At 62.9% G+C, this 57,447-nt stretch carries 49 protein-coding genes and 2 tRNA genes (1 of these 51 only partly in view); 17 read left to right on the top strand and 34 right to left on the bottom strand.

What is annotated here, in order from left to right; genetic code table 11:
* Together ASD07_RS22680 and ASD07_RS22675 are read right to left on the bottom strand one after the other, a co-directional pair.
* A protein-coding gene (locus ASD07_RS22680; protein ID WP_055935500.1) for a hypothetical protein crosses the window boundary here: on the bottom strand, positions 1-1,284 show its 5' portion. Its footprint begins 57 nt before the window's first position; only the first 1,284 of its 1,341 coding nucleotides appear in the window; it begins with the start codon at positions 1,282-1,284; the stop codon falls past the left edge of the window.
* Between the two features lie 33 nt (positions 1,285-1,317).
* The gene (locus ASD07_RS22675) at positions 1,318-1,722 is read right to left on the bottom strand and encodes a hypothetical protein (RefSeq protein ID WP_055935498.1); all 405 of its coding nucleotides are present in this window, start codon (positions 1,720-1,722) and stop codon (positions 1,318-1,320) included.
* 127 nt (positions 1,723-1,849) lie between these two features.
* Between ASD07_RS22675 and ASD07_RS31100 the strand changes: the two genes are divergently transcribed.
* From ASD07_RS31100 to ASD07_RS22665, 3 genes are all read left to right on the top strand, one after another.
* On the top strand, positions 1,850-2,002 hold the full coding sequence (locus ASD07_RS31100; RefSeq protein WP_156398149.1) for a hypothetical protein: 153 nt from the start codon (positions 1,850-1,852) through the stop codon (positions 2,000-2,002).
* A complete protein-coding gene (locus ASD07_RS31880; protein WP_200953853.1) occupies positions 1,957-2,646 on the top strand; it encodes a histidine kinase dimerization/phospho-acceptor domain-containing protein in 690 nt (229 codons plus the stop codon). Before ASD07_RS31100 ends, ASD07_RS31880 begins: the two co-directional genes overlap by 46 nt.
* Before the next feature lie 74 nt (positions 2,647-2,720).
* The gene (locus ASD07_RS22665) at positions 2,721-4,391 is read left to right on the top strand and encodes a GGDEF domain-containing protein (protein WP_082507524.1); all 1,671 of its coding nucleotides are present in this window, start codon (positions 2,721-2,723) and stop codon (positions 4,389-4,391) included.
* A 28-nt stretch (positions 4,392-4,419) separates the two neighbouring features.
* On the opposite strand, the gene maiA is transcribed toward ASD07_RS22665, so the two are convergent.
* Genes maiA through ASD07_RS22650 form a run of 3 tightly spaced genes read right to left on the bottom strand, consistent with a single transcriptional unit; the run spans position 4,420 to position 6,636 of the window.
* Positions 4,420-5,064: a maleylacetoacetate isomerase gene (maiA, locus tag ASD07_RS22660; RefSeq protein WP_055935494.1), complete on the bottom strand. Its 645-nt coding sequence runs from the start codon at positions 5,062-5,064 to the stop codon at positions 4,420-4,422.
* Entirely contained in the window at positions 5,061-6,083 is a 1,023-nt protein-coding gene (locus ASD07_RS22655) for a fumarylacetoacetate hydrolase family protein (protein ID WP_055935491.1), read from the bottom strand. The genes maiA and ASD07_RS22655 overlap by 4 nt, the downstream gene beginning before the upstream one ends.
* A gap of 22 nt (positions 6,084-6,105) precedes the next feature.
* Positions 6,106-6,636, bottom strand: coding sequence for a VOC family protein (locus tag ASD07_RS22650; RefSeq protein WP_055935489.1), 531 nt, complete (start codon positions 6,634-6,636; stop codon positions 6,106-6,108).
* Positions 6,637-6,723: 87 nt separating this feature from the next.
* Between ASD07_RS22650 and ASD07_RS22645 the strand changes: the two genes are divergently transcribed.
* Positions 6,724-7,593, top strand: a complete 870-nt coding sequence (locus tag ASD07_RS22645) for a LysR family transcriptional regulator (protein ID WP_055935487.1) — start codon at positions 6,724-6,726, stop codon at positions 7,591-7,593.
* 8 nt (positions 7,594-7,601) lie between these two features.
* Positions 7,602-8,180: a gamma-glutamylcyclotransferase gene (locus ASD07_RS22640; RefSeq protein ID WP_055935485.1), complete on the top strand. Its 579-nt coding sequence runs from the start codon at positions 7,602-7,604 to the stop codon at positions 8,178-8,180.
* A gap of 160 nt (positions 8,181-8,340) precedes the next feature.
* On the opposite strand, the gene ASD07_RS22635 is transcribed toward ASD07_RS22640, so the two are convergent.
* The gene (locus ASD07_RS22635; RefSeq protein ID WP_055935483.1) at positions 8,341-9,507 is read right to left on the bottom strand and encodes a PA0069 family radical SAM protein; all 1,167 of its coding nucleotides are present in this window, start codon (positions 9,505-9,507) and stop codon (positions 8,341-8,343) included.
* A 125-nt stretch (positions 9,508-9,632) separates the two neighbouring features.
* Here ASD07_RS22635 and ASD07_RS22630 point away from each other — a divergent pair, with 125 nt between their 5' ends.
* From ASD07_RS22630 to ASD07_RS22620, 3 genes are read left to right on the top strand one after another with little or no spacing between them, the layout of a single operon-like run.
* Complete coding sequence (locus tag ASD07_RS22630) at positions 9,633-10,205, top strand: DUF2760 domain-containing protein (protein ID WP_055935481.1); 573 nt, start codon at positions 9,633-9,635, stop codon at positions 10,203-10,205.
* Entirely contained in the window at positions 10,202-12,049 is a 1,848-nt protein-coding gene (locus ASD07_RS22625; protein ID WP_055935479.1) for an Hsp70 family protein, read from the top strand. Before ASD07_RS22630 ends, ASD07_RS22625 begins: the two co-directional genes overlap by 4 nt.
* Positions 12,046-14,889, top strand: a complete 2,844-nt coding sequence (locus ASD07_RS22620) for an Hsp70 family protein (protein WP_055935477.1) — start codon at positions 12,046-12,048, stop codon at positions 14,887-14,889. The genes ASD07_RS22625 and ASD07_RS22620 overlap by 4 nt, the downstream gene beginning before the upstream one ends.
* Here the strand turns inward: ASD07_RS22620 and ASD07_RS22615 are convergent.
* From ASD07_RS22615 to ASD07_RS22580, 8 genes are all read right to left on the bottom strand, one after another.
* Positions 14,882-15,508, bottom strand: coding sequence for a tRNA-uridine aminocarboxypropyltransferase (locus ASD07_RS22615; protein ID WP_229207259.1), 627 nt, complete (start codon positions 15,506-15,508; stop codon positions 14,882-14,884). The two genes, ASD07_RS22620 and ASD07_RS22615, sit on opposite strands and share 8 nt — an antisense overlap.
* A 15-nt stretch (positions 15,509-15,523) precedes the next feature.
* Positions 15,524-16,417, bottom strand: coding sequence for a type VI secretion system ImpA family N-terminal domain-containing protein (locus tag ASD07_RS22610; protein ID WP_055935473.1), 894 nt, complete (start codon positions 16,415-16,417; stop codon positions 15,524-15,526).
* 8 nt (positions 16,418-16,425) lie between these two features.
* Positions 16,426-19,032 carry a type VI secretion system ATPase TssH gene (gene tssH / locus ASD07_RS22605; RefSeq protein ID WP_055935471.1) on the bottom strand — a complete coding sequence of 869 codons (2,607 nt, stop codon included), beginning with the start codon at positions 19,030-19,032 and terminating at the stop codon, positions 16,426-16,428.
* The gene (gene tssE, locus ASD07_RS22600) at positions 19,029-19,487 is read right to left on the bottom strand and encodes a type VI secretion system baseplate subunit TssE (RefSeq protein WP_055935469.1); all 459 of its coding nucleotides are present in this window, start codon (positions 19,485-19,487) and stop codon (positions 19,029-19,031) included. Before tssE ends, tssH begins: the two co-directional genes overlap by 4 nt.
* Positions 19,488-19,550: 63 nt before the next feature.
* Positions 19,551-20,042 carry a type VI secretion system tube protein Hcp gene (locus tag ASD07_RS22595; protein WP_055935467.1) on the bottom strand — a complete coding sequence of 164 codons (492 nt, stop codon included), beginning with the start codon at positions 20,040-20,042 and terminating at the stop codon, positions 19,551-19,553.
* A 14-nt stretch (positions 20,043-20,056) separates the two neighbouring features.
* Positions 20,057-21,538 carry a type VI secretion system contractile sheath large subunit gene (gene tssC / locus ASD07_RS22590; RefSeq protein WP_055935466.1) on the bottom strand — a complete coding sequence of 494 codons (1,482 nt, stop codon included), beginning with the start codon at positions 21,536-21,538 and terminating at the stop codon, positions 20,057-20,059.
* Positions 21,539-22,033, bottom strand: a complete 495-nt coding sequence (gene tssB, locus ASD07_RS22585; protein WP_055935464.1) for a type VI secretion system contractile sheath small subunit — start codon at positions 22,031-22,033, stop codon at positions 21,539-21,541.
* 10 nt (positions 22,034-22,043) lie between these two features.
* Complete coding sequence (locus ASD07_RS22580) at positions 22,044-22,622, bottom strand: M48 family metallopeptidase (RefSeq protein WP_055935462.1); 579 nt, start codon at positions 22,620-22,622, stop codon at positions 22,044-22,046.
* A gap of 164 nt (positions 22,623-22,786) precedes the next feature.
* Between ASD07_RS22580 and tssK the strand changes: the two genes are divergently transcribed.
* Positions 22,787-24,091 carry a type VI secretion system baseplate subunit TssK gene (gene tssK, locus ASD07_RS22575; RefSeq protein WP_055936382.1) on the top strand — a complete coding sequence of 435 codons (1,305 nt, stop codon included), beginning with the start codon at positions 22,787-22,789 and terminating at the stop codon, positions 24,089-24,091.
* On the top strand, positions 24,088-24,834 hold the full coding sequence (gene icmH / locus ASD07_RS22570; RefSeq protein ID WP_055935460.1) for a type IVB secretion system protein IcmH/DotU: 747 nt from the start codon (positions 24,088-24,090) through the stop codon (positions 24,832-24,834). Before tssK ends, icmH begins: the two co-directional genes overlap by 4 nt.
* Here the strand turns inward: icmH and ASD07_RS22565 are convergent.
* The 4 genes from ASD07_RS22565 to ASD07_RS22550 all read right to left on the bottom strand — a co-directional run bounded on the left by ASD07_RS22565 (position 24,831) and on the right by ASD07_RS22550 (position 30,882).
* A complete protein-coding gene (locus ASD07_RS22565; protein ID WP_082507523.1) occupies positions 24,831-25,577 on the bottom strand; it encodes an OmpA family protein in 747 nt (248 codons plus the stop codon). The genes icmH and ASD07_RS22565 overlap by 4 nt on opposite strands.
* 14 nt (positions 25,578-25,591) lie before the next feature.
* Positions 25,592-26,545 carry a type VI secretion system-associated protein TagF gene (gene tagF, locus ASD07_RS22560; protein ID WP_055935459.1) on the bottom strand — a complete coding sequence of 318 codons (954 nt, stop codon included), beginning with the start codon at positions 26,543-26,545 and terminating at the stop codon, positions 25,592-25,594.
* Positions 26,542-30,099, bottom strand: a complete 3,558-nt coding sequence (gene tssM / locus ASD07_RS22555; RefSeq protein WP_055935457.1) for a type VI secretion system membrane subunit TssM — start codon at positions 30,097-30,099, stop codon at positions 26,542-26,544. The genes tagF and tssM overlap by 4 nt, the downstream gene beginning before the upstream one ends.
* 69 nt (positions 30,100-30,168) lie before the next feature.
* A complete protein-coding gene (locus ASD07_RS22550) occupies positions 30,169-30,882 on the bottom strand; it encodes a M15 family metallopeptidase (RefSeq protein WP_055936376.1) in 714 nt (237 codons plus the stop codon).
* 103 nt (positions 30,883-30,985) lie between these two features.
* Here ASD07_RS22550 and ASD07_RS22545 point away from each other — a divergent pair, with 103 nt between their 5' ends.
* On the top strand, positions 30,986-31,519 hold the full coding sequence (locus ASD07_RS22545) for a hypothetical protein (protein WP_156398148.1): 534 nt from the start codon (positions 30,986-30,988) through the stop codon (positions 31,517-31,519).
* Here ASD07_RS22545 and ASD07_RS22540 read toward each other — a convergent pair.
* From ASD07_RS22540 to ASD07_RS22520, 5 genes are read right to left on the bottom strand one after another with little or no spacing between them, the layout of a single operon-like run.
* Positions 31,470-32,264 carry an alpha/beta fold hydrolase gene (locus tag ASD07_RS22540; RefSeq protein WP_055935453.1) on the bottom strand — a complete coding sequence of 265 codons (795 nt, stop codon included), beginning with the start codon at positions 32,262-32,264 and terminating at the stop codon, positions 31,470-31,472. The two genes, ASD07_RS22545 and ASD07_RS22540, sit on opposite strands and share 50 nt — an antisense overlap.
* A 9-nt stretch (positions 32,265-32,273) precedes the next feature.
* The gene (locus tag ASD07_RS22535) at positions 32,274-35,495 is read right to left on the bottom strand and encodes a DUF748 domain-containing protein (RefSeq protein ID WP_162246598.1); all 3,222 of its coding nucleotides are present in this window, start codon (positions 35,493-35,495) and stop codon (positions 32,274-32,276) included.
* An 11-nt stretch (positions 35,496-35,506) separates the two neighbouring features.
* Positions 35,507-37,447, bottom strand: a complete 1,941-nt coding sequence (locus ASD07_RS22530; RefSeq protein WP_055935448.1) for a DUF6351 family protein — start codon at positions 37,445-37,447, stop codon at positions 35,507-35,509.
* Positions 37,448-37,495: 48 nt separating this feature from the next.
* The gene (locus tag ASD07_RS22525; RefSeq protein ID WP_055935446.1) at positions 37,496-38,389 is read right to left on the bottom strand and encodes a hypothetical protein; all 894 of its coding nucleotides are present in this window, start codon (positions 38,387-38,389) and stop codon (positions 37,496-37,498) included.
* Positions 38,390-38,399: 10 nt separating this feature from the next.
* Positions 38,400-39,560: a serine hydrolase gene (locus ASD07_RS22520; RefSeq protein ID WP_082507521.1), complete on the bottom strand. Its 1,161-nt coding sequence runs from the start codon at positions 39,558-39,560 to the stop codon at positions 38,400-38,402.
* Between the two features lie 66 nt (positions 39,561-39,626).
* Here ASD07_RS22520 and ASD07_RS22515 point away from each other — a divergent pair, with 66 nt between their 5' ends.
* Both ASD07_RS22515 and ASD07_RS22510 read left to right on the top strand, forming a co-directional pair.
* Positions 39,627-40,244 (top strand): TetR/AcrR family transcriptional regulator, encoded by a 618-nt coding sequence (locus ASD07_RS22515; protein ID WP_055935443.1) that lies wholly within the window; start codon positions 39,627-39,629, stop codon positions 40,242-40,244.
* Complete coding sequence (locus ASD07_RS22510) at positions 40,241-41,095, top strand: alpha/beta fold hydrolase (RefSeq protein WP_055935441.1); 855 nt, start codon at positions 40,241-40,243, stop codon at positions 41,093-41,095. The genes ASD07_RS22515 and ASD07_RS22510 overlap by 4 nt, the downstream gene beginning before the upstream one ends.
* Here ASD07_RS22510 and ASD07_RS22505 read toward each other — a convergent pair whose 3' ends face one another.
* Entirely contained in the window at positions 41,096-41,860 is a 765-nt protein-coding gene (locus ASD07_RS22505; RefSeq protein WP_055935440.1) for a hypothetical protein, read from the bottom strand.
* A gap of 125 nt (positions 41,861-41,985) precedes the next feature.
* Between ASD07_RS22505 and ASD07_RS22500 the strand changes: the two genes are divergently transcribed.
* Together ASD07_RS22500 and ASD07_RS32410 are read left to right on the top strand one after the other, a co-directional pair.
* On the top strand, positions 41,986-42,399 hold the full coding sequence (locus ASD07_RS22500) for a GNAT family N-acetyltransferase (RefSeq protein ID WP_055935438.1): 414 nt from the start codon (positions 41,986-41,988) through the stop codon (positions 42,397-42,399).
* A gap of 298 nt (positions 42,400-42,697) precedes the next feature.
* Positions 42,698-43,159 carry an RDD family protein gene (locus ASD07_RS32410; RefSeq protein ID WP_055935436.1) on the top strand — a complete coding sequence of 154 codons (462 nt, stop codon included), beginning with the start codon at positions 42,698-42,700 and terminating at the stop codon, positions 43,157-43,159.
* Positions 43,160-43,258: 99 nt separating this feature from the next.
* On the opposite strand, the gene ASD07_RS22490 is transcribed toward ASD07_RS32410, so the two are convergent.
* The 6 genes from ASD07_RS22490 to ASD07_RS22465 form a co-directional block, all read right to left on the bottom strand.
* On the bottom strand, positions 43,259-43,498 hold the full coding sequence (locus ASD07_RS22490) for a hypothetical protein (protein ID WP_055936373.1): 240 nt from the start codon (positions 43,496-43,498) through the stop codon (positions 43,259-43,261).
* 122 nt (positions 43,499-43,620) lie between these two features.
* On the bottom strand, positions 43,621-44,499 hold the full coding sequence (gene lepB, locus ASD07_RS22485) for a signal peptidase I (RefSeq protein WP_055935435.1): 879 nt from the start codon (positions 44,497-44,499) through the stop codon (positions 43,621-43,623).
* 54 nt (positions 44,500-44,553) lie between these two features.
* Positions 44,554-44,629 (bottom strand) — tRNA-Asn (locus ASD07_RS22480).
* A gap of 27 nt (positions 44,630-44,656) precedes the next feature.
* Positions 44,657-45,601 (bottom strand): DUF4034 domain-containing protein, encoded by a 945-nt coding sequence (locus ASD07_RS22475; RefSeq protein ID WP_055935433.1) that lies wholly within the window; start codon positions 45,599-45,601, stop codon positions 44,657-44,659.
* A gap of 325 nt (positions 45,602-45,926) precedes the next feature.
* The gene (locus tag ASD07_RS22470; protein WP_055935431.1) at positions 45,927-48,110 is read right to left on the bottom strand and encodes a TonB-dependent receptor; all 2,184 of its coding nucleotides are present in this window, start codon (positions 48,108-48,110) and stop codon (positions 45,927-45,929) included.
* Positions 48,111-48,217: 107 nt separating this feature from the next.
* Positions 48,218-48,637, bottom strand: a complete 420-nt coding sequence (locus ASD07_RS22465; protein ID WP_055935429.1) for a cupin domain-containing protein — start codon at positions 48,635-48,637, stop codon at positions 48,218-48,220.
* A 121-nt stretch (positions 48,638-48,758) separates the two neighbouring features.
* Between ASD07_RS22465 and ASD07_RS22460 the strand changes: the two genes are divergently transcribed.
* Together ASD07_RS22460 and ASD07_RS22455 are read left to right on the top strand one after the other, a co-directional pair.
* Positions 48,759-51,422 (top strand): S8 family serine peptidase, encoded by a 2,664-nt coding sequence (locus ASD07_RS22460; RefSeq protein WP_055935427.1) that lies wholly within the window; start codon positions 48,759-48,761, stop codon positions 51,420-51,422.
* Between the two features lie 257 nt (positions 51,423-51,679).
* Positions 51,680-54,589, top strand: a complete 2,910-nt coding sequence (locus ASD07_RS22455) for a TonB-dependent receptor domain-containing protein (RefSeq protein WP_055935424.1) — start codon at positions 51,680-51,682, stop codon at positions 54,587-54,589.
* A gap of 89 nt (positions 54,590-54,678) precedes the next feature.
* Here the strand turns inward: ASD07_RS22455 and ASD07_RS22450 are convergent, their stop codons facing one another.
* The 4 genes from ASD07_RS22450 to ASD07_RS22435 form a co-directional block, all read right to left on the bottom strand.
* Complete coding sequence (locus ASD07_RS22450) at positions 54,679-54,879, bottom strand: hypothetical protein (RefSeq protein WP_028104412.1); 201 nt, start codon at positions 54,877-54,879, stop codon at positions 54,679-54,681.
* 177 nt (positions 54,880-55,056) lie between these two features.
* Positions 55,057-55,126: transfer RNA gene (locus ASD07_RS22445), tRNA-Asn, on the bottom strand.
* 174 nt (positions 55,127-55,300) lie between these two features.
* Positions 55,301-56,026, bottom strand: coding sequence for an SIR2 family protein (locus ASD07_RS30400; protein ID WP_162246597.1), 726 nt, complete (start codon positions 56,024-56,026; stop codon positions 55,301-55,303).
* 143 nt (positions 56,027-56,169) lie between these two features.
* Positions 56,170-57,198: a ParA family protein gene (locus ASD07_RS22435; RefSeq protein ID WP_156398147.1), complete on the bottom strand. Its 1,029-nt coding sequence runs from the start codon at positions 57,196-57,198 to the stop codon at positions 56,170-56,172.
* Positions 57,199-57,447 lie beyond the last annotated feature (249 nt).

Raw genomic sequence — 57,447 nt, 5'->3', positions numbered from 1 at the left:
ATACAGGAGGGCCAGCGCGAGCAAGGCGGCAGCCGCCAGGCCAGCCGCTACCGACCAGGCCAGCCGCAGCTTCGACCGGTTGCGCAAGTCTTTGCTGTTTTCATCCTTGCGGCGCAGGAGTTCTTCATCTTCGCGCTCTTTTTTCTGGAGCTGGGTCTGGGCCGAGGTGGCGTCCAGCGCCTTGCGCCGGGCCCGCGCGTAGACCTGCAGCGCCAATTCCTTCAAGCCCACATACTCCAGCGCGCGGGCGTATTCGGAGAGCGCGTCCGCATCCATCATTTCGATGTTGACCGCCTCGATCGCTTCGCGCCCCAGGTCAAGCTGGCCCAGGTAGATCAGGGCGATGCCTTCGTTGAACTGCGAAATCTCCGCCATTTCGGTGTTGCCGGTGGCCAGCGCCGCCTGCTTGGACTCGCGGCTGAGCGACAAGGCTTCCCTGTAGTCCTGGCTTTTCAAGCTCATGTCGGCCAGCGTGACTTGCAGCTCGGGCACATCTTCGTCCATATGGTGCTTCTGCAGCCACGCCACCACATCGTTGAGGGCGTCGCGCGCACGCGCCACCTGGCCCGCGCTTTCGGCGATTTCCCACTCGGCGTAACGGGCCCGGATCATGGGGCCATCGAGCGGGATCAGCGCGGCTTTGGCCTTCAAGACGTCGATCGACCTGAGCGCCTCCTGGCTGCCGCCGGCCAGGCCATTGAGCGCATACGCCCGGGCACGCAGCGCCATGAACTGGGCGATGGGCTGCCCCGACTTGTCCGCCAGCGCCACCGCGCTGTCGATCAATTCGAGGCCCTTGCGGCCATTGCCGCGCCGGATTTCATCCTGGCCAACGGTCAGGATCACTTTGGCCTGCAGCGCAAAGTCGCTGGTCTGGTCGGCAAGCTGGCGCGCCATGTCCAGGCTCTTGCTGGCCGCCTCCCTGTCTTCGAGCGCGGAATACAGGTAGGAGCGGTCGAGCAAGCTGTTGGCGATGATCGTCTCGTCATCCAGTTGATGGCCGATGCGCTCTTCTTCGGCCACTGCCTGCAGCGACAGCGCGCGGTCGGAGCTGCGGGTGACTTTGCTCAGGATGGAGTAGTACGCCGCCTGGTCGCGCTGCGGCCACTGGCCGACCTGCGGTTTCAGTTTTTGCAATTCGGCCAGGGTGCCGTAGGTGGCGAGGTAGGAAAATTCCCGCAATTGCCCCAGGCGCAGCGACGCGTCCTGGCCCCGGGCGGGCAACTGGATCAGCGCGGCAGCCAGGAGAGGCATGCCCAGCATGCGCGGAATATTGCAAAACATACAGCTTTCGATTTGATAGGAAGTAAATATATTTTACTGCCCGGCAAACAGATCGTGGGAATTCAAGATCGCAAAAGCGATTTCCGGGTGCCGATCCAGGCATTTCCGTATCGCAGCCGGTACAGCTTGGCGCGTCTTGCGGCACAAACCGGGCCGCTCGCCCAACTCGATCTGGAAGCCGCGCACCGTCCGCACTTCGTTCGGGCCGGGGGCAATGCGCACCGAGACGCCGAGCTGCTCTTGCAGCCGCTGGCCAACGCGCATCAGCTCAGCATAGGTGGCAATGGCTTCAATGCGCTCGATCAGGCGCTTCTCTTCCTCCTTGGTCAGGCGCAGGATGCGCGTGTCCGCCTGCGGGTCCGCCAGCAGCGAATCGCGGTCGCAGTCGCAGGCGCCCGGCGGGCATTCCTTGCGGATGGGGAAAGGCGGCGTCGTCATCGTCCCAGTATCCGTTGCTTGCATCGTGCTGTCAAACGCGGCCGGGACGGCGTTTGACCAGGACGCCTGTGCGCGCCGTACAAGTTTCGTACAGTGCAGAATTGCTAAAACACAGTTAGAGAAACGCGTGACGATCAAACCGGAAAGCTTGCAATTCCTTGCTTCCCCTGGCGCGCTAGGCCAGCAGATTGCGGCCTTCGACTGGTCGTCCACGCCGCTCGGCCCGCTTGAAGCCTGGCCGCAAAGCGCCCTTCCACCGACACCACGGATACGCGCCTGAATGCGCGCCGCCTGGCCGCGCTCTCGACCCTGTCGGCCAGCGCCCTGCGCGAACAGGACCTGGCAGGCGAGGCCCGCGACCTGGCGCTGTGGCGAGCTGGTGGCGGGGCAATTGTCGGCCGCCGTGCAAAATGCCGGCGCCGCGGCGGAGCAGCGCCAGCGCGCGAAGCACTGGCGGAACTGGACCGCGTCAAGACCGCCTTTTTCAGCAATGTGAGCCACGAATTCCGCACGCCGCTGACGCTGATGCCGGGCCCTATCGAAGAAGCGCTGAACGACGGTGCCAGCCGCCTGCCTGCCGCGCACCACGCGCGTTTGCAGCTGGCCCAGCGCAATGCCCTGCGCCTGCAAAAGCTGGTCAACACCCTGCTCGATTTTTCGCGCGTGCAGGCCGGCCGCGTGCACGCCGGCTATGCCCGGGTCGACCTGGCCGCCCTCACCCGCGACCTGGCCAGCGGTTTCCGCTCGGTGGTCGAGAGCGCAGACATGCTGCCGCAGCTGTTCGACACATTTGGTGGCCTTGTCCGGCTACGGCCCACCGGCCGACCAGGCGCGTTCGCGCGCGGCCGGTTTCCCGGTCCATCTTGTCAAGCCGATTACACCGGCCCAGCTCTACTCCGTGCTGCGCGACTAAATGCGCGATAACGTTGCAAAGCTGCCACGATAGTTGCTCCTAGGTAAATTAAATTGCACGCAACCGTGCTACACTCGTTTCCCCTATGCGCCCCCTCTACCGACCAGCATTCCTGCGCCTGGCTGCCCTTGTATGGCTGGCCTGCGCCTGCAGCCATGCCCTGGCCGATGAGCGGCGCGTGCTGGTGCTGTATTCGCTCGGCGCCGATTCCTCCTCGGCCTGGCAAAGGCTGGTGCACAAGGGCCTGTACCAAGAACTGGAACGCAGCAACCAGGGCGGCACGCCGGCCATTTTCGAAGAGCGCTTCGACGCCAACCGCGTCGGCGAAGATAAATCGCAGGAGGGTATGGCGCCCTACCTCGCCACCAAGTACGCCGACGTCAAGTTCGACGCCATCGTGACGGAGAGCTTCGTGGCGGCGCGCTTCCTGGCGAGCCATCCGGAACTGTTTGCCGGCGTGCCGCGCCATTACGTCAACCACGGGCGCGAGCGATGGCAGCCGCGCGATGGCCTGGCTTATGAGGTGACGTCCGATTTCGAGCGGGCCATCGGCGTGATTCCGCTGGTGGCGCCGGAAGTACGGCATATCGCCATCGTCGGCGACAAGACTGCGCGCTGCCGGCTCTGGCTCGACCGCATCCGCAGCATCACGCCGCGCTTCCCCAGGATCCGCTTTGAAATCTGGGACGATGGCGACGTCAATGAGCTGCGCCTGCGCGCCGCGCGGCTGGACCGCAGCAGCGCGATCTTCATGCTGGCAGCGCTGCGCGGCGAAGGCAGTGCGCGCATCCAGCCGCGCGAACTGGCGTTGCAGATTTCGGCAGCGAGCAAGGCGCCGCTGTTCACGCATTCCGAATCGCTGGTGATGCCGGGCGTGGTGGGCGGCTATGTGGTGAGCGGCGAGGCGGTGGGACGCATGATGGCGCGCCTGCTGCTTGGACAGCCGGCCATGACCAGCCAGGTGGAAGGCTACTATTTCGACTACCCGACGGCGCGCCGGGCCGGCTTGCGCAATATCCCGCCAGAGGCGGTGATACTGAATCGCCCGCACAATGTGTGGGAGCTGTACCGCTGGCAGATCCTCACGGCCGGCGCGCTGATTGTCCTGCAAGGCATGCTGATTACGGCGCTGGTGCTGTCGCTGCGCTCGCGGCGGCGGGCGATGTCCGAGCTGGCGTGCGAGCGCAGCAGCCTGGAGGACCGCATCCTGCAGCGCACGCTGGAACTGCTGCAGGCCAATCGCAAGCTGGAGGCGCTGGCCACGACCGATCCGCTGACCGGCATCGCCAACCGGCGCAAGATGACCGAGCAGATCGCGCAGGAGCTGGAGCGCGCGCGGCGCTTCCACCACCCGCTGGCGCTGTTGATGGTCGATATCGACCACTTCAAGCGCATCAACGATAGCTACGGCCACGAAGTGGGCGACCAGGCGATCATCCAGACCGCGACCTTGCTGACGGCCAGCCTGCGGGCGGTGGATATGGTGGCGCGCTTCGGCGGCGAGGAATTCGTATTGCTGATGCCGGAAACGCATATCGCCGTTGCCACGCATGCGGCGGAACGCCTGCGCGAACAGGCCGCCGGCCTGCGCCTGTGCACCGAGTCGGGGGTGGAGGTGCAGCTGACCATCAGTATCGGCGTAGCGGCGGCCGATCCGCATGGCGCGCCCGATACGCCTTCCTCGCTGCTGGTGCGCTCCGACAAGGCGCTGTACCGGGCCAAGAAGGAAGGGCGCAACCGCGTCGTGCAGTTCTGAGTTCTGAGTTCTGAGCTGCGAGTTCTGATTACTCGGCGTCCGGCTGGGCGGACGGATGCGCGGCCTTGAACGCCGGCAGGCCGGCGCAATTGGCGGCAATGCGCGCCACGCTGGGGTATGGCGCCAGGTCGATATCAAAGCGCTGCGCGTTGTACACCTGCGGCACCAGGCAGCAGTCGGCGATGGTCGGCGTATCGCCGTAGCAGAATCGCCCCATGTCGCCGTCGCGCTCCAGGTGGGCTTCCAGCGCTTTCATGCCCTCGCCCATCCAGTGGTAGTACCAATCCATCTTCTGTTCTTCGCCCAGGCCCATCGGGCCCTTGAGGTGCTTGAGCACGCGCAGGTTCATCAGCGGATGGGTGTCGCAAGCCACGGTCTGCGCCAGGGCGCGCACGCGGGCGCGGCCCACGGCATCTTGCGGCAGCAGCGGCACCATCGGGTGCACCTCTTCCAGGTACTCCATGATGGCCAGCGATTGCGTCACCACGATGCCGTTGTCTTCCAGCGCCGGCACCAGGCCGGCCGGGTTCACCTCCCGGTAAGCCGGTGCGAGCTGCTCGCCGCCGTCGCGCAGCAAATGCACCGGCACTGCTTCATACGCCAGGCCTTTCAGGTTCAGCGCGATGCGCACGCGGTAGGCGGCCGAGCTGCGGAAGTAAGTGTAGAGCTTCATTCACGTTCCCCGTAATTGCGCACGGTCTGGTCGATGGCGCCGAAGATGGTCTTGCCCTGCGCATCATGCATCTCGATGCGCACGGTATCGCCAAATTGCAGGAAGCCGGTTTGCGCCTTGCCGCTTTCGATGGTCTCGTACATGCGCACTTCGGCCAGGCAGCAATAGCCCACGCCGCCGTTGGCGATGCTCGAGCCGTGCAGGTTGCCCTGCTTGTTCGATACGGTACCGGAGCCGATGATGGTGCCGGCGCACAGTTCGCGCGTCCTGGCGGCGTGCGCCACCAGCTGGGCGAAGTTGAATGTCATGTCCTCGCCGGCGTTCGGCTTGCCGAAGGGCTGGCGGTTGATCTGCACCAGCAGCGGCAGGTGCAGCTTGTTGTCCTGCCAGGACTTGCCCAGTTCTTCCGGCGTAACCGCTACCGGCGAGAACGCGCTGGCCGGCTTGGAGTTGAAGAAGCCGAAGCCCTTGGCCAGTTCGTTTGGAATCAGGTTGCGCAGCGAGACGTCGTTGACCAGCATGACCAGGCGAATGGCCTTGGCCGCCTCTTCATCGCCGGCGCCCATCTTCACGTCGCCGGTGATCACTGCCACTTCCGCTTCCAGGTCGATGCCCCAGGCTTCGTCCAGCGCAAACACCGGGTCGCGCGGACCGACGAAGCTGTCGGAGCCGCCCTGGTACATCAGCGGATCGCTGTAGAACGACGCCGGCACTTCGGCATTGCGCGCCTTGCGCACCAGTTCCACGTGGTTGATGTAGGCGGAACCGTCGGCCCACTGGTAGGCGCGCGGCAGCGGCGAGTGGCACAGGCTTTCGTCGAAAGGCTGGGCACCGGAGGCGCTGCCCTGGTTCAGCAAGGCGTAGATCTGCTTGAGCTGCGGCGCGGCGACGTCCCAGTTGTCCAGCGCATCCTGCATGGTGGCGGCGATGTTCGGTACCGGCTGGCAGAATTTCAGGTCGCGGCTGACGACCACCAGGCGGCCGTCGCGGCTGCCGTCTTTCAGGGAGGCGAGTTTCATGTATTTCCTTCGCTTTTAATCTTTATTCTTGTGGCGCGTGCATCCAGGCTGCGTGCTTGGGCGCCTTTTTCGTTTTAGACCATTCTTCCAGCATTTCCCATTTCACTTCGTCCAGCTTCCGCATCATTTCAGGAGTGCCGGTGTTGGTCGCCAGTTCCAGGCGGTGGCCGTTCGGGTCGAAGAAGTAGATCGACTTGAAGATGGTGTGATTGACAGGGCCCAGCACTTCAACGCCGCCGGCAACCAGGCGCTCCTTGGCGGCCAGCAGCTCGTCCATCGAAGCCACTTCCAGCGCCAGGTGCTGCACCCAAGCCGGGGTATTTTCGTCGCGGCCCATGTCCTTCTGGGTCGGCAGCTCGAAAAAGGCCAGGATGTTGCCCTGGCCGGCATCCAGGAACACGTGCATGTACGGGTCGGGGGCCTTGGTCGACGGCACTTCATCCTCCGCAATGGCCAGCACGAAATTCATGTTCAGGTGCTTGACGTACCACTCGACGGTTTCCTTGGCGTCCTTGCAGCGGTAGGCAACGTGGTGGATTTGCTTGATTTTCATGGCAGGGCTCCTTTGTATCCCGCCATTAAACGCTTGTTTCAGCTATCATACAAACGATATTTTCACGTCAATTTATTAGTTTTCCTGATGAGTCCAACCGTTCGCCAGATGCGCGCCCTGGTCGCTGTCGCCCGCACCGGCAGCTTCACGGCGGCCGCCGACCTGCTGCATGTCACCCAGTCCGCCCTGTCGGGGCAGATCAAGGAGCTGGAACAGCTGCTGGGCGTGAAAGTGGTTGAGCGCAATACGCGGCGCGTGCAGTTGTCGGAGGTGGGACGCGAGCTGTATCCGCTGTTCGACAAGATGCTGCAGGACCTCGATGGCGCGATGGCCGACATCGCCAGCCGCAAGGCTCTGAAGAAAGGCATCGTGCGCGTTGCTGCGCCGCAGATGATGGCTTGCACCCTGCTGCCGCAGGTGATCGGCGCTTTCCGTTCGAGCTATCCGGACGTGCAGGTGCAGCTGGTCGACTGCCCGGTCGACAATGTGGCGTCCCGCGTGGTGAGCGGCGAGGTGGATGTCGGCATCGGGCCGGAGCGCGACCTGACGGCCGAAGTGGATGCAGCCTTGCTGTTCGAAATGCCGTTCGTGGTGGTGTTCCCGCCGGCGCATCCGCTGGCTGCCCGGCGCACGGTGGCCTGGGCGGAGGTCAACCAGCATCCCTTCATTGCCCTGCAGGGCCAATTCACGCAACGGCTGCTGCGCGACATGACCACGCTGGCGCCCTACAACGAGGTGACCTTCATGACCACCGCGCTGGCCATGGTGGCGGAAGGTCTCGGCATCACCGCCTGCCTGCCGTATGCGGAACCGATGGTGCGCCGTTATGGGCTGGAGATGCGCCCCCTGGTGGAACCGGAACTCAAACGCAAGTTCTTCATCTACACCAAGAACTCCCGCACGCCTTCGCCCGCGGCGGAACGCTTCATCAGCGTGCTTGGCGAGTATTCCCTATAATTCGCCGTATGTCGCACAATACGATTGAAGCCAACCAGGCAATGGACAAGTTCGACGGCCGCCATGAGGTGTGGCTGTTCGGTTATGGCTCGCTGATTTACAAGGCGGACTTCCCCTTCATCGAACGCCGGCCGGCGCACATCTTCAGCTGGTCGCGGCGCTTCTGGCAGGGCTCGCATGACCATCGCGGAACGCCCGATGCGCCGGGCCGCGTTGCCACGCTGGTTCCGTCCGAAGGCGCCGTGTGCCACGGCATGGCCTACCTCGTCACGCCGGAAGAATTCGCGCACCTCGACCATCGCGAGAAAAACGGTTACCTGCGGGTGGCGATCGACATTCACTTCGAGGCCGGCAGCGTGGAAGAAGGCCTGATCTATATAGCTGCCGCCGACAACGCCGCCTGGCTGGGCGAGGCGACGGTTGAAGAAATCGCCCGCCATATCGCGTCCGCCTCCGGTCCAAGCGGCCCCAACATCGAATACCTGCTGCGCCTGGCCGCCGCCCTGCGCGCAATGGGCCACCATGATGAGCACGTGCACGCGATAGAAAGCCACCTCGCGCTGCTGTCCTCTGCGCGCCCTCGGTAACTACTACTGAAAGCTACTGAAATTTTTCCCATTAGAGCGCTACCAAGGCCGAAAAGCTCAAATTTCAGTAGTTTCAGTAGTTCTTTCAGTAGCTTTCAGTAGTAGTCCGCGACAGCTGCGCACAGGCCACCCTGTGCGGGTGCCGAAACGCGAACTCGACTTAGAACAGGTCCATCTGACCAGCTTTGGCTGCGGCACGGGCGCGGGCGCCGGAGGCAGGGATGTAGTCGGGGCGCTTGAACTGGGTGCAGTCAAGGGAGCGGAATTTGCTGTGGCGGCCGTGGAAGCCGAAGCGGGTGATGCCTTTTTCGATGCGCTGTTGGATCAGGTCAGCCCACACCCCTTCCCCGCGCATGCGTGAGCCGAAATCGGCTTGGTAGTCTTTGCCCCCGCGCATGTCGCGGACGCGGTTCATCACGCGCTCGGCGCGGTCGGGGAAATGCGCTTCCAGCCATTCCTTGAACAGCGGGCTGACTTCCCACGGCAGGCGCAGCACGACGTAGGTTGCCATCACGGCGCCGGCATCGCGCGCGGCGGACATGATTTTTTCGATATCGGGCTCGGTGACGAAGGGGATGATCGGCGCGATGCTGACGCCGACCGGAATGCCGGCCTTGGCCAGCGTTTCAATCGTGCGAAGGCGGCGCGCTGGGGCAGCGGCGCGCGGCTCCAGGGTGCGCGAGATCTTGCTGTCGAGCGTAGTAATCGTGATCGATGCGGCGGCCAGGTTACGCTCAGCCATTGGCGCGAGGATATCGATGTCGCGCTCGATCAGCGAGGATTTGGTAATCAGGCCAACCGGATGATTGCACTCGGCCAGCACTTGCAGCACGCGCCGCGTGAGCTGGTATTCGCGCTCGCACGGCTGGTAGGCATCGGTATTCACGCCCAGCGCGAGCGACTCCACTTCGTAGCCCGGCTTGGACAACTCCGCGCGCAGCAATTCCGGCGCATTCACCTTGGCAAACAGCTTGGTCTCGAAATCCAGGCCCGGCGACAGGCCGAGGTAACTGTGCGACGGGCGGGCAAAACAATAGATGCAGCCATGCTCGCAGCCGCGATAAGGGTTCAGCGAAACACTGAACGGAATATCGGGCGACTGGTTGCGCGTGAGGATGGTCTTGGCCGTTTCGGCAGTGACGATGGTGCGCGGCGGACGCAATTCGGCCTCGGCATCGTCCGGATCCGGCGCCCAGCCGTCATCGAACGCTTCGCGCTCTTGCAGCTCGTACCTGCCTTGCATGTTTGATACCGCGCCGCGCCCTTTTTTCGCCTTCAGCGATTGCGGCGGCAGTATCACCTGCCCTTCCAGTTCATGGTCCTGCATGGCGCGCCCCTATACATTACTGTATGTTTGTACAGTATTCTAAACTGCCCGTGCCGCGGCTGCAAGCCAAGCTGGTATCATGCGCACTCCTCCGGGATATCCCCCGACATTCAAAGAGCAATAACATGAGCAAATCGAACAATCTGCCCTCCTTTGGGAGCAGGATTTCCCTCGCCTTTGGCGCCTTTTTCAAAACGCTGGGCGATGCCCAATTCGCCGCACGCGTGCGTGACGACGGCATTGGCCCTGCCGCGCAACCGGCCCCCGTCCCGGCCCCAGCCGCAGCCCCGGCACCGGCCGCCGCGCTCCTGCGCGAAGCCACCCCCGATGCAGCACTGCAGCTCCTGTCGCTGTTCCAGCGCGAAGCACGCCTGATCGACTTCACGCAAGAAGACCTGTCCGGCTATTCGGACGCCGACATTGGCGCTGCTGCGCGCCTGGTGCATGAAGGCTGCGCCAAGGTGCTGCGCGAGCACTTCAGCATCGACGCCGTCCGCAGCGAAGCGGAAGGCAGCCGCGTAACGCTGCCGGAAGGCTTCGACGCCTCCTCCGTGCGCCTGACCGGCAACGTGGTCGGCAAGGCGCCGTTTACCGGCACCCTGAGCCACCGCGGCTGGCGCGCTTCCAGCGTGCGCCTGCCTAAACTGGCGGAAGCGCATGACGCCAACGTGTTGGCACCGGCCGAGGTGGAACTGTGAGCGAGCCGCGTTTTGCCATCGGCATCGACCTTGGCACCACCCACAGCGCGCTGTCCTACGTAGAACTGGCCGGCAGCGATGGCGAAAAAACCCGGCACGGCGTGCTGGGCGTGCCCCAGCTCACCGCGCCCGGCACGGTGGAAGAACTGCCGCTGCTGCCAAGCTTCCTCTACCTGCCGCACCCGGACGAACTGGCTGCCGGGGAACTGGCCCTGCCTTGGGCCACTGCCGATGGACAGGCCGCGGTGACGGGCGAAATGGCGCGCAGCCGCGGCGCCACCACGCCGATCCGCCTGGTATCGAGCGCCAAGAGCTGGCTGTGCCACCCTGGGGTGGACCGCCGCGCCGCCATCCTGCCGCATGACGCGCCGGAAGAGGTGTCGCGCGTGTCGCCGCTGGAAGCATCGACGCGCTACCTGAAGCACCTGCGCGCAGCATGGGACAACGCCCATCCGGACGCACCTTTCACGCAGCAGGCAGTCACGGTCACGATCCCGGCATCGTTCGATCCTGCCGCACGCGAACTCACCGCCGAAGCGGCGCGTGCAGCCGGCTACGACAACGTGACGCTGCTGGAGGAACCACAAGCGGCCCTGTACAGCTGGATCCAGAACAGCGATGGCCGCTGGCGCAAGGACGTCAAGCCGGGCGACATTATCCTGGTAGTGGACGTGGGCGGCGGCACCAGCGACTTTTCGCTGATCGCCATCCTCGAGCGCGACGGCAAGCTGGAGCCGCACCGCGTGGCCGTGGGCGACCATATCCTGCTGGGCGGCGACAATATGGACCTGGCGCTGGCGCACCTGGTGGCGCGCAAGCTGGCCGCCAACGGCAGCCAGCTCGACGCCTGGCAAATGCGCGCGCTCACTTACGGCTGCCGCGCGGCCAAGGAAAACCTGCTGGCCAATGCCCAGGCGGAAACCTGGCCGATCGTGGTGCCAAGCCGCGGTTCGAAGCTGATCGGCGGCTCGATCCGCACCGAGCTGACGCGCGCCGAAGTCACAACCTTCATCACCGATGGCTTCTTCCCGAAAGTGGAAGCGGCCGCGCGCCCGGCCGTGCGCGCGCGCGCCGGCCTGACCCAGCTTGGCCTGCCTTACGCGCAGGATGCGGCAATCACCAGGCACCTGGCAGCGTTCCTGGCGCGCCAGGCTGGCGCTACGGCGCAACTGGAGGGCTTTGCCGTCAACCCGGCGCATACCTTCCTGCACCCGAGCGCGGTGCTGTTCAACGGCGGCGTATTCAAGTCCGAACTGCTGGCCAAGCGCGTGATGGAAACCATCAACGACTGGCTGTACATGGAAGGGGCGCAACCGGCACGCATGCTCGGCGGCGCCGACCTGGACCTGGCAGTGGCACGCGGCGCGGCTTATTACAGCTATGTGCGGCGCGGCGCCGGCGTGCGTATTCGCGGCGGCACGGCCCGCTCCTACTACGTTGCGGTGGAATCGTCGATGCCCGCCATCCCTGGCATGGAGCCGCCGATCCAGGCGCTGTGCGTGGCGCCGTTCGGCATGGAAGAAGGCAGCGAGCTGGAATTGCCAGGCCAGGAGTTCGGCCTGGTGGTGGGCGAGCCGGTGCACTTCCGCTTCTTCGGTTCTTCCGTGCGCCGCCAAGACCAGATCGGCGCCGTGCTCGATTTCTGGGCGCCGGAGGAACTGGTCGAGCTCAACGAAATCCAGGCTACGCTGTCGCCGGAAGGCCGTTCCGTTGGCGAAGCGGTGCAGGTGCGCCTGCATGCCTGCGCCAGCGAATCCGGCACGCTGGAACTGCAGGCAGTGGCGCAGGACGGTCAGCGCTGGAAGGTCGAATTCGACGTGCGCGGCGGTGGCGAGGGCCAATGACGCAGTACCTGGTCAGCATCGACCTGGGCACCACCAATTCGGTGCTCGCTTTTGCCGCGCCGGGCGGCGACGTGCAGCTGTTCGAAGTGGAGCAGCTCACCGCGCCCGGCGAAATTGGCGGCGCCGTGCTGCTGCCCTCGTCCCGCTACCACCCTGGCGCCGGCGAGTTTGCCGATGGCGAGCTGCAGCTGCCCTGGCCGGAACCGGCGGTCGCGGATGCGCCGCCTGGCGCGGTCATTGGCCGCCTGGCCCGCAAGCTGGGCGGGCAGGTGCCGGGCCGCCTGGTGGCCAGCGCCAAGAGTTGGCTGTCGCACGCCGGCGTCGACCGCATGGCGCCGATCCTGCCGTGGGGCGCTGCGCAAGACGTGGCGCGCGTGTCGCCGGTTGCCGCCAGCGCGAGCTATCTTGCGCATTTGCGCGCGGCCTGGGATGCGCGCTTTCCCGGCGCGCCGCTGGAGCAGCAGCAAGTGGTACTGACCATTCCCGCCTCCTTCGACGAGGGCGCGCGGGCGCTCACGCTGGAAGCTGCGCGCATGGCCCGCCTGCCGGCTTTGCGCCTGCTGGAAGAGCCGCAAGCGGCCTTGTATGACTGGCTGTACCGCCACCGCGCTTCGCTGGCGCAGGAACTGGCCGAAGCGCGGCTGGTGCTGGTGGCCGACGTCGGCGGCGGCACCACCGACTTCACGCTGGTCAAGGTGGAGATGGCCGGCGGCGGGCCGCAGCTGACGCGCATCGGCGTCGGCAACCACCTGATCCTCGGCGGCGACAATATGGACCTGGCGCTGGCGCACCTGGTCGAACAGCGCCTCTGCGCCGACAGCGGCAGCAGCGCAGGCACGGCCGCGCCGCAGCGCTTGTCGGCGGGCCGCCTCGCCCAGCTTACCGAACGCTGCCGCGCGGCCAAGGAAGCCCTGCTGGCGGCCGACGCGCCCGAGCAGGTCAGCGTGACCTTGCTTGGCTCCGGCTCGAAACTGATCGGCGCCAGCCGCTCCGTCGCGCTGCGACGGGAAGACGCGGAGCGCATCGTGCTGGACGGCTTCTTTCCGCGCAACGAAGCGCAGCAGCCGGCGCAGGCCAGGCGCGGCGGCATCGTCGAATTCGGCCTGCCCTACGCCGGCGATCCGGCCGTCACGCGCCACCTGGCCGGCTTCCTGCGCCAGCACGCAGCTGCTGCGCGCGAGGCATTGGGGCTGCCGGACGACGGCAAGCTGCCCGTTCCCGATACGCTGCTGCTGAACGGCGGCGTGTTCCGCGCAGCCAGGCTGGCCGAGCGGCTGAGCAGCACGCTGGCGGCATGGCGCGGCCAGCCAGTACGCGTGCTGCGCAACGAAGACCCGGATGTCGCCGTGGCACGCGGCGGCGTAGCTTACGCGCTGGGCCGGCAAGGCCTGGCGCCCACCATCGCCGGCGGCTCACCGCGCAGTTACTGGCTGCTGCTCGATAATGCACGCGCTGCGGGCGTCACGCGCCGCGCTGTTTGCCTGCTGCCGCGCGGCAGCGCAAGCGGCAGCGAAGTACGCCTGGATGCGCGCAGCTTCGCCTTGCGGCTGGGGCGCCCGGTGCGCTTCCACATCGCCACTACCCTGGCCGACGCCGTGCCGCCGCAGGCGGGCGCCGTGGCCGACCTGGCCCCCGACGAGCTGGCCGCGCTGCCGGCCATCGCCACCGTCCTGCGCGACAGCCGGGATGCCGGCGCACGCAAGGAAATCACGGTGCAGCTGGCGGCCTCGCTGACCGAAGTGGGCACGCTGGAAGTGCATTGCGAAGGCAACGGCCAACGCTGGCAGCTCGAATTCCAGCTGCGCGAACATGGCGCGGACGATGCCGGCGCCGAAGGCGCGGATGGCGCAGATGGCCTGGATGGCGCCGCCGCGGCCGCGCTGCCGGCAGGCCTGAGCGAGGCGCTGGAGAAAGTCGAGCGCATCTTCGGCAGCCGCGCGCTGCAAGTCGATGCCCGGGAAGTGCGGCAGCTGCGCGGCCAGCTCGAACACCTGCTTGGCAGCCGCGAACGCTGGGCGACGCCCGTGCTGCGCCGCTTGTTCGACGCCTTGCTGGAACGCGCCAAAGGACGCCGCCGCTCGGCAGAACACGAGCGCGCCTGGATGAACCTGGCCGGCTACTGCCTGCGCCCGGGCTACGGCCACCCGCTGGACGAGTGGCGCATCGAACAGCTCTGGGCAATTTTCGAAGCCGGGGTGCAGTACCACCGGGACAACCAGGTTTGCGCCGAGTGGTGGACGCTGTGGCGCCGCGTCTGCGGCGGCCTGCCGCCGGCAGCGCAATTGCGCCTGCTGGACGACTTCGCCTTCAACCTGCAGGCCGATGCCGCCGAACGCGGGCGCCGTCCCGCTACCCTGGTCAACGGCAGCGAAGAGGACATGCTGCGCCTGGGCGCTTCGCTGGAGCGCATCCCGTCGGCCTACAAGGCCGAAATCGGCAACTGGATGGTGGGCGAACTGCCGAAAGCAAAGAACCTTGCCAGCCAAACCCGCTATCTGTGGGCGCTGGGCCGGGTCGGCGCCCGGCGCCCGTTCCACGGCAGCGCGCACGATGCCGCGCCGCGCGAAACGGTGGAGCAATGGCTGCAGGCCGTGATGCAGCTGGACTGGCGCAAGGTGGAACCGGCAGGCTTCGCGGCGGCGCACCTGGCGCGCATGACGGGCGACCGTTCGCGCGATATCAATCACGCCTTGCGTGCCGAGGTGGTGCAGCGGCTGCTGGCGGCGGGCGCCCCGCCCGGCTGGCCGGCCATGGTGCGCGAAGTGCTCCAGCTGGACCAGGCCAGCGAGCAGCGCATGCTGGGCGAAGCGCTGCCGCCAGGCCTGAAGCTTCTCAGCTAGCGCTGGCGCCGCGCGCGGCCTGCGCCTGCTGCTGCGCGACGAAGCCGTCGAAAGCGGCGATGACGCGCTGGTAGCGCTGCGCGTCGCCCTCCAGCTGCGCCAGCGCGTAGCAGGTCGCCTCCAGCGTCGACAGCTGGTCCGGCGCATGCGCCTTGCGGATCAGGTAATGCGACGGCGGCGTGGCGCGCAGCGGCAGGCGCGGCAAGGCCTGCAGGGCCGGGTTCAGGTACAGCATCTTGCGGCTCTTGCGCCAGGTGGCGTCCAGCACCAGCAGCTGGATGCGGGCCGGCGCCAAGGCCGCGCTGAACGGCGGCGGCGCGGCGATGCCGAGCGAGCGTTCGTCCGGCGTGTCAGGGTACAGCAGTACCGGCTGGCGGCCACCGGCGCCCAGCATGGCGCATAGCGCCGCCTCATCATACTGTTCGCCCACTTCGATCCGGCTGCCTGGCAGGCAAAGGTGCAGCAGGCGCGCGCTGCCCTTGGCGTTGTCCACTTCCATCGGGTGCTGCAGGATCAGGACTTCGACCGTGCTCGCCACCGGCGCCGCCCAATGGCAGATGCAGGTGGCGGCGGGGCGCAGGCAGGTGGCGCATTGGGGTCGCCGCGGCATGGTGTTCATGCCGCGGATCATACACTAGGCCTGCGGCGCGGCGCCGAGCAGCTCGTCCAGCTGCGCGACCTGCGCCGGATCCTTGACCACGGCGCGCAGCCATTCGTGCAGCGCCAGTTCGCCCCAGTTGGCGGCCTTCTCCGCCAGGTAGGCAACAGGGCTGTGCGGCTCCGTGCGGCGGAAGAACTCGGCCACCAGGCGCAGCTGCACCAGGGCGTGCTCGCGCGTCTGCGGCATGGCGGGCTGGCCCGGCGCGCCGGGTCGCGGCGCGCACGCCTTCGCTGCGGCCGCGCCGCCAATGGCGGTGGGCTCCACCGCCCGGCCTGGCGGCGCGGTGCGCTCGGCATCTTCGAGCGCACGCCGCACTGCGTCCCGCGCTAGCCCGAACGCCGGGCCATCCGCACCGAGGCGGGCATCGACCGCCGCCTGCAGCCGCTGTAACCCGGCCAGGCAATGCCGCGCATCCTGCAGGCCGGCTTCGGCATCGTCATCGGCCGCGCAGCCCTGCACCAGCGCCGGCGTGCGCGCCAGCAGCCAGGCCAGGCTGCCGCTGCGCAGCTCGTGCCCGCCGCCGTCGGGCAAGGGATGCAGCTGCTCCCAGAAGCGTTCGCACAAGCCGGCCAGCAGCAGGAAGCCATCGCCCAGGCCGCGCATGCGGTGGGTGTGCGCCCGTGCCTCCGCCAGCCACACGGCCAGGCGCAGGTCCTTGCTGCGCAAGCGCAGCAGCTCGGCACAGCGATTGGCCACCAGCGGCCAGTCGGCGCTATGCAAGGGAACGGCCCACTCGCCCTGCTCCAGCGTCGGGTCGTCTTGCCGCCGAGCGGCCGCAATCGCATCCATGCAGGCGTCGAACGAAACGTCCTCGCCGCACGGCTGGCCGACGCTGACCGGCACCAGCAAGTCCTCAGTGGTGAACATACGCCCTCCTATCTGGTGGTAATCCTAAACTGGCCCTGGCGCGTCACGCCCACCTTCACTTTCGCCACGGGCAGGCCCTCGGCCATGCGCGCCAGGAGCACATCGGCGACGCCCGGCAGCAGGCTGCCATGCAGGATGCTGTCGATATTGCGCGCGCCCGAATCGGTCTCGGTGCAGCGCGCCAGCACCGCCTGCACCAGCGCATCGTCCCAGCAGAATTCAGCATGGTGGTTCTCGCTGATGCGCTGGCCGACCCGGCCCAGCTTCAGCGCAATGACCTGCGCCAGCGCTTCGTCTGAAATCGGGTAGTACGGCAGCACTTGCAGCCGCCCGAGCAAGGCCGGCTTGAAATGCCGCGCCAAGTGCGGCCGCAGCAGCGCGTCCAGTTCCTGCGGCGTCGGCAGCGGCGCTGCGCCGCGGTTCAGGCAGGCCTGCATGATGGCGCCCGAACCCAGGTTGGCGGTAAGGACGATCAGCGTGTTGCTGAAGTCGACCATCTGCCCCTCGGCGTCTTCCAGCACGCCGCGATCGAAGACCTGGTAGAACAGTTCCAGCACATCCGGGTGGGCCTTGTCGGCTTCGTCCAGCAGCACCACGCAATAAGGATTGCGCCGCACCGCCTCGGTCAGCACGCCGCCCTCGCCATAGCCAACGTAGCCGGGCGGCGAACCTTTCAGGCCCGCCACGCTGTGCGGCTCCTGGTATTCGCTCATATTGATGGTCACCAGCTTGCGCTCACCGCCATACAGCAGGTCCGCCAGCGCCAGTGCGGTTTCCGTCTTGCCCACGCCGGACGGTCCGGTCAGAAGAAAGATGCCTTTCGGCTGGCGCGGATCATCGAGCCCGGCACGCGCAGTGCGCATGCGCTGCACGATGCTTTCGACGGCGTGCGGCTGCCCCAGCACCCGCGACTCCAGCGCAGGCTTGAGCTGCTGCACTGTGCGTATCTCGTCGCGCAGCATGCGCCCGACCGGAATCCCGGTCCACGCTGCAACCACGCCTGCCACGACGTGGCGATCGACTTCCAGCGGCACCAAAGGCGTCTCGCGCTGCAGCGCCTGCAGTTGCTGCTGCATCTCGGCCGCTGCGCCAGCGTCGTCCTGCTGCCGCAGCGCGAGCACGCGGGCGCACAGGTCGCGCTCGCGCTCGTGTCGCGCCGCCAGCTCCGCATGCCAGGCTTGCAGGCTGCCCCGCTCGTCGCGCAGCGCCGGCAGCGCCGAAGGTCGCGCATCGGCGGCGCCGGCGCCGCAGGACGCGTCCCGTTCCAGCGCCGCGATGCGCGCCGACAGGCGCTCGATCTGGCAGGCTGCATCCTCCAGCAGGGCCGGCAAAGCGCACTGCCCCAGTGCCACGCGGGCGCAAGCCGTATCGAGCACGCCAACCGCCTTGTCGGGCAGCTGGCGGCTGTTGATGTAGCGATGCGCAAGGCGCACCGCGGCCGTCACCGCGTCGTCCCGCACCCGCACGCCGAAGTGCTGCTCCATCAGCGGCACCATCGCGCGCAGCATGCCTGCCGCAGTATCCTCGTCCGGCTCCTCGACCTTGACGACCTGGAAGCGGCGCGCCAGGGCGGCATCTTTCTCGAAAAAGCGCTTGTACTCGCTCCAGGTAGTTGCCGCGATCGTGCGCAACTCGCCGCGCGCCAGGGCTGGTTTCAGGAGGTTGGCGGCGTCGCCCTGCCCTGCCGCACCGCCGGCGCCAATCATCGTATGCGCTTCGTCTATGAAAAGGACAATAGGGTGCGGGCTGCGGCGAACCTCGTCGATCACATTTTTCAGGCGGGCTTCGAACTCTCCGCGCACGCTGGCGCCGGCCTGCAGCAGCGCCAGGTCAAGTGCGTGCAGGGCCACACTGCGCAAGGGCGGCGGCACCTGGCCCGCCGCAATGCGCAAGGCCAGGCCTTCCACCACCGCAGTCTTGCCCACGCCAGCGGCACCGGTCAGTATCGGATTATTCTGGCGCCGGCGCAGCAGGATGTCCATCAACTGGCGCACCTCCGCCGCGCGCCCAATAACCGGGTCGAGCTTGCCCTCGCGCGCCAGCTGGCACAGGTTGACCGTATATTGCGCCAGCGCCGGAGCCGGCGCCGATGCGGCCAGCTGCGCCGCCCCGTCCTGCGTCGCAGCCGGCAGCGCGCATTCCACCGAGCCGGCGACGTACTTTTCCATGCGGTGCTTCAGGCCATCGACCGGGAAGCGCGCGAACAGGCCCGAAATTCGGGCCGCCTGCTGCGACAGCTCCGATTCGGTCAACAAGGCAAGCAGCAGATGGCAGCTGCGCACCTGGTCAGGCTGCGGCAGGGCCAGCGAGGAAATCAGCCAGGCATGCTCGAGCAATAATTGCAGGCGCCGCGCGAATACCGGAACACGGGTCGCGGCAATGCGCACGCCGGCCAGCTCGCGCCGCAAGTCCGCTTCGAGTGCGCTCATGCTGACGTCGCTGCGCCGCGCTATCGCCTGCAGGTCGCATTCCGGCTGTTCCAGCAGCGCAAGCAGCAGGTGCTCCACATCCACTTCGCCGTGCCCCATGCCGATAGCGATATTTGCGGCGCGGGTGGCACCGGTGCGGCAGGTGTCGTTCAGTTTTCCAATCAGGGTTTTCAGTTGAATGCTCATGCAATGGCTCCGCGCTTGATGGAATAATGCAGCGATGACGGCTGCAAGGCGGCGCTGAAGCTGACGGCTTCGTTTGCGCCATGCACCCGCAGCATGCCGGCAATGACGATATCGATGCGGTTGACAGTACCGTTGCGCTCGGCCAGCGTCACCTGCACATTGCATAGCCGCGGTTCATGCCTTTCGACGGCCTGGCGAATGCTGCTGCAGATGCGCAGCCTGTCTTCGCTGCTGCTATGCGACAGGCCTGCGAAATCGGCCAGCCCGAAATTCAGGATCGACCCTGCACATTCCGGGTACGCCTGCAGCAGCTGCCTTGGCAGCGCCGTGCGCGTGTTCAGCAGCGCTTCGAGGTCGCGCGCCACGCTTTCCTTCACCTGCTCCGGCGACAGGAAACGCGCGCCGGGCTGTGCCCCCAGCAAACGGTCCAGCAATCCCGGCCGGTAGCCGCCCATGCCGCACCTCCGAAAAAAACGGCTGCAGCACTTGCGCGCCGCAGCCGCAACTCCCTCCAAGAATCATGCGACGCGGTTGCTGGCCAGGTCCCAGCCGCCGGACGTATTGCCGCCCATGCCGCCCGAAATGCGCTGCTGCGTGTACTTCCAGCGCACTTTCGAGAACTTGAAGCCCACTTCTTCGGTCAGGATCTCGCCTTCCCCGACCGAAGGGGAAACCGCGCCAATCAGCACGTTATCGAGTTCGATTTCGAAGTACTTGACCCGCTCCCCTTGCGCATCGGCGCGCATGAACTCCAGCTTGGCCTTGGGGATGGTACGGCCGGCGGAGCAGGTTTGCAGCAGGATCGGCGAAGCCAGGTCGGCCAGCTTGGTGATCACCACGTCGCGATGCTCGCAGCGCTCGGCCGTATGGCCGCCGCCGGTGGATGAGGTGGCGGAACGCGGCTGCTCCACCGCCCAACTGACCGATTTGCATTCGATCCAGTCCTTATGGCGCTCATCGGTCGACTCGCCCTTGATGCCTTCGATTTGCAGGTACACGTCAATGGCCATCGCAATACTCCTTCTCAGTGGTTGGTGGTTTGCGGCAGCTCCGCCACGAGGCGAAGGGAAACGGTCAGCTCGTCGAGCTGGAAATGGGGGCGCAGGAAGCTGACGGCGCGAAATACGCCGGGCCGCCCCGGCACTTCGCTGACCTGCACCGAGGCTTCGCGCAGCGGGAACTGGGCCTTCTGTTCCTGGCTGGCGTTATCGTCCAGCAGCACGTACTTCATCAGCCAGCGATTGAGGAAGTCTTCCACGCTGGACGCGGCGGCGAAGCTGCCGATCTTGTCGCGCATCATGGCCTTCATGTAGTGCGCAATGCGCGACACGGCGAAGATGTACTGCAATTGCGACGACAGCACGGCATTGGCGTTGGCTGCGTCGGAGCTGTAGCGCACGGCCTTCTGCGCCGACTGCGCGCCGAAAAATGCTGCATAGGCGGTGTTCTTGCAGTGGACCAGGGAAATGAAGCCGAGCTCACTGAGTTCCTTTTCGCGGCGGTCGGTGATGGCCACCTCGGTCGGGCATTTCAGCGCCACCTCGCCTTCGCCGGTCTTGAAGGTATGCGTCGGCAGGTCGTCCACCAGGCCGCCGCCCTCCACTCCGCGAATGGCGGCACACCAGCCGAATTCCTCGTGCGCCTTGGTCAGGCGCGCCCCGAACGCGTAAGCGGCATTGCACCACAGGTACTTGTGGTGGTCGCGACCATCCACGTCTTCCACGAAATTGAAGCCCTCCACCGTGGTGCCGTCGAGCGGGTTGAACGGCAGGCGGCCCAGGAAGCGCGGCAGCGTCAAGCCTACGTAGCGCGCGTCTTCCGATTCCCGGAAGGCCTTCCACTTGGCGTATTCCACGGTATCGAACACCTTGGCCAGGTCGCGCGGCTTGCCAAGGTCGCCGTAGCTCTCCAGCCCGAACAGTTCGGGCGAGGCGGCGCTGATGAAGGGCGCGTGCGCAGCAGCAGCGAGGTGCGACATCTGCTCGATGAAATAGATGTCCTCGGGCTGGCGCGAGATCTCGAAGTCCCCAAGCAGCGCCGCATACGGTGAACCGCCGAATGTGCCGAATTCCTCCTCGTAGACTTTCTTGAAGATGGTGCTCTGGTCGAAATCCAGCGCGCTCTGGAAGTCGCGAACCAGCTCGCGCTTGGTGGCGTTGAGCAGGCGGATCTTCAGCGCCGGCCCGGTGGCCGTGCTGCGCACCAGGTAATGCAGCCCGGTCCAGCTTTGCTCGAGCTTCTGGAATTGGGGCGCATGCATGATGGCGCTGAGCTGGTCCGAGATCATGCGGTCCAGCTCCGCCAGGCGGGCGTCGATGGTGGCCGACAGGCTATGCGACATATGCACGGTGCCGGTCATCACTTGCCGCGCCAGTTCGCCGATGATGTCGCGCGCCCGTTCATGCTCGCTGCTGGATTTGGCCACCTTGCTTTCCTCGACAATGCGGTCCAGCAGGTCGGCGTCTTCAATCGCGGCCGCCGTTGCAGGCTTCAATTGCGCGCTCATTCAATCCTCCTTGGGCACAATGGCCGCCAGGTTTTCCGTGTTTTGCAGCACCTCGGTCAGCAGGTCTTCCAGCCGGTCGTTGCCTGCCAGCTTGTTGCGCAGGTCGGCCAGCTTGCTGCGCGCTTGCAGCAGCTTCTCCAGCGGGCCGACCTGGCGCACGATGGCCTCCGGCCTGAAGTCCTGCATCGATCCGAAGCGCAGCTCTACCGGAAATTCCCCGTCCCCGCCCAGCCGGTCCGGCACCTGGAAACTCAGCACGGGGTTCACTCCGGCCAGCACTTCGTCGAAGTTGCTGCTGTCGATGTTGACGAAGTTGCGCTCCTTCAGGCGCTTCTGCGGGGAGTCGGGATTGCCGCCAAAGTCGCCCAGCACGCCCACTACAAAGGGCAGCTCCTTGTTTTCCGTGTCGCCGCCGACTTCCACGTCATAGGTCATCTGCACCCGGGGCGGACGGACCTTGGTCAGGCGCTTCTGCACGCTGTCGCGATTGGCCATGGCTGGCTCCTTATTTGAGGGCGCCGAAAGGATCGGCAGCGGTGGATGGGTTAGGCGACGTGCGCGATGCTGGCAGCTTGATCGGCGGCGCAGTCTTTTTCAGCTGGCGCGAGCCGGCTACCGGAACAAGCACCTCCTCGCCGAGCGTGTTGCGCAGCGTGCGCGCCAGTTCCTGCGCTTCGCTGCGCACCGATCCACCAAGGCCGCTTTGCTGGTTCAGATCCGCCAGGCTGCGCGTCGCCAGGCGCAGGCCGCTGACGGCGATGATGCTGAGGGCCTGCTTGTCGGCCGGATCGCGCTGCAGCGCCTCCTGCGCCTGCACAATGGCCTCACTGTAATTGCCACGTTCAAAACGCATCTGCGCCAGTTGCAGCCAGGGCGCCTTTGCGGAAGGGTAGCTTGCGGCAGCGGCCTTCAGCGCCGCCTGCGACTTCTCGTTCTGGCCCGCTGCTGCGGCGCGGTCGGCTTCCGCCAGCATCTTCTCCAGCGTCTGGCGGCCGGCCCGTTCGCTGCCTTGCAGCGGCACCTCTACGGCGCATCCGGCCAGCGTGGCCGCGCCAATCAGTCCTGCGGTCAATAGTTTGCGCATCGCTCTCTCCTTCCGCAAAGTGAAGGCCATTATTGAATCGATGCGCGAGCTCGCCATTGCGTTGTCTCAAAGGCCGCCGACATCGCCGCGCCGCAGTTTGCGCCCGCGCAAACGCCTGCTGCACGGCGCCGGTTTTAATGGATACTTCAACCAAGGAGGCCGGCATGACTTTACCTGCGAAGATCCTTTGGAGCGAAGGCCTGTTCCTGCGTCCGCAACACTTCCAGCAGCAGGACCGCTATCACGAGGCGCGCATGCACGCGACCGTGCTGGCGGCCCAGCCAATGCTGTGGGGCGTGCAATCTGTCGAGTGGGATACGGCAGCGCTGGCAAACGGCAAACTGCGCGTACTCGCCTTGCGCGCAATTTTTCGCGAAGGCGAGTTGTTCGACGCGCCCGCCAGCGACCCGCTGCCGACGGCCATCGACCTCACCACTTTGCCGGCGGAGGTACAGGAAATCTGCTATCACGCCGCGCTGCCGTCGCAGGAATCGGACCGCTTCCAGCAGGCGCAGCGCGAGACGGAAGACTTGTTCAGCGACGCCTTGCCGGCCGGTCTGACCTACCTGCGCAAGCAAGTACGCCTGGTATCGGAACTGGAACCGCGCGGCGCTTATGACAGCTTTCCCCTGCTGCGGCTGCGCCGCGTCGTGTCGGGCAGCTTCGAGATCGAGCCCTCGTTCATGCCGCCTTCCCTTTCCATCAGCGCTACGCCACGCCTCAAGCTCCTGCTGGACCAGCTGATGGATGCGCTGCAGGCCAAGATCAACGCTTTGCAAGGCCATATGCGCGAGCCAAGCCGCAACGTCATCGAATTCCGCGGCGGCGACGTCTCCTCATTCTGGCTGCTGCACACGGTCTCCACTTCGGCAGCGACCTTGCTGCACCTGCTGCGCCATCCCGCGCTTCATCCGGAGCGCCTGTACCAGGCCATGCTCGGCCTGGCGGGTGGCCTGATGACGTATTCGCGCCTGGCCCACCTCGGCAACCTGCCCTGCTACGACCACGCGGCCCCCGGCCCGGCCTTCCTGCAGCTCGATGGCTTGATCCGCGAACTCCTCGATACCGTGATTTCGGCGCGCTATTTCGCCGTCTCCCTGCGCGAAGAAAAACCCGGCTATCACATTGGCAAGCTCGATTCAGGCAAGATCGGCGCCGGCGCCACCCTTTACCTTGCCATCGCTGCGGCCATACCGGTGCTGGAATTGGTCGAAGCAGTGCCCTTGCGCGTCAAGGCCGGCGCACCGGACGACGTCGAGCAATGCGTGCTGTCGGCCATGCCAGGCGTGAAGCTGGTGCACGCCCCGCAGGTGCCTTCCGCCATCCCGGTGCGCCCGGACACCTGCTACTTCACGCTTGAGAACCGTGGCGTACTTTATGAGCAGATGCTCAAGGCGCAATCCATTTCCATTTATGTTCCAGCAGGGCTCAAGGAATTGAGGCTGGAATTGCTGGTGGTGGCCGCATGAACCATTTCATCGAGCGGCGCGCCGCGCCGCCGCAACAACGCGTCCCGGCACTGGTGGACTTGATGCACGAAGGCTTCCACATGCTTTCCCTGCTGCGCCATGGCGGTGCGCCTCCAGGTGAAGCGCAATTCGCCGGCGCCATCCGCAGCTTCCTGGAAGATTTGGGCAGCCAGGCGCGCGACCTGCACATCGCAGCCGATGATATCGAGAGCGCCAAGTACGCCTTCTGCGCCGCCCTGGACGAAACCATACTCGCATCCACTTTTCCCTTGCGCGATGCCTGGGAGCGACGTCCATTGCAATTGCTCCTGTTTGGCGACCAGCTGGCGGGCGAACACTTCTTCGACAAGCTTGAGCAGCTACGCCTGAAGGGCAGCGCCAGGCTGCAGGCGCTGCAGGTATTCCATATGTGCCTGCTGCTCGGCTTCAAGGGACGCTATGCATTGGATGATGCCGACCGTCTTTCCTGCCTCACTGCGCGCCTGGGCGAGGAGATAGCCCACCTGCGCGGCAAAGACCACGGCTTTGCCCCGCGCTCAGCGCGGCCTGACAATATCTCGCACAAGCTGCAAAGCAACGCGCCACTGTGGATCAGCGGCGGCGTGTTCGCCCTGACGGCGCTGGCCTCGTTCGGCGCCATGCGCTATTCGCTCGCCAGTTCGACCAGCGCCACGCTGGCAGCCTACCAGGACGTGGTCAAGCAGCCCCCGCGTCCAGCCACCTTGACAATGACGCTGCCCTAGTCCGCGACCCGGAATTCGATGCGCCGGTTGCGGGCGCGCCCCTCGGCGCTGGCGTTATCTGCCAACGGCTGGTCCGGGCCCGCACCCGCCACCGCAATGCTGGCGGCGGCAATGCCTTTGGCCGCAAGATAGCTGCGCACTGCGCCGGCGCGAGCCAGGCTGAGCGCCAGGTTGGCTTCGCGCGTGCCGGTGTTGTCGGTATGGCCGATTACTTCCACCTTGCGCCCGCCAATCTGTCCCAGCGCTGCCGCCATTTCATCCAGGATCAGCATCCCCGAAGGACGCAGCACCGCCTGCCCGCTTTCGAACTCGATGATGCGACGCGCCAGCACGGTGTCGAGCACCTTTTGCGCCGGGGCGTTGACGCGCAAGCCGTTGCTGATGGTGTAAGTGGGATTGAGGCTGTTTGCCAGTTCGCTGGCCACCTGCTGCCGCAGCGCCTCGTTCGCAACATCGCCGCGGATCCCCACCCGGTTGCCTTCGACCGTCAACTGGCCCTGGGTCACCTGCATCAGCGGCTCCGCCAGCAGCTTTTGCATATGCGCGCTCCAGTTGGGCGGCGCCACCACGCTGCCGATCGCCATCTGGTCTACCACGCGGGCGGCGCCATACAAGGCGCGCGCCCGTTGCAGGATGGCGGCCTTGGTCGCTTCGTCCGGCACCGTGCCGGCCACGACGACCGGTGCAGTCTGCGCGGCAGGCGGCATCCAGGCCAGGTAGAAAACCAGGGCCAGCTTATGCATGGCAGCCTCCTTTGTCAGCAGAAAGTCTCATGGAACAGTTGAACGGCCGTCGGCAGGCCAAGCTGCCCCTGCTCCAGGCAAGCCGCCAGGCGCTGCAACGGTGCGTCGCCATGCACTGCGCCTTCCGCCCAGGCGCAGTCGCCAAGGGCCACCATGCCTTCCCGGGCAGCATCGGGGTCGATTACAGAGAACAGGCTGGCCGGGTTCGCGCCGTCCAGTCCCAGTACCAGCGAAGGCTGTCCGGCGAGCGTCGCATGGAACATGGCAATCTCCAGGTCCTGGCATGCCAGCAGCGGCGCCGCGAGCGACATCCAGAAAGCCGCAACCGGCGCCCTCAGGACCGCTTCGCGCGGCAATGGCAAGGCCAGGCAGCGCGAGGTGACCGGAACGCGTTCGCGCAGCGGCGACAATAGCAGTCCCAGTGCCAGCAGCAGGTGCCGCGCCGATGTGCTCCCGCACGGCCCGGCCAGCGAGCCTTGCAGGCTGGCCAGGCAGGAGCCGGCCATGTAGTCCGCCAGGGCCGCCGCCGCCAGCCCGGCGCCGCTTAGAGGCACCGGGCGCAGTCCATCGACCGGCCGCACAGCGGCAGTTGCCGCGCCTGCCGCGCTAGCCAGGCCTTCCCAGGCCGGCGCCAGCGCCAGCGGACTCAATGGAAGGAACTCACGCGCTTGCGCGACGTGGTGCACGGCCATGCAGGTGAACGGGAAGCGGCGAGCCGACTGATCCCGGCTCGCCAGCAGGTGCCCGCAGACCACCTGGCGCGAACGCGTGCCGATAAACGCGAAGTCCAGCGGCGGGCAAGCGTCGTAATGCTGGCGCCAGCGCGGATTGGCGGCAAGGCGCTGCATGACGGCCGCCAGCCATTGGTCCATCAATTCCACCAACACCTGGTCGCCTGGCGAGCGCACGAAATCACCGCATCCCGGCAGCTTGCCGAAATAGGCGATGCGCTGCGACGGGGCGTTCATGGCGCGCTCCCTTTGCCGGCCACGGTCTCAGGTAAGCGCATGCCGCGAAAACCGCCGTCGCCCTGGGCGCTCCCCGGCGCGCTGGTGATGCGCAGGTCCACCGACACCGCGACAGCGCCACTGCTCCAGCGCAGTTCATGCACGCCCTCCTCTTTGCGCGTACGGGAGGCGGAATCGATCATCTTGCGCAGCCCCGCTGCCCCGCTCTCGCCGAACAGCTCCACGACCTTGCCTTCCGGCGTGACGCCACTGATTCGCACGCCGCTGCTGCCCTGCGGTCCCGGGTAGACCATGTTCACCCATTGCGGCGCGCTGTTGCGAAAGCGCAGCAGCTGGCCGTCGATCTCAATCGAGTACTCCGCCAGGCCGCTGGCGGCATGCGGCAGGAGCTGGAATAAGGTCTGCGTAGCCGATGCCACGCCGCCCGCCGCCAATGGCGCCATCCAGGCCGGAAAGCGCTGCAAGGTCTGCGGCGAGAGGCCGATGCCGATATCGGCCCAGGTCCTGGGCGCCAGCACATCGCCGCGCCGCACTACCAGCGCCCCCAGGGAGTTGCCGACAAACTTCGCAATCGCTCCCTCCGGCCCGAATACCTGGCCAATCTCCGCCTGGCTTGCTTCCGCGCTGCCAGCCGGCGCAAACGGGAACTTGCCAGCGAGCGTGCGGTTGAAAGGCTGGTAGACTTGCGCCTGCCAGGTCTTGTTGATCTCGGCCTCCGCCGGCGCCAGCAGCCCGGCAAAGACCTGGATCAACGGTCGTACCAGAAGCGGCCGGATAGCCTGCTTTTGCGCATCGTCCAGCCCCGCCATCATCTGTTCATCGACGTGGCGCAGAGCCTCGGACAGCTCGGAACCCTGGCCTTCGAGAGTTTGCTGCATCAGTTGCCGGGCACCTGGACCAGGGTCGCCCTGGTTGCCGATGCCGTTCAGGCGCGCGCGCAGCCGCGAAAGGTGCTCGAGGTAAGTCCGCATCAGCGATCCATCCTTGTCGCGCGCTGCCAGCAATCCAGCCACCGGAGCGAACTCGCGCCCCAGCGCCCCGGCTTGCGGCAGCGCAGCCGCCACGGCTCCCGCCGCCGGCGCGCGCTCGAACAGCCGCGCCTTGAACCAGTGCGCCAATCCCTGCTCCGCCTGTTGCACGCCGGCCGCCGCCAGCCCCGGGCTGTCCCAGCTGGTTTGCGCCGCCACCGTGTTCCACACTTTCAGCAGCGGGGAAATGGCCGGGTCGCCCAGGCGGTTCATGGCCTCGACCGTGTGCGGAAAGTCGGGCATGCGCGCAATCACGACGCCCTGCAGGAATGCTTGCCACTCCTTTGCGTAATCGGACTTATAGCTTTCGGTCAGCGCCTTCTGCACCTGCTCGGGACTGCCCTCCAGCGTCAGGTCGGTGCGCTCCGCTGTTTTCAGCACCCAATCGCTCGACTGCAGCGCGCTGTTGGCCGCCTCGCGGATCGCAGGCCGGACATAACCCTCCCACGCTTCGCGTGTAAACGCGCCAGATACGGCGTGGCTGCCCTGCACCAGCTCCCGATCCTGTGCGCCGACTATGCGTGCCACCGTCATCGCGGGATAGCGGGTACTGGCGCGCGCCTTGATTTCGGCATAGACGCGCTCGCGGGCGGTCATGCCGCGCACTACTTTCCGCAACTGGCCGCGCGCCGTATCGACCATCGCCAGCCGGGCTTCAATGCGCGGCCAGGCCGGATCGTTCAACTGCGACAAGTAAAATGCCAGCAAGCCTTCCGCGCTGCGCAACAACTGTTCGCGCGGCATGGCGCCACGATTGGTCTCCAGCCAGCTGCGCCAATGGCGCGTAAGCTGGTCGCCCAGGTGGCCAGTCTCGGCATGCGACTTATCCGCCAGCATCAGGTAGGTTTTCAGCGCATTATAGGAATCCTCGACGTTGCCCGCCTCGCGCTGGCCCAGGGCGAACAATTGCGTTTCCAGGCTGGCCGCAACAGGCTTGAGCAGGATCTCACCCATACCTTTGAAATACTCGCTGCGCAGCTTGCGGCCCAGCGCATCGCCCTGGTACAGCCCCATACCCAGCAGCCAGGGCGATTCGCGCTCCAGCTTATCCAGTTGCTCGATGCGGTCCTGCAGCAGCTGCAGCGCTTCCAGGCGCGATTGCAGGTCCGGGCTCTGCGCCTGCATCTTGACGGCCTTGTCCAGGTCGGCCGCCGCATTGGCGACCAGTTGCGCATTGCCCGAATACGACCAGGTCCAGGCGCCCAGGGCTGCACCGAGAAGCAGGATCGCAGCTGTAAAACCGCCATTGCGCAGCAGCCGCTGCTTGCGTGTCGCATATTGGGAAACCAGATCCTTGTCGGCGAAGATCACTTCACGGAAAAGCCGTGGCAGGAAATATCCCGCCCCGCTCCCAGTGCGCGGCGCAGCATCTGCCGGCAGCGCCAGGCCGAAGCGCTGGGCCACCCGCAGCGACTGCGCGCACAGCGGCTGTCCTTCCTGCAGGGCACTGGTGAAGTAATAGCCGCGGAACAAAGGACGGAACTGGAAGGGGTTGTCCTCGAACAGCGTGGCCAGGAAAGCCATCAACGGCGCACGCAGGGCTGCGAACTCCAGCGGGAAGGTATGCACGCCAGCGGGCACCAGTTCGCGCCGCCGCTGGGTCATGCTGGCGATTCCCATCTCGCGCAACCCTTGGCACAACTCATCGAAGCTCTGTTCGAAGAACGCCAGCATGTCGCCGCAGCCGGCCTTCTGCTTGAACGGCATGGTGGCGCCCCAGGGCCGTTCGCGTTCCGGCGCGTCCGCATCCGCGAAGAAATCGGCAAAGCCGGCTACCAGGTCGGCTTTGGTGAACATGACATACACTGGCGCGAAGACTTCCAGCTTTTCGATCAGGTCCTGCACCCGCTGGCGCAGGCTGCGCGCAAGCTGCAGTACCGGCTCGGTCTCGTCGCCGCGCAACTCGGCGATGCTGACCGCGATGACGATGCCGTTGATCGGCGCCCGTGGCCGGTGCTTCTTCAGCAATTCCAGGAAACCATGCCACTCCTCCCGGTCAACCGCTTGCACCGCGTAGCGGCCGGCAGTATCGAGCAGGATGCCTTGCGCAGTAAAGAACCAGTCGCAGTGGCGCGTGCCGCCAACGCCCTGGATGGCTTTCTGGTCGGCGAACGGGAACTGCAAGCCGGACTGCGTGATCGCGCTGCTTTTTCCCGCGGCCGGATTACCGATCACCATATACCAGGGCAATTCGTACAAGGCGCGCGCGCCGCTTGCGTGACCGAGGCGCGAGTTCCTGATCGTGCCGAGCGCCTCCAGCAATGCGCTGCGAACCGCTTCGAGGTCGGCCTCGGCACGCGCCTCCGCCGGCGGCGCCGGCTCTGTTTCACGCCGCCGTGCAAGATAACGGCGGACGCCGCAAACCGTCAACGCCAGCACCGCCAATGCCGCGACGCCGGCCAGCGCCCACACCAGGGCCAGCTGCAGAAGTCCGGCGCCGACGAAGAGTAGCCCCGCCACCACAGCAAAGGCCAGTATGTTCAGGGTGCGCCTGTCGGTGAGCAAGTACCAGGTTCGTTGCAGCATGATGGGCCGGAAAAGGGAGGCAGGTTGGCCGATGTTGCCATCAAGCGCTGCTCTCCTTCTTGAGCCTCCTCAAGCCCTGGTGCCGCGTGTGCGCAATTCGGTGTGGCCAAAGTCCATCATGGTCCAGCGCCCGCCCCATATCATGCCCGCCGCTTCCGCGGCCTCGCCGTACAACCGGTAGCCGCGCATCGCCCAGGGATCGCGTTCGCTGATGACCAGCTTTCCCTCGCGGATAAAGGCGCAATCGGCGGCCAGCCCGAACTGGTGGAAGCTTTGGAATGCCCGGGCGTTGCTGACATGGCTGCCGGCCGCGGCCAGCCTGTCTTGCCGTTCGGGGCTGCGGTAGCCTTCAAGCAGGACCATCTCGTAGCCATGGCGATCGCGCATCACGCCGAACACCAGTAGAAGGCGCCGCGCGAAATCCTGGTCCAGGCGCTGCCAGTCGCGGTCAGCCTGCGACAGCATGGGGCGCTGCAGCTCCACTTCCGCAGTGGCGAAAGCCAGCGGCGGCAACGGCGGTGGCGGCACCAGTTGCTCACCTTGCAGCAATGCCGTGATCTGCCGGTCGGCCGGGCGGGCGCTGTCGTCGAAAGCCGGCACCATCTGGCGTGGCCGCAGCAAGCGCACCAGCAGCGGCGGAGCCAGGGCCAACAGCGCAGTTCCGGCGCCGATCAACAGCATGCGACGCTGGCGTGGGCTGGGACGGCGTTTTGGAGGGAACAGGACCAGCCAGCCGGCAGTGCTGGCCGCTACGAAAATGCCCGCGACGATAAATGGCAACATGGTGCGATCCATCAATACGAAAGCGCATGCGGCGCGCGACACTTCAATCCTATGCCGTGCCGCAATTGGACGGCTCGAGCGAGATCAAGCTTTGGGAGGACTCATGCGGCCCGACTTGTTTGCAGGCCCCGCGCTGCGGGATGATCGCCATCGCATCCTGGCGCGGCTGGCGAACGGCGGCAGCGTGCCGGCCCCGGTACGCCGGTGGATCCGGTGGCATGCACCGCAGCGCGCACACCTTGCCGCAGTGGCGACGCTGCTGGCAACGTGCGCTGCGGCCTGGGCTTGGCTGCAGGGCCATGGAACGGCACCTGAACGGCAGCCGGAATTGCCGGCATACCGAGCGCCGCCCGCGGCTTTCACGCCGCCCGCACCCTTAACGGCGGCCGCGCAGCAGGCCGCGACCATCGTGAACGCGGCAATGCCGCATCGCGAGCTTGCAGCCGCGCCGCCGGCAGGGGCAAAGCCGGCAGGATCAACGACGGTACACCCGCGCCCTGCGACGGCAGCTGGCGCACCGCGCAAGCTGCAGGCCCCTGCCGCGGCGCCCGAAAGCGATGAAGATGTCGACTTGCTGGCGGCAATGCTCAAGCACGCAAAGCCGCAGAAGCCTTCGCCTGGCTTGCCAAAGGATTGATGAACGCGGCCATGGCCTGCAAAGTGGCCCCTGGCTGCTCGATATGGGGACTGTGGCCGCAGCCTGGCAGCAGCAACTGGCGGGCACCGGGCGTTCCCCGCTCGATGGCATCCAGTTGCGCGCCGGAGCCGTAATGGTCGTCGCTGCCCTGCATTGCCAGCAAAGGACATGCGATCGCCGGCAGCAGGTATTCGATATTCCACTGCCTGAACCAGGGCGCCAGCCAGGTATCGGCCCAGGAAGCAAACACCTGCTCCACCTTGTCGCCGTGATAGCGAGCCAAGGCGCGCATCTTGCCGGCAGTGTGGGCAGCCAGCACGGTCCGGATGCCCTCGATCGTCATGTCTTCGACAAACACGTGTGCAGCAGCGCTGATCACGCCGCACAAGCCAGGTGGCCGACCCGCCGCATAGATCAGCGCAATGCTGCCGCCATCCGAGTGGCCCACCACGATATGCTCGCGGCCAGGCGCCAGGCGCTCCATCACTGCCGGCAGTTCGGCCAACGCAAACTGGTGCAGGTAGTGCACGCCGCGCGGCGCAAGCTGCGCTGAGGACCGGCCATAACCCTGCCGCTCATACACCAGGCCTGCGCAACCGGTGGCAGCGCAAAGCCGTTCCGGAAACTCCTTCCACATCCGGATGCACCCAAGACCCTCATGCAGGAACACCAGTAACGGCTGGCACGGATCGCCTTCGATCAGCTCATAGTGCAGTTGCGCGCTACCCAGTTCCAGCATCGGCATACATGGCTCCTAGTGCAAGGCAAACTCTACGCGGGCAGCCGCGCCGGCCTTGGGCGCAACCAGGAAGATGCGCTCCGGCGCCACCTTGCCCTGCCCCACCAGCCAATCCTTGGCTGCTTGCGCGCGCCGGTTGCCGAGGGTGATGAAATCGTCCTGGTCAGGGTTGATATTGGCCAGCATCAGCTTTTCCATTTCCTCCGCAGGCAGCGATTTGGCGAAACCCAGCGCATTGCGCGGCTTAATGAATTTTTCTTCTTTGTAGGCACGCTCCAGCAAGGCCGCGCGCTCCTCGCTGGTCACCACAACCCCGCCTTCCGGCAGCGCGCCGCCGCGTGCCTGCAGCTCGCGCGTCTTGAGCTGGCGCAGTTTGCGCTCCAGCGCCACGTGCTTGAGCGCCTCCAGTTCCGCCGCATCATCGAAGCGGCCGGTAATATCGAGCTTCAAGGCGGGGCGCTCGGTCAGCGCCTTGGCCAGCGATTTCAGCTTGCCCTCCGATGCCGGCAGCAATGCCGCACGGCCCTGGTCGAACTCCAGCATCGACAATTCCTCGCCGCCGCCAAACAGGGAACCGATCAGGGCAAATGGCGAAGTGACAGTCTTCATGATGGCGTTGCCGATCACCTTGAGGATGATGCCGCCCAGCGAGAATTGCGGATCGTCCAGCGAGCCGCCAATCGGTACGTTAATGTCGATCACGCCATTGCGGTCGCTAAGCAGTGCCACCGCCAGGTTCACCGGCAGCTTGGTGGCGTCCGGATTGGTGCTCTCCTTGCCGAAGGTGAGCTGGTCAAGCACCAGGCGGTTTTCCGCCTTCAGCTGGCGGTTTTCCAGCGCATACGAAACTTCGAAAGTCATCTTGCCTTTTTCGATGCCGTAGCCGACGTATTTATCGGCATAAGCCGAGAGCTGCGACAGCTCCATGCCGCGCACTTCGGCGCGCAGGTCTAGCGAAAGCTCGTGCTTCAGCGGATGCACCCGGCCGGCGATCAGCAATGGCGCCCCGCTGACGTTGCCGCGCAAGTCGACATTTGCGCTGTGCGCCGGATCCGACGACAGGCCACTCACAGTGCCGCCCAGTTCCTTCAGGTTGGCCGTGTAGTTCGGCTTGATGAAGTTGTCGGTAAAGCGCACGCGCCCGCCGGAAAGCTGCACCTTGCCGATACGGATCGGCGGCAGCGGTTCCGCAGGCTTCGCAGGAGCCGCCTTTGGCGCCGGGGCTGGTGTCGCGGCGGCAGGCGGCGCTGCTGCCTGCGCCACATCATTCGCCTTTGCCTTGGCATCCTTGACTGCCTGCGCACGGGCGCCAGCCTCGGTCAGGCTCTTGCCCTCCTCGCCTTCCTTGCGCGTCACGTCCTGCACGTTCAGGCGACCGTTCGGGTCAATGATCACGCGCGCGAAGAAGTCGTCCAGCGCAACGCGTTCAATGTTCAGGGTGAACGGCTTGAAGTTCACATCCATGCCGCCAAATGCCAGCGACTTCCAGCTCAGGAAATCATTCGAACTGGACTTGTCGACCGTAGAAAGACGATTCACGCTGACATCGCCTTTGAAGCCGCCAGCCACCGCACCGTCCTTGCCCGTTTCAAGGCGCAGCCGCGCCTTGCTGGAAACGGCCGCCTGCAACAGGCGCAGGTTCACGTAATCGGTGACGTAAGGCTGCAAAGGCAGCAGGTCGAAATTCTTCAGCTCCAGCGCCAGGTCCGCATTCAGCGGCGAAGGCGCCAACTGGCCCTTGAGTTCCAGTTCGCCTTTATTGACGGCGGTTTTCAGCGCCACCTCGGCAGACGCACCAGGCACATTCGAGTAGCCTTCGACGGTCAGCGCCAGCGGCGACAGCTTGAAGACAGTCGGCTCTGCACGCAGGTCTTCACGCAGCTTTGCGTTCCACTCGCTGATTTCCAGCTTGCCCACCTTGACCTGCATCGGCTCTTCGCCAGCCGCTTTGGCCGCCGTCTTGTCGCCGCCAGCCTTTTCCGCCAGCTTGCCCTGGTGGACGTCGATTTCCGCACTCCCGGACGTGACGGATGCAATATCCAGCGTGTGCTTGCCGCCATCGAAGGCGATGTCCTGCACCACCAGCCCGAATTTCGCCAGGTCGGCGCGCAGGTTGCCTTGCGGCGTTTCATCGGCGTAGCGCAAGGCCGCGCCGTTGACAGCCAATTCCTTCAGCAGCACGACCGGACCAGCGCCGGCCGGCTTGGCCGCAGGCGCCGCTGCCGGCGCAGCATCCGGGGCTGCGGCTGGAACCAGCTGGGCCAGGTTCAGCACTCCCTCCTTGCTGCGTTTGACATCCAGTTCCAGCCCATCGATATCCACCCTGGCGACCTCGAAACGCTGCGCCAGCAGGTCCAGTTTGCCCAGCTTGACCTTCAGCGCAGCCAGCTTGGCCACCTGCGTGCCATCAAGCTGCTGCAACTGCGCACCCGACAGCATAGCCGCCCCGCCCAGCACCAGCGATGCCGGTTTTTCCTTCGGCTGCACCACGGTCAGGTTAAGCTGCGCCTCCAGGTGAGCCGACGGCAGCTTGAAGCCCGGTTTGAACGGCAGGTAGCCGAGGTAGTTGGTCAGGTCGACCTTATCGAGTTTCAGTTCAAGCGCATAGTCCTTCGGCTCCGCGAACGGACGCGCCTTACCCTTCAAGAGCAGCGGTGCACCGTTGATATTGGCGCTGAACAGCGGCTCGACGAAAATCGTCACGTCGGCCGGCAAGGAAGAGACAAATGGCAGGCCCAGTTTCAGGTCCTGCACCTTGTGTGTCACGCCGGCCGGCTTGTCCTCAAAAGACAGGCTGCCCTCTTCAAGCTGGATGTTATTGACCGAGAAGCGCGCAGGTTCCGGCGACGGCGGCTGACTAGCGATCAGTTTCAGGATATCGTCGATGTTGTAGCGGTTATCGGCATTGCGCGCCAGGTGCACATACGGCTTGCTCAGGCGGACTTCCTGCACGACTGGCGCCATCTTGCTGACGGACTGCCACGACAGGTCCGCACCCAGGCGATCAAAGCTGGCAAAGACCGTGCTGCCGTCCGGCTCCATCATTTTCAGGCCGCGCACCGAAGCGGCCAGCGTGAAGGGGTTGAACGAGACTTCCTCAATGCTGAGCTGGCGATGCAGTTTTTCCGAGGCCTGGCTGGCCGCCTGCGACTTGACGATTGCCGGTACGGCGAGAAAGCCGATGCCGGTATAGGCAAGCAACAGCCCGGCCAAAGTGCCCGGGACAAGGTATTTCAATGGTGGGATCTTCATAACCCGCTATTGTAATCGCACACGCCCTGCGGGAAAATGCGGGACAACCATGCCTTTTGTGCATCATTGAAGCTCACCGCAGGCCCGTAAGTTCCGTCAGTATAGGCCTTCTCCAGTGTCTTGAGCTTGCATTGGAAGGTGTCGCCCCGGATTGATTCGCCCGCCACCATGCGCGGGCTGCTGTGGATCGGGAACGCCTGCGTGCATGCGCCAGGCCTGACGCCATCGAGGATGCCGCCCCACGCATCGGGGCCGGAAGCGAGCACACTGCCGGCGCTGTCCACGCAGCGGTCGGCAAACTCCACCGGCGCGCTGCCGGCGGTGAGGTATTTGTCCAGCACCTCCACTGCCTTCATCACCTGCCCCGGCAAATCGGTATCCGGCTGTGCAAACCAGATAACCTGGCGCTTTGCCTCCACCGCGTTGGCCGCCAGCAGCCGTGCACGGACCGAGAAAGCCTGCCGTGCATTGTGCATGTCCAGTTCCGCCTCGCGATACGGGCGCAGGTCAATGACAGGAATGCCAAGCCGCTTGCCGGTGAATACATGGCCTGACTCGAATGCCGCACGTATTGCCCCTTGGTCGCCCTTGCGCCGCAATGCCGGCGTACCGGCCGGCTCGCGGCAAGTCGCGCTGCGATGCATATTGGCCGAGTCGAAAGGATCGTCGTCCGGCTTGTACGGCACGAAATCGCGCTGCTCCTTCCAGCTGCCGGCGCAGGCGTTCAGCCGCAGGAATTCATCGGCATCCAGCTTCCCGGCGGCCAGCGCCGCAAGGCCATATTGAACACCCACATTATCGAGCGGGATTGGTGCGAAGCCTTCGGCATCCGTGCCATAGAATTCTTCCAGGTCGTTCCAATGCGTCCACTTCACCTTGGCGAAGGCTTGCGGCGCATAGCCATAGAAGGCAATCGCCTTGTCGAATTTACTGTCGCGGAATTGCGGATTCAGCACCGTCGGCATCGCAAAGCGCCAGCCATTGATGCACTCGGTGGTGCCGGGCTTGCCGGTAAAGGGGTTTTTCGCGGTGTCGCTGGCATTCATGCCCTGCACCAGGGACTGGCGGCTCCAGGTCGCCCAGGGCGAGTTCGGGTCGCGCGCCACCTCCTCGCGGAAGTACTGGCCAAGCAAAGGACAATCGGAAATCGGAATCGATTGCGTCACCATGTCCGGATACGACTGCACCGGAATTCCCGCATCGATCAGGCCGGGACGATTTTGCGCAAACATATACTGCTGCACCGCCCCGCCCGAACCGCCGATGCCGATGGTATACACCGGCTTGCCGTAGGTTGCGCTGAAGTAGGCTTTGGTCTGCGCCGCCGTTTCCTCGGCCAGCCGCATATTGTAATGAACCCCGCTCTCGTTGCCGGACGAATTGGCAATCGCATAGCCCTGCGCCAGCAGCTTCGGCATCAACTGCTTCTCCGAGCCGTTCAGCGCACCGTTGAGCCACAGGGCCGTCCCCTGCTGGTGGCCGATGCCGACGCCACCGCGCATCCAGTAGACCAGCTTGCGATTCCAGGGCGCGCGCTCCAGCATCGCAATCGTGTAGATGAAGCGGTTGATGGTGCCGGCCTCCACCCGCACCACAAAAGGAAGCGACGCCCCGTTTACGTCAACCATCTTCATGTCGGACGGCGGCGTCTTGTACCCATTCTCGATATCGAACGGTTTGAAGCCAGCACCGGTGAAGTAGAAATACTGGATGCGCGGCTTGATCGCGCACTGGCTGCTATAGCCAAGCACCTTGCCCGCGTCGTCGCGCACCGGGTGCCCGATGCCCAGCTGGTTGTCGACCAGCGGCTGGCCAAGGCCGGATTCCAGCGTGCGGCAAATGAAAGGCTGTTGCTGGTGCTGTTGCTCATGGTGCCGCGGGGTGCTGCAACCTGCCAGGGTGATAGCCGCTAAAGCGGCCAGAATCCAAGCTTTCATGGCGCCTCCTCCTTGGCAGCCAGTGTAACGCGGCTATTGCAATTGTGCCTATCGCTTGCCCGCCAATTCCTGCGGCCGATACCACAGCTCGCTGCGCCCCAATGGCGTTTGCGGCGGCAAGTCGGGGTTAGGAATGCGGAACAGGCGGCGCCGCGCCAGGCCGGAGCGCTTGATCAGCGCCCCCTTGTGCGCCATGAACAGCGCTTGCAGCGAGCCGTCCTGCACCATCGCCTCCAGTCCCGCCTCGAGCCGGGTCGCCAGCGCCTCCCCTTCCGCATCGCGCCGCGTAAAGAAGTAGCGCGCCAGAGGGTAGTAAAGCGCGATTCCCGGTTCCACCTCAAAGCCGAAGCGCTTGTGCCATCCATCGTATTCGCTCAAAGCCTCATCGACAGAGCGCGACAGGACATCGAAGCGTTTGACTTCCAGCATCGAGAACAAACCGTCGTAATTATTCCCCTCCACCACCTTGAATCCGCCGGCCTGCAAGATGCTCACATCGACCCAGCCCTTGCCCTGGCCAATGCTGAAGCGGCGCAACTGCTCGAGGGATTCGACCTCCGCAAAACGGGGCAAGTCTTCGTGGCGTACCAAGAGCAAGCGATAGCCGATCAGGCCGCGGTCAACCGGAATGCGCACCGGACGAAACTGCAGCTCCAATTGCGCCGATGTGGCGCGCACGAAAAGATTGATGGAGCCAGCACCGGCTGCTTCGGCGCTTACCCGCGCCGGCGACATGTATTGGCTGGCCTGGCGCAACTCGTACGGACCAAACCTGGCGCGGGTCTTTTCGAGCGCCGTGCGCAGCACCTCCCAATCGTACAGGTAGCGGCTGTCATGCTCGGACTCCGGTCGTGGATAGACAATCTGCTGTGATGCCTTTGCGGGACTTGCTACAGCCGGCTGCATTATCAACAGGGCCAGGAATAGCAGGCTGAAAAACATGGTGCGATCCTTAACGTGGCGCACTTAAGCTGCGCGCAATCGCGTCCCGCAATGCAAACAAATGCCGGTTGCCGTCGAACTCCGCGCGCGGCCCGTTACCGGTATGGACAATCACGACCCGCGCAACCGGATCGACAAAAATGTTCTGGCCGTTTACACCCCAGAACATGGCCCGGCCCCCGGCAGCCTGCGGTATCCAGATATGCAAACCATAATATGGCGGATGCGAAGGTTGTGGCCTGTCGGTCCGCAGCTCGGTCATCTTCGCAATCCAGTCGGCGGGAACCACCTCTTTTCCATTGACACGGCCCTGGTTCATCACGAGATATCCGAGCCGCGCAAAATCGTGCAGGGTTGCTGCGAACTGGCCTTGCACGCCTTCTTCGTCGTGGTAGTTCTTGATCCAGTACCCTTTGGCTTCCGCCCCCATCGGAATCCACAGCTTCTCTTGAAGGTAGCTCGTGAGGTTCTTCCCACCCACGCGCTGGGCCAGGGCGGCGCCCAGCAGAGCGGTTTGTGCGCCGTTGTATTTGAACACTGTCCCTGGCGCCGCGGCGCGGTCCTTTTTCCTGCCCAAATATTCGCGTATATCCTGCCGCGGGTAGATCAGCGGATTGACCGCCCGGTTATCCGAATCAGCGCCCGGCTCAAAGGAATTAAACAGCGCCGCCCCGGAAGACATGCGTAGCAAGTCTTCCACCGTGTCGTCGGCGAAGGCGCCCTCCTTGAAATCGGGCAGCACCGCCGAAATGTGTTCATCCAGCGCCAGCTTGCCCTCCTTGACCGCGATGCCCATCAGCAAGGCGAATATGGTCTTCGACATCGAGGCAGACAACAGGCTATCGCCTGGCTTGCGGCCCTGCAGGTAGCGCTCGAAGACGATCTGGTCTTCTTTGAGCACGAGGAAACCAGTGGTACAGAATTTCGCCAGGTACTGCTCGAGCGTGTAAGTGTTGGGATCGTCGCGCAGCTTGTAACTCACCTCGCCCAGCGCCAGGCCTTGCTTCAGCGGGAATGGTACCGGCGCGGCATTTGCGGTGTTGTGTGGATTGCCGTTCTGCGGATTGAGAAAGCCCTCGGAACAGTCATTTCTTGCCCACGCCTGTGAACTCAAGGCAAGGCCGGTTACCAGGACCAGCGTGCCAAGGGAGGTGCCTCTAGTCTTTTTCATGCCGATGAGCTTAACCCGAAACGAAGAAACTTGACTAGAATAAAATTCTAGAACAGTATTCTAGCCATGACCCAAGTCGACCGAAAATCTGCCATCCTGTCCGCCTCCCTCGCCGTGTTCTGCGAAAAAGGGATCGAGGCCGCGTCGATAGAAGACATCCGCCAGCGCAGCCAGGCTTCGGTGGGGAGCATCTATCACCACTTCGGCAACAAGGAAGGCATCGCAGCTGCCCTGTTTACACAAGGACTGGATAATTATTGGCAGCAGATCAAGGCCAACGTGGCCCAGGCCAGCAACGCCGAATTCGCCATCCATGCCATCGTCAGCACCCACCTGCAATGGATCGTCGAACAGCCCGACATGGCGCGCTTCCTGTTTGCACGCCGCCAGGCCGTCAGCGCCGAGCATGACGATGCGATCCGCCAGCGTACCGCGGGTCATTTCAAGGAAGTATTCGAAAAACTGAAACCCTGGTTCAAACAGGGCGTGTTGCGCCGCTTGCCGATCGAACTGTATGGTCCCCTGCTGCTCGGTCCCTCGCAGGAATTGGCGCGCAACTGGCTAGGTGGGCGTATTGGCTTCAATCCGCTGGATGCCATTGATGAATTGAGCAGCGCCGCCTGGCGTACGCTGGCCACCAACCCGGCCCATACCGGCACCTCTTACGGAGCACCGAAACGATGAGCGCCACCCGCCTCACGCTGCAAACCCAGGACGGCCAGCAACTGGCAGCCTACCGCCATGATCCATCGCATGCGCCGCGCGCACAAGTAGTAATCGCGCCCGGCATGGCGATTCCCCAAGGCTTCTACGCCACCTTCGCCGCATTCCTGGCGGGATTGGGGTACCGGGTGTGGACTTTTGACTACCGCGGCATGGGCGAGTCGCGCGAAGGCCCGCTGCGCCGCTGCAAGGCGGACATCACCACCTGGATTGCGCTCGACCTGGAGTCCGTCGTGCAGCACGCTCAAAACCAGGACGCCGCACTTCCCCTATTCCTGCTTGGCCACAGCCTGGGAGGCCAGACAGCGCCACTGCTGCCGTCCATCGGCAAGGTGGCGGGATTGATCAACATCGCCGTAGGCAGCGGCGCCACGCGCCACAACCAGCCGCGTATCCAGCGTACTGCACCGCTGCTGTGGTACGTGCTGACGCCACTGTTATGCAGGCTGCTCGGCTATTTTCCCGGCAAGCGCCTCGGCATCCTTGGCGACATTCCGCGCGGCGCAATGATGCAATGGCGCCGCTGGTGCCTCACGCCGGACTACCTGCTCACCGGCGAACCCGGTGCACGCGAAGCGTATGCCAGCGCCAGCTTCCCTGTTCTCGGCCTCACCTTCAGCGACGATGAACTGCTGCGCGAATCAGGCTCGCGCATGCTGCATGAGGCATACACCAGCGCCAAAGTTGACTACCGCGTACTCAGCCCCGGCGCATTCAACCAGGAACGCATCGGCCATTTCGGCTTCTTCCGCTCGCACCAGGAAAAAGTACTGTGGCCGCTGGTCGGCGAGTGGCTCGAGCAGCATTGCTGATTACTGCGCCAGCACACCCGGCAGAATTGCTTCCATCGCGTATTCAAGCGCCGTACGGACATTCTTGACTTTGTCCGCCCCCGTCATTTTGTTGAAGGTATCCATGCCGGAAGAATCGGCTGATGGGCGCGCCAGGATGAAAGACTGCTTCGCGGTACCTTCGCCAATCACGTTCAGGGAGTCCGCCTCCAACAGGCGGACGCGCACATAAGCGAAAGGCGCAACCATGCCGCGCGACCGGGTATCGTCACGGCGGTTGAGGGTATCGATCATGTCGTCTACATAGAAGCCCAGGCCCTCAAGTGCGCCGCTTCCCACTGTCGCGTCGAGCAGCTTGATCGCAGCGACGCTACGGAATTTGCTGATGACGATCGCATGGCTCACTCCCTGCTCTTTCAACAGGGTTTTCAAGTAATTGCGATCCTCCACATGCTGCTCGGGATGCTCGAACAACTCGTTCTGGGCGCTGTACAGTCCTTTATCCTGCGTCATCATCAGGTTCAGCTTCGCATCGGGCAGCAGTTTAAGAAGCGACGAGCGGGCAGCGATGATCGCGGCCTGGTCAAACACCTGGTCTTCCATCCGTCGCACCTCGACCGGTGAACTCTCTGTCCGGCTTCCAACCTGATGGCGCTGCACATGCAGGGCCAGGCTGTTGCCGGCCAATGAAAGCACGGCAACGCTACGGATTGGAGCAGTTTCAGCCCGTATGCCCACGCTCACGAATGCCAGCAGGACGGAGAAGAAAACTTTGGCAGCGGACATTCCTGGAATCCTCATTAATTTCAACTAATGCAACATTATAGGTGCTGCCATTAGGCGTCATGGTTGCAATGAACCCACACTCCTAACAAGAACGAAACAGTTATCAATTTGGTAAAATTGAACGCATGAATATCACTGCCATCACCTACGCGGTTGAAGCCGGCGTCAGCGTCGACGAGTTCCGCAACCTTCTGGTCACATCAGGCCTGAGCCGGCGCCGTCCGGTGGACGACGCCGCACGCCTGGAGGCCATGCTCGCAAACGCCAACCTGGTTTTAACGGCACGCATGGACGGGAAACTTGTCGGTATCGCGCGTGCGATAACGGACTTCTCGTTTGCCTGCTACCTGTCCGACCTTGCAGTCAGCGACGAGGCGCAAGGACAAGGTATCGGCGCACGCCTGATCGAAGAAATGCGCACCCATCTCGGGCCTACCGTCAGCCTCATACTCAGCGCAGTGCCGGAAGCAGTGCCCTTTTACCAGCGCATCGGCATGGCCCCGCTGCCCGACTGTTTTTGGCACCGGCGCGAGTTCTAGTACTTGTTCCGTTCAAATGAAAACGGCCCCGAAATTTCCGATCGACTCTTTCCAACTGCTGCCGATAGTGTTTCTGGCGCACACGCCGCTAGCATTTGCCTGCGCAATGCAAAGGCTGTGGAAAGACGATGCGTGGCAAAGGCTCCGCCAAACATGAAACCATCATCACGGCACTGGCCACTCCCAGCGCACCACTTGAGAATTGAGACAGTGTCTGAAAATGACTGTCAGATGGGTTAGAGTCCTGCTTGACGCGCAAACGGCCAATATCGACGTTAGCTTACCTAGGAGAGTTTAATTGTCCTTCGACCAAAATCCATACGCCCCAGGTAGCGCGCTAGCGCAGAGGGAGCGGGTTTCTGGGGAACCTGCTTCAGCCACTCGCCGCTTTTGGACTTTTGTGGCCGACACGATCGCCATACGTATAGGGTTTCTGGCTCTGGAAATCGTATACGGTGTGTGCTATGGCCTGGAGGCGCTTGGGGAACTAAATGGCGTCAAGTGGTGGGGCGTCTACATAATTTTTTATGTCGCCTACTACGTTGCACTTGAGGTACTTTTCGGCAGGACGGTAGGAAAGCTTTTGACCGGCACGCGCGTTGTGACCAGTGAAGGGCAAGCGCTATCTATACCTACCGCACTGCTGCGTACGTTTTGCCGCTTAATTCCACTCGAGCCGATGTCGTTTTCATTGGGTGAGACGTGGTGGCATGATTCACTCAGTCGGACGCAGGTCGTGCGTACGCGAGGCACAAGCTAATCCAAGCCGACACCCCTTCCCGGTGCGGCAATTCTTAAAGCAGAGTACAAGCTCGCGTTGCTCCGGCACCGAGCGTCGCTGACATCGAGCCGAGAACGGTCAAACGCTGATAATCTTGGTGGCGTATTCGTGCGCACCAGACTTTTTCCTGGCGGCCCATGCCACGGCTTCCTGCGCCTGCGCCATCGTCAGGATTGATGCCTTTTCCTTGTTCTTGATGAAGGAGACGCCCTCAAACACGCCCTCCTTGCTGCGCATGACGCGTGCAAAGACCGGCGGCTTCTCCGGCTCACTGAGTTTGTTCTGTTGAATCATGTAGTGCTGTTCGTTGTTTTCCATTTTCATTCCTCGTAATGCAAAAACCCAAGCTGTGAAGGCTGGCCTTCTTATTGTATTGGCTCCCCGACCTGGACTTGAACCAAGGACCTGCGGATTAACAGTCAACAGATCCGCATTCCAATTCAGAACGGGAAAAACACCTTGACGACCTTACCGACTACATGGTCTGCCGGTACGAATCCCCATAGCCGGCTGTCGGCGCTGTTATTGCGATTGTCGCCGAGGACGAAATAATGCCCATCGGGCACGCGGCACTCTATGCTGTTTTCCGTAAAGTGGCACTGGTCCCTGGAGGGGAAAGTACGTTCCTGCCAGTAGGGAAAGCCCGCGCCTTGTGCCAGAATCGTATATCGCACATCCTGCAACTGCTCTTCGACCAGGCCCGAGTCATCAAGCTGTTTATTGGGCGAAGGCACACCGTTCAGCGTTACCTGCGTGCCTTCCACTTTAACTATATCGCCCGGCAAGCCAATCACGCGCTTGACATAGGTCGTTGCCGGCTTCAGGGGGAAGTCGAAAACCACCAGGTCGCCGTGTGCCAGATTTGCAGAACTGCCGCGCCCCAAATTGAGCCCATAGGCGCTGTAATGCCCATACCCGGCTTTTTTCGCCAACAGGATTGCCCCTTGCGGCAAGGTAGGCTCCATGGCGACCGACGGCACGCGGAATGGCTCGTACAGGAAAATTCGAACTGCCATGATCGGGACCACGAAAGCGGCAGCGATCGCCAGCATTCCTTTCGCCCGCGAATACCATGGACGTACCTGCAGCACGACGCGGCGAACCACGAAAAACATGAATACCGGCAGCACCAGCGACATCGCAGTGGCCACGTACATCAACGCCGCAAGGCCAGGAAAGATGGTGCCAACTACAGCGCACGCCAAGACAAGAATGGAGAAGCCGATAGCCCACCGCACCTTGCCGATATAGAGTAGCCCAAGCGGGCTCGAAAACAGCGACAGTACGACTGCCACCCATCGCTTGGGTTTCCATTCCATTTGTAATCTCCAATGCAAAAAGGCCATGTCGTGAAACATGGCCTTTTAAAATTCTGGCTCCCCGACCTGGACTCGAACCAGGGACCTGCGGATTAACAGTCCGTCGCTCTACCGACTGAGCTATCAGGGAAAAGAGGCCGCATTATATCGACCCAATTCAGGTTTGCCTAGTCCCCTGGAATTTTTTTTCGCGGGCAGGCGCAACTGCGGGACTTTTCGCCATCTCACGGTCGCAAACTTCAGGTTTCCATGAATCCGGCCACAGATGTTCGACAATATTGTCGCCCAGCTCTCGCCTTAACTTTGCGTAGGTGGCGCGGTCATTCGCACGACATGCAAAGGCAGCGAACTTGTTCTTGTTGTAGATCTGATCCGGATAACGCTGCAACAGGTCCTCAAAGCCAGCCTTCATGGTTTTCCAATCGGGATCGCCCGGCCGTCCGAAAGAGAGCGCGTCGTCGCAATTGCAGTCTCTGGACCAGAACAGGCGTGCATAGAGCCCGTCCCCCTCTTCACGCTGCGAGAGTTTGACTGCCTGGCGCGCAAAGCGCTCGAAATCACCAGGATTCGCGCCCCACTTGACCTCCATCGAGCGGCCCATCGCGAAATGCACTTGCTGCGATGCCGGGAACGCCTTCACCGCCTCGGCGTAGGCCGAGTTGATCTTGGTGCGTGACGCCCCGCTGTTGATCAGTGTCGAAATATTCAAGCTGTGCCACACCGGACAGTTGCCCGCCATCGCTTTGCTCTCTTCCAAGCGGGCCGAGGCCTTTGCCAATCGCTCGCGGAACAACTCCCATGCCGCCTCTGGAACGCTGCTCGCGTATCCGCCGCCGCGTCCATACCAGGCATAACTATCCCAATACATGACCTCAACGATTGCTTGCGCTGCCGAATCAGGCGATTCGCTACGCCATTTTTTCAGTTTTGCGCCCACGCGATCCCAGTCCCTCCAGGCGTCGAACATCGGATAAAAAGCCGAAACGAAGACCAGCAATTCTGGCTGCCCATCAGGCAAGCGCGAATCTGCCGCGCATAACGCTTGCAGTTGCTGGTCCAGTTCCTGGAAGCGATCCATGCGCCAGCTTTCATGCACGCTCATGCCGCGAGTGCTGATGATGCTTCGTATCTCACAATGTTTAGTGACCACGCCATCTGCGCACGGCAGACCGAAAGGAATCGGAGGCAGCTGGGACGTAGTAATGGGAGGGGCAGCGCGGCAGGTCAAACTGGCAGCACCCAATATGGCAAGGGATAGCAGGCGGGTTAGCAAACGCATTTGATGACTCTTCTCAAAATCAAAACACGCATTATGCTAAACATTTCCATATGGAAATATATTCAATTGTCACCAAAAATGAAAAAGCGGCCCGAAGGCCGCTTGCGATGGCGAAGCCGCACACTCATGCGGCGGCTTCAGCCCGGGATCAGAACGAACCTTTGAACTGCACGCCAAACTGACGTGGCTCGTTGATGAAGCCGGTCAGGTTGTTGAAGTCGATGGCGCCGGTGATGCGGCGCTGGTCGGTAATGTTGCGTGCGAAGGCTGCGACTTCGTACTTGCCGCCATCCCAGTTGTAGCCAACGCGCAGGCCGCCTTCGGTCAGCGGAGCGCCGGTGAATTCAACTGCTTCATACAGGAAGAAGTTCACCTTCGAACGGTAGGACCAGTCGGTCACCACGAACAGGTTGCCTTCGGCCAGCGGGTAGTTGTAGCGGGCGTTCAGGTTGATGATCCACTTCGGCGCCTGTGGCAGCGCATTGCCGTCGATGAGCACGCGGCCGGACGCATTGATCGGATCCAGCACGGTGCACTGCGCGCACTTGTTCAGGGACAGCGAAGGATCGCGGATCTCGGTGAAGTTGTACGACGCGCTGGCGGACATCTTGAAGTCGTTGGTGATGAAGCCTTCGATCTCGCCTTCGATGCCGCGGCCCTTGGTCTTGGCAGCGTTGATCAGCTTGGTGACGTTGGAGTTGCCGCCGACCACGGTCAGCTGCTGGTTCTTGACGTCGTAGTCGTACACGCTCAGGGAGGCGCGTGCGCGGCGGTTCCACAGGTCGGCTTTTACACCGGCTTCGATCGACGTGATGGTTTCGGCGTCAGCCACGGTGATCGGCACCGAAGTCGAAGCAGCAGCGATCGATGGTGCGCGGAAGCCGGTGGCGTAGCGTGCGTACAGGCTGACGTCGTTGTTCAGCTTATAGGTACCGCTCAGGTCCCAGTTGAACTTGTCCTTGGACTCCGAAACCGACTTAGGACCAACCAGGGTGGTACCGGTGGTTTCCAGGGTGTCGAAATCCTTCTTGTCTTCAGTGTAGCGCAGGCCGCCGCGCACGGTGAACGCGTCGTTCACGGCATAGTTCACGGAGCCGAACAGCGCCCAGGCTTCGTTCTTCTGCTGCGATTTCACGCGCGAAGTCTGGGTGCCGGCAACGTTGAAGTTGTCCTGGCCTGCCACTGCCTTCTCGTCGAAGTAGTACACGCCTGCCTGCCAGTTCATCGGGCCGGTGTACTTGGACTCTACGCGGAACTCTTGCGAGTACTGCTTGATGTCAGGTACGAAAGCGCCGGTGGCAACCTGGAACGGCACGGCAGGTGCATCGCCTGGATTGCCGCCGTCGATGTCGCCGCGCGAGTTGTAGCGGGCCACGGCTTCATAACCAGTGATCGAGTACAGCTTGTGCGCGCCCAGGTCCCAGCTCATGCGCACATTGGCGCCCTGGGTTTTCAGTTCCTGGTCTTCGCGGCCGTTGATGGCGATGCGCTCAGGATCGAAGCCGTCGACGAAGGTATTGGAACCCTTCTTGATGATGTTGGCGCGGAACAGGCGCGAGCTGCCGGTGGTCTGGCGCTGGTGCACGTTGAACAGGGCATTGAACACGCCGTTCGGCTGGTACAGCACCTGCACGCGCTCTGCGTGCTCGTTGTAGCCTTCCAGCGCATCAGGCTGGCCGGTGAAGGTGTTGCTGACGAAGTCGTCGCGGTGCTGGCGCAGAGTCGATACGCGCAGGGCCCACTCTTTCGACAGCGGCACGTTGGCGGCTGCTTCCAGGTTGACGGTAGCATCGCTTGCGTAGGAGACGTTGTAGAAGCCTTCCACGCCGCGCAGGCTTGGCTTGGCCGATTCGAACTTGACCACGCCGGCCGGGGTGTTACGGCCGAACAGGGTGCCTTGCGGGCCACGCAGCACTTCCACGTTGGCCAGGTCGAACATCGGGTAACCCTTCAGGATCGGGTTTTCCTGCACCACGTCGTCGTAAATCAGCGAAACCGGCTGCGAGGCGAACACGGCGAAGTCGGCGTTACCGTAGCCGCGGATGTAGAAGCGCGGGAATACACGGCCGGTCGACGATTCGACGTTCAGCGACGGCGTCTTGCCCGCCAGGACGCGAATATCCTGTCCGCCGGACAGCAGGATGTCCAGCTTTTCGGCCTTGAACGAAGATACGGACACCGGCACGTCGCGGATATTCTCGGCGCGGCGCTGTGCGGTAACGGTCACTACTTCCATTTGGCCGGCTGGGGCCTGGGCTGCTTCCTGGGCCATGGCGGCCATCTGCACAGTGGCCAGGCTCACCAGCACGTGCATCTTGGACAACTTCATCATGTTCTTTCCTTGTGGGCGGTTTGATGGATGTCCCCTATTCTCCCCACAGGTTGCGGTCTGTCGCCGCAAAATAGCGCGCATTATATACCCACTATAAGTTTCAAGCACTATTCCTTGACCGTCAGTGTGCTACCCACAGCTCCCGCATAGAACACCAGCAGCTTGACTGGCCCCTTGCCCACATTGCGGCCGTTATGCAAGGTATTCACCACTTCGGCCAGTGCCTGTCCGGCCACCACCCGCTTGACGGTCCCGTCTTTCAGGCTCACTTCCAGTTCGCCTTCCAGCACGTAGCCGAACGACGGCACAGGATGCAGGTGCCAGCCGGTTTCGCCGCCAGGGGCGATTTCAACCAGCAGCGCCGTGACTTCCGCCTGTCCGCCCGGATAGGCCAGCGCCGCGCCATTCCAGCTGGACGGCGACTGCAGCAATCTGGTGACCTTGATGGCAGCGGACTGCTCCAGCGCCAAAGCAGGCTGGGCAGCGAAGATGGCGAACACGGCAACGACAGAAGCGAAGTTTTTCATGGCTGTCTCCGGTTGGTATATGCCGCATGATAGACGCAGGTCAAAGCCCGATCAAATAGCCCTCTTAGACTGGTTTGATCCCCGCAACAAAAGGGGATTCCCGAACTCGCCAGGAGACATCATGAAGAATTTTCCGCAAGAAATGAGCCATGCCTCGGGCGCCACGCTGGCGCTCGATACCACCCGCCTTCTCGTCGCACTCAAACAGCCGAAAGAGCGTGGCGCCGTCGAACAATGCCTGCACAGCGTGGACCTGTTCCTGGAAGACGAAGCGGATGAAGGCATGGTGCCGGGTGAACGCGTCAACCATACCAAGACCCGCTACTTCGTGCAGTCGCGCCGCCCGCTGGATGACGGGCGCCTCGCCAGGATCGAAGAGGCCGGCGCCCAACTGGGGATCGACTGGATCGGTCCGGTTTACCGCCAGGCCGGCCAGCGCGGCCGCCGCGCCCTGATGGCGCCCCTGCCGCACGTAGCCCTGGTCAAGCTGCGCCAGCGCGATGCAGGCTTCAAGCTGCCGGAAGGACTGGGCGCTAAAGGCGCGGCCGAACCGGCGATCCAGGAGGTCGTGGAAAAATCGCGCTACCTGAATGGCCACCATTATCTACAGATCAGCAATATCAAGGAGATCAACGCCTACCAGCTGCGCGAACGCCTGCGCCAGGTTCCCAACGCGCCGATTTCCGACTTCCAGTTCGAGACCATGCCGCTGCTGACGCCGACCTCGATCGCTCCCAACGACACGCTGTTCCCGCAGCAGTGGGACATGACGCGCATTGAAGCGGGCGGCCCCGGCACCACCGGCTGGGACATCACCACCGGCGCCGCCACCACCGTGGTCTGCGTGCTCGATGAAGGCTGCGACCTGACCCACCCCGACCTGCGCTTCGCCGCCCCCGGCATCAACCTCGGCACCATGAGCGGCGACGGTTCACCTACCGGCAACCACGGCACCGCCTGCGCCGGCATCGTGGCCGCCACCTACAACAACGGTACCGGCGTCACCGGCGTCGCCGGCGATGCGCGGATCCTGCCGGTCGCCTTTGACGCCTGGACCGACGTCGAAGTCGCCGCCGGCATCAACTACGCCTCCGCCAATGGCGCCAGCATCATCAGCATGAGCTTCGGCTGGAACGGCTGGAGTCCGGCCATCATCGATCCCGCCATCCAGAGCGCCTTCAATAACGACCTGGTGATGTGCGTCGCCACCCACAACTACAACGGCCCGATCACCTACCCCGCCACCAATCCGCTGGTGATCGCCGTCGGCGCCTCGGACGAAGTCGACAACCGCAAAACGCCGGGCAGCCCGGACGGCGAACCCTGGGGCTCCAACTTCGGCCCGCAGATCTCGGTGGTATCGCCCGGCGTGCACATCCCGACCACCGACCGGCAGGGCGCGGCGGGGTACAACGCCACCGACTATGACCTGGTATTCAACGGCACCTCCTCCGCCACGCCGCATGTGGCCGGCCTGGCGGCCCTGATCCGCAGCGTCTACCCGACCCTGGACAATATGCAGGTGCGCGGCCACATCGAACGCACCGCACAGAAAGTTGGCGCCGTGGCGTATGCCGACACTGCAGGCAAGTCGAACGGCAGCTGGAACCAGGAGATGGGCTACGGCCGCATCAACGTCTTCCGCGCCCTCGATGAAGCGGATGTGATGATCAAGGATGCCCCGTCCGACAGCGGCAGCGAGCCTTTCAGCGGCGGCAATTTCTGGGACTTCTCCGACATCGTGGTGCGCATCAACGACGACAACGTCTTTGTACCCAGCGACCCGCTGCAATCGAAGAACGTGGAACGCGGCCAGGCCAACTACATCTACGTGCGCGTCACCAACAAGGGCGCCCGCGACGCGCGCAATGTTTCGGTCAGCACCCGCATTACGCCGTACGTCGGGCTGCAGTTCGTCTATCCGCCCGACTGGAGCCAGGTCGACGCCATGCACGTCAGCCCCACCGGGATCACCACCAGCTTTGCCAACGTACCGGCCGGCGGCACGGTCATGGCCAAGTTCCGCATCGAAGCGGCGCAAACGGAAGACCTGTATGGCTGGCAGGCCAACCACCCATGGCACCCTTGCCTGCTGGCCGTCGTCAACTCCGACAACGACTACGCCTTTGCCACCGCGCCGCTGACCGGGGACCCGATCAGCGCGCGCCGCAACAACCTCGCGCAGCGCAACCTGTCGGTGATCGACGTGCTGGCCGGCGCCGGCGCAGCCTTCCCCTTCGTGGCGGGTAGCCGCTACAACCGTGAAGCGCGCATGACGCTGGTGATCGACCGCAGCCACCTGCCAGAAACCATGCCGCTCACGCTATCGCTGGATGAAGATGGTTCAGCCTTCCCTGCCATCGATTTCGACAACCAGGTCGACCCGGTGCCGGGCCAGACCCACGGCGATGAAGACATGAAAAAGGACTGCGGCCTGGTCTTCCTGCAAGACACCCGCGTCAAGACCCGTTTCGCCTGCTGTTGCGGCATTTTGACGCTGGCGAAAGGCTCGCACTTCGACTGCCTGCCGCATCGCACACTCGGCAATGTGGCTGTGGAAGGCGGCGACGTGGTGCTACGCAATGGCAAGCGTTATGTCGAAATCCGCCAGTCGGTGGTCAGGGTCACCATGGAAAAAGACGCAGCCATGATGTATCCGCTGGCGCTCCAGACCAGCGTCCCAGCCGCCTCCGCGCCAGGAAGCCAGTACCAGATCAACGTGGCCCAGCTCAACGATCAAGGGACGCCGGTGGGCGGTGCTTCCATGGTCTACCACGTCGCCTGACGGCGCGGCTTGTCCGCAAACCCGCAACAGTCGCCTCCTGGCACTGTTTGCGGGCCTGACAATTCGCAAGCAACTACCGATTAAACCTTTCGCTTTGACCGAAAAACAACTATTACCACACAAATAATTGCTTATCTGACACTAAATCCTATCAAAAGATTACACCCTCGTGCGATAGTGGCGCCCATATCACAACCTAATAAGTGATAGCAACAAGCCACTGGTAATCAATAGTAAAACCGATAGGGAGAAATGTTTTGACCAAGCAACTCGCACTGAAACAAGGCGCGTTGGCTGTACTGCTGGCATTCGGCGGTGCTGACTACGCACTGGCGCAACAAGCAGCCAGCCCAGCGCCGACCACCGTGTACGTCACGGGCTCCAACCTGAAGCGTACCGCCAAGGAAAGCACCAACGTTGTACAAGTCCTGACCGCGCAAGACATCAAGAACACTGGCGCGCAGTCCGTCCAGGAACTGATGAAAACCATCCCAGCGGTGGGCTCCGACAACAACTTCGACGTGACCGACGGCGGCTTCTCGCGCGGCGCGGCGACTGTTTCGCTGCGCAACCTGAGCTCGACCTCGACCTTGGTGCTGCTGAATGGCCGCCGCGTCGTGATCGGCGCTTACGCCGACCCGAACGACGGTAACTCGTCGCTGTACGACTTGAACAGCATCCCGGTCTCGGCGCTGGAACGCGTGGAAATCCTGAAGGAAGGCGCATCGGCAATTTACGGCTCCGACGCCGTTGCAGGCGTTATCAACTTCATCACCAAGACCAATTACCAGGGCGTGGAAGTCTCCGCCCGCGCCGGCGTCAATGACGACGGCAAGTTCGGCCGCCAGGGTATGAACCTGGTCGTCGGTAAAGGCGACCTGGCCACCGACGGCTACAACATCTTCGCCACCCTGGACGTAGCGCACCGCGACCGCACCCGCCGCGACGAAGCACGCGACATCGAATGGGACACCTACCAGACCCTGAACAACCGCTACGCCACCCAGTTCGGCAGCACTGTTTCGGCTTCTCCAGTGTTCTATCGCGAATCCGCACCGGGCTCGAAGAACTTCGGCGTGACCCAGGCCAACCGCGACCAGCGCCTGAATATTACGCTGAACTGCGATCCTTCCCAGCAGATCACTGGCACTCCTGCCACTGGGCTGCCTAGCACCTCCGTGTTCATGAACCGCAAGTTCTGTAACTACGACCTGCTGAAATACCTGGAAGCACAGTCGGCCGGCAAAGACACCAACCTGATGAGCCGCGGCGAAATCCGCATCAACGACAACTGGTCCGCATTCGCTGAGGTAGCCTTCAGCCGCTCCGAGCGTACCTATACCGGCACCAGCGGTCCGCGTGTCCTGGGCCAGTCCCAGACCACCAACTTCACCCAGATTGGCACCACCGACCCATTCCAGGCAATCCTGGAAATCGGCCATCCGGACAATCCATTCCCGAACGCTCGCGCTTCGGTGGGTTATCGCTTTGAAAACCTGCCAGCCGGTAACAACAACCGCAATGACTACCTGCGCGCCCTGGCCGGCGTACGTGGTTCGGCCATGGGTTGGGACATCGAATCCGCATTGCTGTGGAACGAAGCCCGCCGCAAGGACACCTCCCTGGGCCAACTGTACCTGCCAACCCTGCGCAAGCTGAACACCGGCACCACCCTGGCGCAACTGGCGGCCGACCCAACCCTGAGCCGTGACGTAACCTCCAACAACTCCTCGTCCTTCACCCAGATCGACCTGCGCGCCAACCGCGAATTCGGCCCGGAACTGCCTGGCGGCAAAATGGCTGTGGCGCTCGGCGGCGAATACCGCAAGGAGAAGATGGACCTGAATCCGGATGAACTGCTGGCAACCGGCAACATCCTGGGCCTGTCCAACACTGTGCTGCACGGCCAGCGCGACGTCAAATCGTTCTATACGGAATTCCGTGCACCTGTGCTGAAAACGCTGGAATTGAGCGCTGCCGGCCGTATCGACAAGTTCGAGAAACTGGAAACCAGCCGCGTGCCGCAGTTCGGCATCAAGTGGACCCCGGTCGAACAATTCGCCGTACGCGGTGCATACAGCCGTGGCTTCCGCGCTCCTGCGCTGAACCAGGTCACCCCGGGCGGTTCGCAGTTCTTCCTGCGTAACCTGTTTGATCCGAAGCGCTGCGAAGTCGACGAGAAAACCCCGAAACCAAATGCAACCCCACTCGATTGCGGCAAATCCGCAGCCGGCACCGGTGGTTTCAATCCGGACCTGAAGCCAGAGAAATCCAAGTCTTACACCCTGGGCCTGATCCTGGCTCCGCTGTCCAACGTCGGCATCACCATCGACTACTTCCGCATCCGCAAGGAAGGCGAAGTGATCCTGGGCTCCGCGTCCGAAGCCCTGAAGCACGAAGATCGCAATCCGGACAACATCGTACGTGACACCAACCCGGTTAACTTTGTGACTGACGCCAACGGCAACCCGATCCCGGGTACCGGCCCGCTGCTGATGGTCAAAGAGCCATGGCTGAACCAGGGCGCGAAAGATATCAAAGGTATCGACTTCGACGCGACCATCACCAACAAGCTCGGCTCGTGGGGCAACCTGCTGACCAAGTTCTCCGGTACCTACACGCACTCGTACAAGATCGCCCAGAATGCAGGCGACATCGAGCACAATGTGGTTGGCAAGGACCCAGGCCTGTGGGACTGGAACCTGAGCAACAACACCCGCGTGCCGCGCTTCAAAGGCTACCTGTCGACCACCTGGCGCTTCGCTGATGTTCACTCGGTCAACGCTTCGATCCAGTACGTCGGTCCAATCTCGCTGATGCGCCAGTACGACGCAGATACCACGTACGCTGCGCCGTTCTGCCACTACGGTACCAAGAAGCCGACCGATGCAGCGCCGAACCGCGACCCGAACGTGCCGCTGTATGAAGCCTACTTCCCGAAATGCCAGATCAACAGCTGGACTACCGTCGGCCTGGGCTACACCTACACCGGTATCCAGAACCTGACCCTGTCGGTGAACATCAAGAACCTGTTCGACGAAAAGGCGCCATACGTTCCGAACTCGGGTATCGACACCACCAGCTTCTACCCGCTGGGCGGCTACTCCGAGCAGCTGCACAGCAATCAGGGCCGTTACTTCAACGTAAGCGCAACCTACCGCTTCTAATTGAAGGTGCTGCCGCCCTCACGGGCGGCACAAAGCAAAAAGGCTTTGCGAGCGATCGCAAAGCCTTTTTTTTTCAGCGCCTGTCCGGTTCAGGCCAGCGCTTCCTTTGCCGCCTCTTCCGGCGTCAGTCCGTCATAGAACAGGTCGGTGAACCATTCAACTTGTTCTTCGATATGGTCTTGGGCCTGCTCCACCGTGGCGCCGCCTTTGACCAGGAATCCTTCCACCTCGATACACCACTGGATCAGTTCCAGGGTTTCCGGATCGAGCTCCTCTTTCTTTTTTGCCATGACATCCTCCCGCGCAAAGCAAAAAGCCCAACCGAATGGTTGGGCTTTCAGTACCGCGGTATTTTACTGCTTTTTCAGGCCAGCCGGCGGGCGAAGCGCCGCCGCAACTCAATTGCCCGGCAACAAGCTGTAGATCACCCTCGAATCCGAGCGTCGATAAAAGGCTTTTCTGTGCTCTGGCTCCCCGACCCGGACTCGAACCAGGGACCTGCGGATTAACAGAACGACGATCCTGCAAATCTATGGGCACCAAGTCGAAGAAACGTAACGGCTTTCCTGGCCGCCGCAGCGGAGCCCCTTGAAAGCCGATCTAATCCCGAAACAGTATACCTGCTGCCGTGGCATCCCTGTCAGAAAGTTGATGCGGGTCAAGGGCTTGCGGCTGCCGAACGCCGAACGGGGGCCGAACTGGCCAAGTACCCTAAATCAACACTTGCCTAACGTCATCAATCCTTGACTTTAAATCAACAAGGCTATCATAGAGAACGCTATGTCCGCCAGCTGCGTCATAATCATACTCAAGTGCTTTGATGTTGTATGAATTTTCCATGGCACGGAGCAACGCTGGGTGCCTTCCCTTAGGTAAAACAGCGTAATGAGTATGATCCGAAGACGCCGCAATATTCGTGTTTTCCAATACAAGCTGTATATCTGGGTCTGTCATGCTACAACCTAGGAACACTACGGTATTCACGGTAAGAAGGCTGTCCAAAACATTATAAAACTGCCAATGCTCCTTCTTAATTTTAAAATAATCTGATCTAGTTAAAATAAGCGCATCAGTATTATTAACGCAACCGTGCGCTTTTACAATCAAATTATCTTTTGAGCGTACATCATTCAAAATATTTCGATCATTATATTTTCTTACAGCATAACCGCGCCCAGCGGCTAGAGCACCACATTGTTCCTCATATAGTTGATCATAATTTGTAGTAATAACAATCTTAGCGTTAATTCCCTGTATTGCCGCGTGGTAATCAGATGCCTTAAATCTTGGAACGGCAAAAACATCCTGGAAAAATACTCGGCGATCAGCTTGTGGAACCCCATCAAACACGACTTCCGCAGCATCTAGAAATAACTCTTTCTGCAAGAGTTCTGTTACAAATTTAATGTCCTCAGGCCGGGTTACAAACTTCGCCACGGCATCCTCAAGTAGCTTTTTCCAAGATGGCGGACGTATACCAGCAGCATTAGTAGAGCTCGAAGATATACCGGACCCTAGAAAGAGAATTGCTCGTTTTGAAGCAATTTCCTCAACCAGCGAATTTGGCCAATTTATCATAATTAGCCCCCCGTATTAGAAATCAAATTCGCAGATACGGAATCAAATATTTCAGAATAAACTTTTGCTTGAGAGTAGTGAGCTCCAAAAATACCGTCACTAGCTTTGAGAGCCCGAATCGGAGATGAATTCTTTTGCGCGAGCGGCGCAAGACTAAACATGTTAGGTATTTCCCCAAGAACTAAGGAGTCTTTAGCTGAATCAGCCATGAAATTACCTAAATTTAAAACAAACTCTTCCCCAAATTGATTCAATATATTTTCAAAAGCATGAGTCGGGCGTTTCTCACCATCCTTATTTTTTCGCGTAGCATACGACTGAGTGGTGTAACCGATACAGCCTGATTTTATCGGCAAATCGCGGCGGACCGGGTACTTATCAAGTAATTTTTCCTGATCATTTTGAATAAGATTCTCCACACCGCGCTCGTACCTTCTTATCCATTGAGTTAACCAATCAGATATATTACGAAGACCAATAATGCTGAAGATATCTATGGACATGGGAGTCACAAAGAAGTCAGACGCAATTAAAGCAGATCTATTTAATGACCCAAGGCTAGGTCCTAAGTCAATGAAGATGTAATCGTAACTATCTCGCAGCTCCGTAAGTAAAGCATGGCACCAATTTGTCTTCCTAAGTGCTCCTATCTCGCCGCCAGCCAATTTCACCCAAGCATCACCCAGACGATCTTCGATCGCGGACAATCGAGGATGCCCCATCAAAATATGCACCCCGAATCTATTAGGCATGGTGTTAACCATTTTTTTGTCGAATGCAATTGTGGGTTCGTCTTCTAGAAGAGGTGCTACCACGTCAAGGATCGTTTCGGTTTTACCCGGGTTAATCCAATAGCAATCCGTTACTTTTTCTTCGCCAGTTATGAGTAGCGTGGAGTTACATTGCGGATCAAGATCGATGTACAACACCTTCTTTCCGAATTTTTGCGCCAACCCGGCGGCAACATTTGTCGAAGTCGTCGTCTTGCCGACGCCACCTTTATTATTGAAAAAGCTTATTACTTTTGCCATTTTAATCTCGCAATAGCCGGTAAGTGGACGATCCCCTAGCGTGCCCTTGACAGTAAAGGCCAGGATTTTCGGACAGCATAACATTTTGCCACATTGCAAAATATCTCTAATTGTCACAACGCCACTCTACTCAAACGTGCGGTGGCGGCCTAAAGTGGACCCATCAGTCAAGACACTTTGCCGCTTAGTTTAAGCTGTGCCCATTTCCAATTCCACAGCTGCATGGCGCTGCCCCGTAATTCCTGCATT

Origin of the sequence: Duganella sp. Root336D2 (assembly GCF_001425005.1) — a bacterium.
Classification (GTDB): domain Bacteria; phylum Pseudomonadota; class Gammaproteobacteria; order Burkholderiales; family Burkholderiaceae_D; genus Rugamonas.
This window is presented reverse-complemented; position numbering and strand designations above follow the sequence as displayed.

Bases quoted from the DNA above. Each gene is read 5' to 3' on its own strand.
- ASD07_RS22675 (WP_055935498.1), bottom strand. From the start codon at position 1,722: ATGACGACGCCGCCTTTCCCCATCCGCAAGGAATGCCCGCCGGGCGCC.
- ASD07_RS22665 (WP_082507524.1), top strand. From the start codon at position 2,721: ATGCGCCCCCTCTACCGACCAGCATTCCTGCGCCTGGCTGCCCTTGTA.
- maiA (WP_055935494.1), bottom strand. From the start codon at position 5,064: ATGAAGCTCTACACTTACTTCCGCAGCTCGGCCGCCTACCGCGTGCGC.
- ASD07_RS22655 (WP_055935491.1), bottom strand. From the start codon at position 6,083: ATGAAACTCGCCTCCCTGAAAGACGGCAGCCGCGACGGCCGCCTGGTG.
- ASD07_RS22650 (WP_055935489.1), bottom strand. From the start codon at position 6,636: ATGAAAATCAAGCAAATCCACCACGTTGCCTACCGCTGCAAGGACGCC.
- ASD07_RS22645 (WP_055935487.1), top strand. From the start codon at position 6,724: ATGAGTCCAACCGTTCGCCAGATGCGCGCCCTGGTCGCTGTCGCCCGC.
- ASD07_RS22640 (WP_055935485.1), top strand. From the start codon at position 7,602: ATGTCGCACAATACGATTGAAGCCAACCAGGCAATGGACAAGTTCGAC.
- ASD07_RS22635 (WP_055935483.1), bottom strand. From the start codon at position 9,507: ATGCAGGACCATGAACTGGAAGGGCAGGTGATACTGCCGCCGCAATCG.
- ASD07_RS22630 (WP_055935481.1), top strand. From the start codon at position 9,633: ATGAGCAAATCGAACAATCTGCCCTCCTTTGGGAGCAGGATTTCCCTC.
- ASD07_RS22620 (WP_055935477.1), top strand. From the start codon at position 12,046: ATGACGCAGTACCTGGTCAGCATCGACCTGGGCACCACCAATTCGGTG.
- ASD07_RS22615 (WP_229207259.1), bottom strand. From the start codon at position 15,508: ATGAACACCATGCCGCGGCGACCCCAATGCGCCACCTGCCTGCGCCCC.
- ASD07_RS22610 (WP_055935473.1), bottom strand. From the start codon at position 16,417: ATGTTCACCACTGAGGACTTGCTGGTGCCGGTCAGCGTCGGCCAGCCG.
- tssH (WP_055935471.1), bottom strand. From the start codon at position 19,032: ATGAGCATTCAACTGAAAACCCTGATTGGAAAACTGAACGACACCTGC.
- tssE (WP_055935469.1), bottom strand. From the start codon at position 19,487: ATGGGCGGCTACCGGCCGGGATTGCTGGACCGTTTGCTGGGGGCACAG.
- ASD07_RS22595 (WP_055935467.1), bottom strand. From the start codon at position 20,042: ATGGCCATTGACGTGTACCTGCAAATCGAAGGCATCAAGGGCGAGTCG.
- tssC (WP_055935466.1), bottom strand. From the start codon at position 21,538: ATGAGCGCGCAATTGAAGCCTGCAACGGCGGCCGCGATTGAAGACGCC.
- tssB (WP_055935464.1), bottom strand. From the start codon at position 22,033: ATGGCCAATCGCGACAGCGTGCAGAAGCGCCTGACCAAGGTCCGTCCG.
- ASD07_RS22580 (WP_055935462.1), bottom strand. From the start codon at position 22,622: ATGCGCAAACTATTGACCGCAGGACTGATTGGCGCGGCCACGCTGGCC.
- tssK (WP_055936382.1), top strand. From the start codon at position 22,787: ATGACTTTACCTGCGAAGATCCTTTGGAGCGAAGGCCTGTTCCTGCGT.
- icmH (WP_055935460.1), top strand. From the start codon at position 24,088: ATGAACCATTTCATCGAGCGGCGCGCCGCGCCGCCGCAACAACGCGTC.
- ASD07_RS22565 (WP_082507523.1), bottom strand. From the start codon at position 25,577: ATGCATAAGCTGGCCCTGGTTTTCTACCTGGCCTGGATGCCGCCTGCC.
- tagF (WP_055935459.1), bottom strand. From the start codon at position 26,545: ATGAACGCCCCGTCGCAGCGCATCGCCTATTTCGGCAAGCTGCCGGGA.
- tssM (WP_055935457.1), bottom strand. From the start codon at position 30,099: ATGCTGCAACGAACCTGGTACTTGCTCACCGACAGGCGCACCCTGAAC.
- ASD07_RS22550 (WP_055936376.1), bottom strand. From the start codon at position 30,882: ATGTTGCCATTTATCGTCGCGGGCATTTTCGTAGCGGCCAGCACTGCC.
- ASD07_RS22545 (WP_156398148.1), top strand. From the start codon at position 30,986: ATGCGGCCCGACTTGTTTGCAGGCCCCGCGCTGCGGGATGATCGCCAT.
- ASD07_RS22540 (WP_055935453.1), bottom strand. From the start codon at position 32,264: ATGCCGATGCTGGAACTGGGTAGCGCGCAACTGCACTATGAGCTGATC.
- ASD07_RS22530 (WP_055935448.1), bottom strand. From the start codon at position 37,447: ATGAAAGCTTGGATTCTGGCCGCTTTAGCGGCTATCACCCTGGCAGGT.
- ASD07_RS22525 (WP_055935446.1), bottom strand. From the start codon at position 38,389: ATGTTTTTCAGCCTGCTATTCCTGGCCCTGTTGATAATGCAGCCGGCT.
- ASD07_RS22520 (WP_082507521.1), bottom strand. From the start codon at position 39,560: ATGAAAAAGACTAGAGGCACCTCCCTTGGCACGCTGGTCCTGGTAACC.
- ASD07_RS22515 (WP_055935443.1), top strand. From the start codon at position 39,627: ATGACCCAAGTCGACCGAAAATCTGCCATCCTGTCCGCCTCCCTCGCC.
- ASD07_RS22510 (WP_055935441.1), top strand. From the start codon at position 40,241: ATGAGCGCCACCCGCCTCACGCTGCAAACCCAGGACGGCCAGCAACTG.
- ASD07_RS22505 (WP_055935440.1), bottom strand. From the start codon at position 41,860: ATGTCCGCTGCCAAAGTTTTCTTCTCCGTCCTGCTGGCATTCGTGAGC.
- ASD07_RS22500 (WP_055935438.1), top strand. From the start codon at position 41,986: ATGAATATCACTGCCATCACCTACGCGGTTGAAGCCGGCGTCAGCGTC.
- ASD07_RS22490 (WP_055936373.1), bottom strand. From the start codon at position 43,498: ATGGAAAACAACGAACAGCACTACATGATTCAACAGAACAAACTCAGT.
- lepB (WP_055935435.1), bottom strand. From the start codon at position 44,499: ATGGAATGGAAACCCAAGCGATGGGTGGCAGTCGTACTGTCGCTGTTT.
- ASD07_RS22475 (WP_055935433.1), bottom strand. From the start codon at position 45,601: ATGAGCGTGCATGAAAGCTGGCGCATGGATCGCTTCCAGGAACTGGAC.
- ASD07_RS22470 (WP_055935431.1), bottom strand. From the start codon at position 48,110: ATGATGAAGTTGTCCAAGATGCACGTGCTGGTGAGCCTGGCCACTGTG.
- ASD07_RS22465 (WP_055935429.1), bottom strand. From the start codon at position 48,637: ATGAAAAACTTCGCTTCTGTCGTTGCCGTGTTCGCCATCTTCGCTGCC.
- ASD07_RS22460 (WP_055935427.1), top strand. From the start codon at position 48,759: ATGAAGAATTTTCCGCAAGAAATGAGCCATGCCTCGGGCGCCACGCTG.
- ASD07_RS22450 (WP_028104412.1), bottom strand. From the start codon at position 54,879: ATGGCAAAAAAGAAAGAGGAGCTCGATCCGGAAACCCTGGAACTGATC.
- ASD07_RS22435 (WP_156398147.1), bottom strand. From the start codon at position 57,198: ATGGCAAAAGTAATAAGCTTTTTCAATAATAAAGGTGGCGTCGGCAAG.